This is a genomic window from Pedobacter sp. GW460-11-11-14-TSB4 (assembly GCF_059423705.1).
The window spans coordinates 159,898-217,568 of sequence record NZ_JBWKYI010000001.1 but is presented as its reverse complement, the minus strand read 5'-3'; the positions used below and the strand labels follow the sequence as shown (position 1 = coordinate 217,568).

48 protein-coding genes and 2 riboswitches (1 of these 50 running past the window's edge) are annotated in these 57,671 nt (G+C 38.1%); of the genes, 30 read left to right on the top strand and 18 right to left on the bottom strand.

What is annotated here, in order from left to right:
- From AC07YT_RS01035 to AC07YT_RS01025, 3 genes are all read left to right on the top strand, one after another.
- Positions 1 to 537, top strand: partial view of a phosphoribosylaminoimidazolesuccinocarboxamide synthase gene (locus AC07YT_RS01035; protein ID WP_086546300.1) — the 3' portion only. The gene continues 408 nt to the left of window position 1, outside the view; 537 of the gene's 945 nt are visible here — the last part of the coding sequence; its start codon lies beyond the left edge, outside the window; the stop codon is at positions 535 to 537.
- Positions 538 to 580: 43 nt separating this feature from the next.
- The gene (locus AC07YT_RS01030; protein WP_086546302.1) at positions 581 to 958 is read left to right on the top strand and encodes an STAS domain-containing protein; all 378 of its coding nucleotides are present in this window, start codon (positions 581 to 583) and stop codon (positions 956 to 958) included.
- Positions 959 to 1,028: 70 nt separating this feature from the next.
- Positions 1,029 to 1,934: a ribonuclease Z gene (locus AC07YT_RS01025; RefSeq protein WP_086546304.1), complete on the top strand. Its 906-nt coding sequence runs from the start codon at positions 1,029 to 1,031 to the stop codon at positions 1,932 to 1,934.
- A gap of 345 nt (positions 1,935 to 2,279) precedes the next feature.
- On the opposite strand, the gene AC07YT_RS01020 is transcribed toward AC07YT_RS01025, so the two are convergent.
- The 3 genes from AC07YT_RS01020 to AC07YT_RS01010 all read right to left on the bottom strand — a co-directional run bounded on the left by AC07YT_RS01020 (position 2,280) and on the right by AC07YT_RS01010 (position 5,100).
- Positions 2,280 to 3,233 carry an MlaD family protein gene (locus AC07YT_RS01020; RefSeq protein ID WP_086546307.1) on the bottom strand — a complete coding sequence of 318 codons (954 nt, stop codon included), beginning with the start codon at positions 3,231 to 3,233 and terminating at the stop codon, positions 2,280 to 2,282.
- A 169-nt stretch (positions 3,234 to 3,402) separates the two neighbouring features.
- Entirely contained in the window at positions 3,403 to 4,179 is a 777-nt protein-coding gene (locus AC07YT_RS01015) for an N-acetylmuramoyl-L-alanine amidase family protein (RefSeq protein WP_086546309.1), read from the bottom strand.
- Positions 4,180 to 4,191: 12 nt separating this feature from the next.
- The gene (locus AC07YT_RS01010; protein WP_494945124.1) at positions 4,192 to 5,100 is read right to left on the bottom strand and encodes an N-acetylmuramoyl-L-alanine amidase family protein; all 909 of its coding nucleotides are present in this window, start codon (positions 5,098 to 5,100) and stop codon (positions 4,192 to 4,194) included.
- A 29-nt stretch (positions 5,101 to 5,129) separates the two neighbouring features.
- Between AC07YT_RS01010 and AC07YT_RS01005 the strand changes: the two genes are divergently transcribed.
- From AC07YT_RS01005 to trxA, 5 genes are all read left to right on the top strand, one after another.
- Positions 5,130 to 7,790 (top strand): putative LPS assembly protein LptD, encoded by a 2,661-nt coding sequence (locus tag AC07YT_RS01005; protein ID WP_086546311.1) that lies wholly within the window; start codon positions 5,130 to 5,132, stop codon positions 7,788 to 7,790.
- 4 nt (positions 7,791 to 7,794) lie between these two features.
- Positions 7,795 to 9,039 carry a competence/damage-inducible protein A gene (locus AC07YT_RS01000; RefSeq protein ID WP_086546313.1) on the top strand — a complete coding sequence of 415 codons (1,245 nt, stop codon included), beginning with the start codon at positions 7,795 to 7,797 and terminating at the stop codon, positions 9,037 to 9,039.
- Positions 9,040 to 9,095: 56 nt separating this feature from the next.
- Positions 9,096 to 10,448: a dihydrolipoamide acetyltransferase family protein gene (locus AC07YT_RS00995; protein ID WP_086546314.1), complete on the top strand. Its 1,353-nt coding sequence runs from the start codon at positions 9,096 to 9,098 to the stop codon at positions 10,446 to 10,448.
- A 64-nt stretch (positions 10,449 to 10,512) separates the two neighbouring features.
- Positions 10,513 to 11,127 carry a hypothetical protein gene (locus tag AC07YT_RS00990; RefSeq protein WP_086546316.1) on the top strand — a complete coding sequence of 205 codons (615 nt, stop codon included), beginning with the start codon at positions 10,513 to 10,515 and terminating at the stop codon, positions 11,125 to 11,127.
- Positions 11,128 to 11,311: 184 nt separating this feature from the next.
- A complete protein-coding gene (gene trxA / locus AC07YT_RS00985; RefSeq protein ID WP_086546318.1) occupies positions 11,312 to 11,608 on the top strand; it encodes a thioredoxin in 297 nt (98 codons plus the stop codon).
- Here trxA and pdeM read toward each other — a convergent pair.
- The 4 genes from pdeM to AC07YT_RS00965 all read right to left on the bottom strand — a co-directional run bounded on the left by pdeM (position 11,605) and on the right by AC07YT_RS00965 (position 17,664).
- Positions 11,605 to 12,243, bottom strand: a complete 639-nt coding sequence (pdeM, locus tag AC07YT_RS00980; RefSeq protein WP_086546320.1) for a ligase-associated DNA damage response endonuclease PdeM — start codon at positions 12,241 to 12,243, stop codon at positions 11,605 to 11,607. The two genes, trxA and pdeM, sit on opposite strands and share 4 nt — an antisense overlap.
- A gap of 34 nt (positions 12,244 to 12,277) precedes the next feature.
- Positions 12,278 to 14,755 carry a ligase-associated DNA damage response DEXH box helicase gene (locus tag AC07YT_RS00975; RefSeq protein WP_086546322.1) on the bottom strand — a complete coding sequence of 826 codons (2,478 nt, stop codon included), beginning with the start codon at positions 14,753 to 14,755 and terminating at the stop codon, positions 12,278 to 12,280.
- Positions 14,756 to 15,043: 288 nt separating this feature from the next.
- Positions 15,044 to 16,633: an ATP-dependent DNA ligase gene (locus AC07YT_RS00970; RefSeq protein ID WP_086546324.1), complete on the bottom strand. Its 1,590-nt coding sequence runs from the start codon at positions 16,631 to 16,633 to the stop codon at positions 15,044 to 15,046.
- A gap of 2 nt (positions 16,634 to 16,635) precedes the next feature.
- Positions 16,636 to 17,664, bottom strand: a complete 1,029-nt coding sequence (locus AC07YT_RS00965; protein ID WP_086546326.1) for a ligase-associated DNA damage response exonuclease — start codon at positions 17,662 to 17,664, stop codon at positions 16,636 to 16,638.
- A 155-nt stretch (positions 17,665 to 17,819) separates the two neighbouring features.
- On the opposite strand from AC07YT_RS00965, the gene AC07YT_RS00960 reads away from it, so the two are divergent.
- Both AC07YT_RS00960 and AC07YT_RS00955 read left to right on the top strand, forming a co-directional pair.
- Positions 17,820 to 18,431: a SatD family protein gene (locus AC07YT_RS00960; RefSeq protein ID WP_086546328.1), complete on the top strand. Its 612-nt coding sequence runs from the start codon at positions 17,820 to 17,822 to the stop codon at positions 18,429 to 18,431.
- The gene (locus AC07YT_RS00955) at positions 18,431 to 19,141 is read left to right on the top strand and encodes a DUF3307 domain-containing protein (RefSeq protein WP_086546330.1); all 711 of its coding nucleotides are present in this window, start codon (positions 18,431 to 18,433) and stop codon (positions 19,139 to 19,141) included. Before AC07YT_RS00960 ends, AC07YT_RS00955 begins: the two co-directional genes overlap by 1 nt.
- Before the next feature lie 33 nt (positions 19,142 to 19,174).
- Here the strand turns inward: AC07YT_RS00955 and AC07YT_RS00950 are convergent, their stop codons facing one another.
- The 6 genes from AC07YT_RS00950 to AC07YT_RS00925 form a co-directional block, all read right to left on the bottom strand.
- The gene (locus tag AC07YT_RS00950) at positions 19,175 to 21,313 is read right to left on the bottom strand and encodes a S9 family peptidase (protein WP_494945123.1); all 2,139 of its coding nucleotides are present in this window, start codon (positions 21,311 to 21,313) and stop codon (positions 19,175 to 19,177) included.
- Between the two features lie 128 nt (positions 21,314 to 21,441).
- A complete protein-coding gene (locus AC07YT_RS00945; RefSeq protein ID WP_086546334.1) occupies positions 21,442 to 22,089 on the bottom strand; it encodes a DUF4412 domain-containing protein in 648 nt (215 codons plus the stop codon).
- Positions 22,090 to 22,112: 23 nt separating this feature from the next.
- Positions 22,113 to 22,889 (bottom strand): enoyl-CoA hydratase/isomerase family protein, encoded by a 777-nt coding sequence (locus AC07YT_RS00940; protein ID WP_086546336.1) that lies wholly within the window; start codon positions 22,887 to 22,889, stop codon positions 22,113 to 22,115.
- 1 nt (position 22,890) lies between these two features.
- The gene (locus AC07YT_RS00935; protein WP_086546338.1) at positions 22,891 to 24,978 is read right to left on the bottom strand and encodes a ComEC/Rec2 family competence protein; all 2,088 of its coding nucleotides are present in this window, start codon (positions 24,976 to 24,978) and stop codon (positions 22,891 to 22,893) included.
- A gap of 3 nt (positions 24,979 to 24,981) precedes the next feature.
- Positions 24,982 to 27,006 carry a helix-hairpin-helix domain-containing protein gene (locus tag AC07YT_RS00930; RefSeq protein ID WP_086546340.1) on the bottom strand — a complete coding sequence of 675 codons (2,025 nt, stop codon included), beginning with the start codon at positions 27,004 to 27,006 and terminating at the stop codon, positions 24,982 to 24,984.
- A 153-nt stretch (positions 27,007 to 27,159) separates the two neighbouring features.
- Positions 27,160 to 27,495 (bottom strand): MerR family transcriptional regulator, encoded by a 336-nt coding sequence (locus tag AC07YT_RS00925; RefSeq protein WP_029274329.1) that lies wholly within the window; start codon positions 27,493 to 27,495, stop codon positions 27,160 to 27,162.
- A gap of 116 nt (positions 27,496 to 27,611) precedes the next feature.
- Between AC07YT_RS00925 and alaS the strand changes: the two genes are divergently transcribed.
- On the top strand, positions 27,612 to 30,230 hold the full coding sequence (gene alaS, locus AC07YT_RS00920) for an alanine--tRNA ligase (protein WP_086546342.1): 2,619 nt from the start codon (positions 27,612 to 27,614) through the stop codon (positions 30,228 to 30,230).
- Between the two features lie 85 nt (positions 30,231 to 30,315).
- Here the strand turns inward: alaS and AC07YT_RS00915 are convergent, their stop codons facing one another.
- From AC07YT_RS00915 to AC07YT_RS00905, 3 genes are all read right to left on the bottom strand, one after another.
- Positions 30,316 to 30,819: a hypothetical protein gene (locus AC07YT_RS00915; RefSeq protein WP_478356585.1), complete on the bottom strand. Its 504-nt coding sequence runs from the start codon at positions 30,817 to 30,819 to the stop codon at positions 30,316 to 30,318.
- Between the two features lie 125 nt (positions 30,820 to 30,944).
- Positions 30,945 to 31,451 carry a hypothetical protein gene (locus AC07YT_RS00910; protein ID WP_086546344.1) on the bottom strand — a complete coding sequence of 169 codons (507 nt, stop codon included), beginning with the start codon at positions 31,449 to 31,451 and terminating at the stop codon, positions 30,945 to 30,947.
- A 102-nt stretch (positions 31,452 to 31,553) separates the two neighbouring features.
- Positions 31,554 to 32,153, bottom strand: coding sequence for a hypothetical protein (locus AC07YT_RS00905; protein ID WP_086546346.1), 600 nt, complete (start codon positions 32,151 to 32,153; stop codon positions 31,554 to 31,556).
- Positions 32,154 to 32,473: 320 nt separating this feature from the next.
- On the opposite strand from AC07YT_RS00905, the gene AC07YT_RS00900 reads away from it, so the two are divergent.
- From AC07YT_RS00900 to AC07YT_RS00875, 6 genes are all read left to right on the top strand, one after another.
- Positions 32,474 to 33,661, top strand: coding sequence for an ATP-binding protein (locus AC07YT_RS00900; RefSeq protein WP_086546348.1), 1,188 nt, complete (start codon positions 32,474 to 32,476; stop codon positions 33,659 to 33,661).
- A 113-nt stretch (positions 33,662 to 33,774) separates the two neighbouring features.
- Entirely contained in the window at positions 33,775 to 35,238 is a 1,464-nt protein-coding gene (gatB, locus tag AC07YT_RS00895) for an Asp-tRNA(Asn)/Glu-tRNA(Gln) amidotransferase subunit GatB (RefSeq protein WP_086546350.1), read from the top strand.
- Complete coding sequence (locus AC07YT_RS00890) at positions 35,238 to 36,350, top strand: TlpA disulfide reductase family protein (protein ID WP_086546352.1); 1,113 nt, start codon at positions 35,238 to 35,240, stop codon at positions 36,348 to 36,350. Before gatB ends, AC07YT_RS00890 begins: the two co-directional genes overlap by 1 nt.
- 103 nt (positions 36,351 to 36,453) lie before the next feature.
- Positions 36,454 to 37,143 carry a response regulator transcription factor gene (locus AC07YT_RS00885; protein WP_029274338.1) on the top strand — a complete coding sequence of 230 codons (690 nt, stop codon included), beginning with the start codon at positions 36,454 to 36,456 and terminating at the stop codon, positions 37,141 to 37,143.
- 250 nt (positions 37,144 to 37,393) lie between these two features.
- A complete protein-coding gene (locus AC07YT_RS00880) occupies positions 37,394 to 38,116 on the top strand; it encodes an RluA family pseudouridine synthase (RefSeq protein WP_029274339.1) in 723 nt (240 codons plus the stop codon).
- A gap of 76 nt (positions 38,117 to 38,192) precedes the next feature.
- Positions 38,193 to 39,983, top strand: a complete 1,791-nt coding sequence (locus tag AC07YT_RS00875) for a chloride channel protein (protein WP_086546353.1) — start codon at positions 38,193 to 38,195, stop codon at positions 39,981 to 39,983.
- A gap of 69 nt (positions 39,984 to 40,052) precedes the next feature.
- Here AC07YT_RS00875 and AC07YT_RS00870 read toward each other — a convergent pair whose 3' ends face one another.
- Together AC07YT_RS00870 and AC07YT_RS00865 are read right to left on the bottom strand one after the other, a co-directional pair.
- A complete protein-coding gene (locus AC07YT_RS00870) occupies positions 40,053 to 41,456 on the bottom strand; it encodes a sigma-54-dependent transcriptional regulator (protein WP_086546355.1) in 1,404 nt (467 codons plus the stop codon).
- Positions 41,457 to 41,563: 107 nt separating this feature from the next.
- On the bottom strand, positions 41,564 to 42,811 hold the full coding sequence (locus AC07YT_RS00865; RefSeq protein WP_086549323.1) for a serine hydrolase: 1,248 nt from the start codon (positions 42,809 to 42,811) through the stop codon (positions 41,564 to 41,566).
- An 83-nt stretch (positions 42,812 to 42,894) separates the two neighbouring features.
- A riboswitch (cobalamin riboswitch) is annotated at positions 42,895 to 43,090 on the top strand.
- A 95-nt stretch (positions 43,091 to 43,185) separates the two neighbouring features.
- Between AC07YT_RS00865 and AC07YT_RS00860 the strand changes: the two genes are divergently transcribed.
- The 13 genes from AC07YT_RS00860 (at position 43,186) to AC07YT_RS00800 (ending at position 57,361) form a co-directional block, all read left to right on the top strand.
- The gene (locus AC07YT_RS00860; protein WP_086546357.1) at positions 43,186 to 45,222 is read left to right on the top strand and encodes a TonB-dependent receptor plug domain-containing protein; all 2,037 of its coding nucleotides are present in this window, start codon (positions 43,186 to 43,188) and stop codon (positions 45,220 to 45,222) included.
- On the top strand, positions 45,219 to 46,352 hold the full coding sequence (locus tag AC07YT_RS00855) for a YncE family protein (protein ID WP_086546359.1): 1,134 nt from the start codon (positions 45,219 to 45,221) through the stop codon (positions 46,350 to 46,352). The genes AC07YT_RS00860 and AC07YT_RS00855 overlap by 4 nt, the downstream gene beginning before the upstream one ends.
- A 9-nt stretch (positions 46,353 to 46,361) precedes the next feature.
- On the top strand, positions 46,362 to 47,477 hold the full coding sequence (locus AC07YT_RS00850; protein ID WP_086546361.1) for a YncE family protein: 1,116 nt from the start codon (positions 46,362 to 46,364) through the stop codon (positions 47,475 to 47,477).
- A gap of 60 nt (positions 47,478 to 47,537) precedes the next feature.
- Entirely contained in the window at positions 47,538 to 48,671 is a 1,134-nt protein-coding gene (locus tag AC07YT_RS00845) for a PKD domain-containing protein (RefSeq protein WP_086546363.1), read from the top strand.
- Positions 48,672 to 48,680: 9 nt separating this feature from the next.
- A complete protein-coding gene (locus AC07YT_RS00840) occupies positions 48,681 to 49,616 on the top strand; it encodes a PKD domain-containing protein (RefSeq protein ID WP_145954238.1) in 936 nt (311 codons plus the stop codon).
- A gap of 14 nt (positions 49,617 to 49,630) precedes the next feature.
- A complete protein-coding gene (locus AC07YT_RS00835; protein ID WP_086546367.1) occupies positions 49,631 to 50,734 on the top strand; it encodes a DUF5074 domain-containing protein in 1,104 nt (367 codons plus the stop codon).
- Positions 50,735 to 51,037: 303 nt separating this feature from the next.
- A riboswitch (cobalamin riboswitch) is annotated at positions 51,038 to 51,229 on the top strand.
- Between the two features lie 98 nt (positions 51,230 to 51,327).
- Positions 51,328 to 53,193, top strand: coding sequence for a TonB-dependent receptor plug domain-containing protein (locus AC07YT_RS00830; RefSeq protein WP_086546368.1), 1,866 nt, complete (start codon positions 51,328 to 51,330; stop codon positions 53,191 to 53,193).
- A gap of 39 nt (positions 53,194 to 53,232) precedes the next feature.
- Positions 53,233 to 53,820, top strand: coding sequence for a DUF6580 family putative transport protein (locus AC07YT_RS00825; protein ID WP_086546370.1), 588 nt, complete (start codon positions 53,233 to 53,235; stop codon positions 53,818 to 53,820).
- 131 nt (positions 53,821 to 53,951) lie between these two features.
- Positions 53,952 to 54,893: an ABC transporter substrate-binding protein gene (locus AC07YT_RS00820; protein ID WP_086546372.1), complete on the top strand. Its 942-nt coding sequence runs from the start codon at positions 53,952 to 53,954 to the stop codon at positions 54,891 to 54,893.
- An 8-nt stretch (positions 54,894 to 54,901) separates the two neighbouring features.
- A complete protein-coding gene (locus tag AC07YT_RS00815) occupies positions 54,902 to 55,588 on the top strand; it encodes an SIR2 family NAD-dependent protein deacylase (protein WP_086546374.1) in 687 nt (228 codons plus the stop codon).
- The gene (locus tag AC07YT_RS00810; protein ID WP_086546376.1) at positions 55,578 to 56,303 is read left to right on the top strand and encodes a Dph6-related ATP pyrophosphatase; all 726 of its coding nucleotides are present in this window, start codon (positions 55,578 to 55,580) and stop codon (positions 56,301 to 56,303) included. The genes AC07YT_RS00815 and AC07YT_RS00810 overlap by 11 nt, the downstream gene beginning before the upstream one ends.
- Positions 56,304 to 56,432: 129 nt before the next feature.
- Positions 56,433 to 56,927 carry a YMGG-like glycine zipper-containing protein gene (locus tag AC07YT_RS00805; protein ID WP_086546378.1) on the top strand — a complete coding sequence of 165 codons (495 nt, stop codon included), beginning with the start codon at positions 56,433 to 56,435 and terminating at the stop codon, positions 56,925 to 56,927.
- A gap of 188 nt (positions 56,928 to 57,115) precedes the next feature.
- Positions 57,116 to 57,361: a Dabb family protein gene (locus AC07YT_RS00800; RefSeq protein WP_086549324.1), complete on the top strand. Its 246-nt coding sequence runs from the start codon at positions 57,116 to 57,118 to the stop codon at positions 57,359 to 57,361.
- The last annotated feature ends 310 nt before the right edge of the window (positions 57,362 to 57,671 follow it).

Below are 57,671 nucleotides of genomic sequence, written 5' to 3'. Positions count from 1 at the left end.
CAGCCAATTATTACCCCAACGACAAAAGCTTCGGTAGGGCATGATGAAGATATTTCGAAAGAAGATATTTTAGCCAAAGGAATTGTTTCTATAACCGATTACGAAAAGTTAGAAGCGTATACTTATGCCTTATACCAAAGAGGAACTGAAATTGCAGCAAAAAGCGGATTAATTTTAGTAGACACTAAATACGAGTTCGGCTCAGCCGATGGTGTAATCTATTTAATCGACGAAATTCATACACCAGATTCTTCACGTTATTTTTATGCTGAGGGATATCAGGATCGCCAAAATGCAGATGAGCCACAAAAACAGCTTTCAAAAGAATTTGTCAGAAAATGGTTAATTGAAAATGGTTTTCAGGGAAAAGATGGACAAGTGATTCCGGAAATGACCCCAGAAATTGTAAATTCAATTTCAGAACGTTACATCGAACTTTACGAACAAATTGTAGGAGAGACCTTTATAAAAGCTGATGCTGATGCCATTTCCAGCCGTATTGAAGCCAATGTTTTAAAGGCTTTGGAAACACTTTAAATTCGAAAGAAATTTATACATTAGTAAAATAAAGATTAGAGAGATGAAATTTTCAGTAGATAAACACGATAAATATGTAACCTTAAAGTTAGAAGAACTTAAGTTTACAAACGATAATGCTCCAGGTTTGAAATCAGAATTCTATTTGCTAAACGCAGAAGGATTTAAAAATATAATTGTTGATTTAAGTCATGTTACAGAGTGCAGTGATGCACAGGATTTAAGCTGCTTATTGGTTGGCGATAGGCTTTGCAAATCGGCAGGTGGATTATTTATTGTAACCGGAATTAATGACGAGCTGGCATCAATTATCGAATTATCAAACATATTTCAATCTGTAACGTTTGTTAATACTATAGACGAAGCAACTGATTTTATCTTTATGGATGAATTGGAAAAAGAGTTTAGAGGCGCTAAATAACAAAGTATTTAAATAACATTCTGGCCTCGTAGTTTTTAAAAATCTACGAGGCTTTTTATATCTGATCATGATGAAATTTGAAGTTACAATTTTAGGAAGCAGTTCTGCAACTCCTGTATTTAACAGGAATCCCTCGGCACAGCTTTTAAATTGTAATGAAAAATATTACCTGATCGATTGCGGTGAAGGTACACAGCAACAACTGGCCAAGTACAATCTTAAAGCTGCCCGCATCGATTATATTTTTATCAGCCACTTACATGGCGATCACTACTTCGGTTTAATCGGTTTGCTATCCAGTTTGCATTTAAACGGCAGGATAAAACCCATGCAGATATTTGGCCCCAAACCTTTATTAGAAATTTTAGAGATCCAGTTCAAATATTCGGATACGGTGCTGAGGTATTCCATCGAGTTTTTCCCAATCGAAGCCGATCAGTCTACACAGATATTTGAAAACAGTGATTTAACCGTTAAAACAATTGTTTTAAATCACCGTATTCCTACTACAGGCTTTATCTTTCAGCAAAAGAAACGCCAGCGCAAACTGATAAAAGAGAAGACTGATGAAGTGCCTATGGCTTATTATACGGCCTTAAAAAAAGGAATAGACGTTACACTTCCAAATGGCGAGATTTTACGCAGTGAAGATTATACAACCGAGGCAGATGCGCCACGTTCTTATGCCTATTGCTCTGACACCTTGTTCGATGAAAGTTACTTTGCGACCATAAAAGATTGTGATACGCTGTACCACGAAGCGACCTTTATGCACGACTTGCTGGATCGTGCTAAAGAAACACATCACACCACCGCTTTACAGGCAGCAGAAGTAGCAAAAATTAATGGGGCAAAGAAATTACTCATCGGCCATTTTTCTTCGCGTTACAAAACTTTACAAATGCTTTTGGAAGAAGCACAATCTGTTTTTGAAAATACAGAGCTTGCGGTAGAGGGCAGAACTTTTCAGCTTTAGGAATTTTATCCTTTTTTTATCACAGAGCGAACGGAGGAATACGCAAAGAAGCACAGCGTTGGGCGCAAAATAATTGTTAATACAATCTGCGCCTATCTTCTTAAATCTGCGGGAACCTATAGCAGAAATTTTTCCCGCGGATAACGCAGATTATCGCAGAATTAATTCCATCCATTTTATTTTGTTTAAAGATCCTTCATTGTATTCAGGATGACAAAAAAATAAGCCATTCAATTTTCCGTGCCATCTGTGCTTCCGTCGTAAAAAATAGGCACATAAAACTACAACCATAAAAAAAGCCTTACAATTTAAAAACTGTAAGGCTTTCGAATTTATAAAAATCAATTACTTGTCTTTTTTGTTGCCACCACCAAATACTGAGAAGTGTACATAACGCTTCGGATTGGCTTTTAAATCGATCATTAATTCATCCAGGTTTTTTGAAGCATTATTTAAATTCTGATACATTTTATCATCGTTTAATAATAATCCTAAACTGCCTTTCCCATCTTTAATTCCAGAAATTACACTTTGTAAATCAGCAATGGCATTGTTTGCATTATCTAAGGTTTGTTTAAAGTTAGCGGCTGCAAACTTATCGGTAACCGTATTAATATTGGTTAAAATATCACTGATTTTTTGATTATTGTTATTTAAGTTAGCGGTAATGCCTTCAACGTTTTTGAAAATGGCTTCAATACGTGCACTTTCCGAACCAACTAAACCATCAACTTTTTTAGAAGTTGTTTCTAAAGAAGCCAATGTACCGGCAATACTGTTAAAGCTTTTATCAACGTTTTTCTGAAAGTTAGGATTCAGGATAGAATTTACACTACTTAAAATAGAGTCCATTTTACCAATAATTAATTCTGCTTTCTTCTGAACTGGTTGTACTTGCTCCATTAAGCCTTTTTCTACATTCGCATTTAAAGTATAACCATCTTCTGCCATTTTTTTTGAGTTACCTAACGACATAACAATGGCCTTGCTACCTAAAAGGTCGGTGCCTTCAAGGCGGGCAATACTATTTTCAGGAATTTCATATTTGCTGTTTACACTTAAGGTGGCGAGAATACTACCGTCTGGTTGTAGTTCCAATTTGGCCACACGGCCAATCTGATAACCATTAATCAGGATAGGTTTCGACACTGATAAACCATCAACCCTGGTATATTTTGCGTATAATGTAGTTTCACTTGAGAAAATTGAATTTCCTTTTAAAAAATTATATCCAATTATTAATAAAGCAATGGCAAATGCAGCTAAAATACCTACTTTGGTTTCGTTCTTAATCTTCATGAGTGTTTTATTTAATGGCTACAAGTACAGAGATATCCTTTCTTCACTTGTTTGAGCGTAATTAATTTTCTTGTGCTAAACCTTATAAATACACAAAGGCTGCACTATTTGTTTGGTATCCGTTTTATATTTTTTCCAAAGTTAAAATAACTATCATTTATAATGCCACTTATTTAACCTCAATATTTTTTTTGTATGTTTTTATTGCTTCCAAAATAGAATTGGCGATCTCGTTTTGTCCATTCTGCGAATTAATATACTTTTCTTCCTCTGTATTCGAGATAAAACCTACTTCAGTTAAAACAGCTGGCATCCCACAGCGCTGCAGCACCAAAACCCCTTGTTCTTTAACACCGCGGCTAAGTCGTTCATCTCTGCTGATATAGCTGTTCTGTATTAATTTGGCAAATTTAATGCTTTTATCTCTGAAGGTATTTTTTAAAAGCGATAAAAGAATAAAACTACTTGGGTTGCTGGGATCATAGCCGTCGTACTTGCTTTTGTAGTTCTTTTCCAGTTTAATATCGGCATTCTCACGAATGGCAGCGTCTTGTTCTTTTAAGCGGTGCGACCCTGCAACCAATGTTTCTACCCCTTTAATATGTTTGTTACCAGGTGGCATCGAATTACAGTGTACGGATATAAAAAGATCTGCATTGGCTTCGTTCGCTATTTCTGCACGCCTGTACAAATCAACATCAATATCGGTTTTACGGGTGAAGATGATTTTAATATCGGGCATTTCCTCTTTTAATAATGCGCCTAATTTTAATGCAACCTTTAACGAAATATCTTTTTCTTTCGAAAAACTGCCAGATGCACCAGGTTTTCTGCCGCCATGACCAGGATCAATAACAATTGTTTTGATTTTATAGCCTTGAGCAGGGGCTTTTTCAGCAACTAGCAACGAAAAGAAAAGTATTGTAATCAGAAGTTTAATCTTCATGCACGAGGAATATTAAAATGATGTTTCAGCTATACGTTTATAATTTTTAATTGCTTTAATAATTCCGTTCACAATTTCACTTTGTCCCTCAGGAGAGTTCATGTAATCTTCTTCATCAGGATTACTCACAAAACCAATTTCGGTTAATACTGCCGGCATAGCTGCACGAGCCAGTACCGCAAGGCTTTTCTCCTGTACACCTCTGTTGATCCGGCCAGCGTTAACATATTCCTGTTGAAGCATTGAAGCAAACTTTAAACTCCTTTCTCTATTGGTTTGTTTCATTAAAGATAACATAATGTCGCTTTCAGGTGTGTTCGCAATAAATCCTTCATAGTTTTTCTGATAGTTCTCTTCCAGAAACATGGAGGCATTCTCCCTTTTAATCACCTCATCCTGCTCACCTAAACGGCCTGTTCCGGATACAAAGGTTTCTGTTCCCCTTGTTGAAGTACTTTTCGAAGTAACGGTTCTATAAACAGGGACTTTTCTGCCCCGGACTTTCTTATAATAATCAACCACTCTCGATACCCTAACCGGCATATCATTTAAGTGAATGGAAATAAATAAATCGGCTTTTGCATTATTTGCGATATTGATCCGCTCATATAAAGGAATAAACACATCCGACTCCCGGGTATAAATCACTTTGATATCTTTCAAACTATCCTGAAGTGCCCGGCCAAGGTTCAATGCCGTTTTAAGGGCCACATCTTTTTCCTTTGAATACACGCCATGGGTGGCACCATCTTTACCACCATGACCAGCATCGATCACAATTGTTTTAATTTTATATTCTTGCGCAAACACCTGATTATCAATTGAATTTGATAACACCAGATAAATAATAATGGTTAAAATGGATTTAAGATACATCAATGGTATATTTTTCACTAATTTTGAACGTTTTTGATTAAACATTTGTGCAAAAATAACATTCAAATACGAATTTGAAACTTCTTAAGAGCTCTATTTTACTAATATCTGTCATTTTATTAACACTTGTTGTTGGTAAAGCTAACGCATTTTCTCATTTTTCATTGCAACAAATCATCCGGCAAGACACAACCAAAAAGGATACGACTAAAAAGACAGGTAAAAATAATAGCAGTATCGACCAGAAAGTAGAATACAAAGCGGAGGATTCGGTAAAAATGAGTGCCGATAAAAGCATTGTCTATTTATATGGAAACGCCAGGGTGGTATATGGTGATTTTGAACTAGATGCGGGTTATATCAAATACGATAAAAAGCAAAATTCTATTTTTGCCCGTGGTGTTAAAGATCCAAAAACGGGTAGGTATACCGGAAAACCAATCTTTAAGTCGGGCGCTGATGGAACAGCCATAGCCGATTCTATTTTTTACAATTCAGAAACAACCCGGGCCAAAGTATATGGCGTTTTCTCTGAACAAGAAGGAGGTTTTTTCTCTGGCGGACAGAGTAAAAAGCAAATAGATGATGAGCTGCACATTAAAAATGTAATGTACAGTACCTGTAATCTGCCACACCCGCACTTTGGATTAATGATTTCTAAAGGGGTGGTAACAGAAAAACAAATCATTACCGGGCCGGTTTATATGATTATCGAAGATATCCCGACATTCCTGGGCCTTCCGTTTGCATTTTTTCCAAAACCCAATAAACGAACATCAGGTGTAATCCTTCCCACACCAGGTGAAGATGCAACCAGAGGTTTTTTCCTGCAAAACGGTGGTTATTACCTGGGATTAAACGATTACTGGGATGCTAAACTTTTAGGATCTATTTATACCAATGGTTCTTATGAAACAAGTTTGCTGAGTAATTACACCAAAAGATATAAATACAACGGTAACATTAATTTAGCGTATTCGAGTTTTAAAGATGGTTTAGAAGGCACCGAGGCATTTAGAAACCCCACCAAAAACTTTAGCATTAACTGGAGCCACAGTCAAAATGCCAACGCCAATCCGGGTACCACATTTAGCGCCAGTGTAAGATTGGTATCGACAGGAAAAAGGGGATACTATAAAAATACGGCGGCAGGTACTACTTACGACATTAATACTATCGCAACCAACTCCACAAGTAGTAGTATCAGTTATGCGAAAGCCTATTCGAATGGGATGAACTTCTCTTTGGCTGCATCAAGTGATCAGACTTTAAGTACCAGGGCTATATCGCTAAGGTTGCCCGAAATGACATTCAACGTACCTACATTTAACCCTTTTCGTCCTAAAGATGCGGTTGGCGAACAAAAATGGTATGAAAAACTTACCATAGGTTATAGCTTACAAGGAACTAACCGAATTGATACTTTTGATAGTTTGTTGTTTCAAAATGATGGTTTAAAACGGTTAAGAAGTGGTTTTTCACATAGTATTCCGGTAAACATGTCGTTTACGGCTTTTAAATCTTATTTAAATTTTAGTATTGGCGGTACTTATAATGAGGTTTGGAATTTCCAGAGTGTAAACAGAAGATATACCCAATTTGCCGATAACACTTATACTTTTAGAGAAGATACCATCAGTGGTTTTAAAAGAGCAGGTAGTTACAGCTTATCAACCAGCATGTCAACCAAAATTTATGGACGAAGAGATTTTAATCCGGCTGGCAAAATCCAGGCATTAAGGCATGTAATCACGCCAAACGTTTCCTTTTCTTACTCTCCCGATTTTACCAAAGCAGGAGCTGGGCCATATAGGGAAGCTTTATACAAAGGCAATCCAATTTTAGTGAATGGAGTACCTTTAAAATATTCTATTTTTGATGGTATGGCACAGCCAGGCTCTTTTGGCGGACCCAATGCATCCATTGGTTTTGGGGTAGATAATACGGTAGAACTAAAAGTGAGGAATAAAAATGATACAACCGGAACGGGTTCAAAAAAGATCCCGATTATTCAGGGTTTGAGTTTTAGCGGCTCTTATAACTTCTTAGCCCCATCTTATAAATTATCTACAATAGGCTTTAGTGGCCGATCGCAGTTTACCGATAAATTAGGGATCAACTACAATGGAACGTTAGATCCATATGCCCTTGCTGCAGATACCATCCCGGGATCTTTGCTGAGGATCAGGCAAGACCGCTATTTCTGGCAGGCAGGTAAATTCCTACCACGTTTAACCAACTTTGGTTTCTCATTCGATTACAGTTTAAACCCAGAGGCATTAAAACGTAAAAACGAAGCCAACGACAAATTAGGCGAAGCTGCGAATAAAAAAGGAATGACTGATATACAGTCAGAGCAATTAGCAGCGATCAGTCGTGATCCGAATGCCTTTGTTGATTTTAACATTCCATGGAATTTCTCGTTCTCTTATAGTTTTCAATATTCTAATGATGGAAACAACAGTACAATTTCGAATACACTAAACTTTAATGGTGATGTTAATTTAACACCAAAGTGGAAAGTTACCTTTAACTCGGGTTACGATTTTAAGAACAATGGTTTAACCCCAATGAATTTAGCGATTTACCGCGATTTACATTGCTGGGATATGAGTGTAAACTGGGTTCCGTATGGTGCTTACAAAAGTTATTCTGTTACCATAAAAGTTAAAGCATCGATATTGCAGGATTTGAAATTGAGCAAAAGACAAGGTTTTTACAGCACATACCAATAAATTTATGCTAGCCGAAATTATTACCATTGGTGATGAGATTCTCATTGGCCAAATCGTTGATACCAATTCTGCCTGGATGGCTAAACAGTTAAATTTAATTGGTGTTTCCGTTAAGCAGATTACTTCAGTTTCTGATGATGAGCAACATATTATTGAAGCGCTCGAACTTGCCGAAAAACGTGCAGATATTATTTTAATTACCGGCGGCTTAGGCCCAACCAAAGATGATATCACCAAAAAAACGTTAGCTAAGTATTTTAATATGGGCTTTCGTAATGATGCCGGTGCACTGGAAATGGTTCGTCAGATTTTTGAAAAATACAATCGCCCTTTATTGGATATCAATATTCAGCAAGCTGATGTTCCCGATGGTTGTGAGGTTATTGTAAACAAAAATGGTACTGCTCCGTGCATGTGGTTTGAACAAAACGACATCATTTTTGTATCGATGCCGGGCGTGCCTTACGAGATGATGTACCTGATGGATGACGAAATTCTACCCAGAATTAAAAGTAGGTTTAAGCTACCGTTTATTGTTCATAAAACTATTCTTACTGCCAATATAGGCGAATCATTTCTGGCCAAAGAGATTGAAGAAATCGAAGACAGTTTACCGGCGCATATCAAATTGGCTTATCTGCCAAAATTAGGACAAGTACGTTTGCGCTTGTCGGCCAAAGGCGATAACGAAACCGCATTAAACCAGGAGGTTGAGCTTTACGCCAAACAGATCATTTCCAAAGTAAATAAGTTTGTGGTAACGGATGAAGATATTCCATTGGAAAAAGCGATTCTAAACCTGATGAAAAGTAAAGGTTTGACCTTATCCACAGCAGAAAGCTGTACCGGTGGTTATATTGCACACTTAATTACACAGCATCCGGGTTCTTCTTCAGTTTATTGGGGCGGGGCAGTAGCTTATGCTTACGAACTTAAAGAATCTATCCTCGGTGTTAAAGAAAGTACATTAACTACTTTTGGTGCTGTAAGCGAACAAACCGTAACAGAAATGGCCGAAGGCGCAATTACACATTTTAAAACTGATTATGCTATTGCGGTTAGTGGCATTGCGGGTCCGGATGGTGGAACAGAAGACAAACCAGTTGGTACCGTATGGATTGCGATTTCTTCAAAACACAAAACTGTAGCTAAGGTGTTTAATTTCAGCAACAAACGCATTCAAAACATAGAACGTTCTGCGGCATCGGCTTTAGCCATGCTATTAAATCTCCTTAAAGAAACAGTTTAGAAAGAATAAAAACTGTATTTTTGTGGCGTTACCAATATAAAATACTGTAATTTAATATGGCTCAATACGAACTATTGTTACCAAAAATGGGTGAAAGTGTTGCGGAAGCAACGGTGATTAAATGGGTAAAACAACCAGGCGATTCTATTGATTTAGATGATACCATTCTGGAAATCGCTACTGATAAGGTAGATTCTGAAGTTCCTTCTCCGGTGGCCGGTAAATTGGTAAAACAGTTATTTGCGGCAGATGAAGTTGCCCAGGTGGGCGATGTAATTGCCATTATTGAAACTGAAGGTGGAGACAGCCCAACAGCCGAAACTCCCGTTGCAGAAAAACCAATAACTGAGGAAAAAACCGAAACTATTCCTGGAATTGCACAACTACCATCAGAAAATACTACCGTAGCAACTGATTTTAGCTCCTCCGAGCGCTTTTATTCTCCTCTGGTTAAAAGTATTGCTGCCCAGGAAAACATTTCCCTGGCTGAACTGGATGCAATTAAAGGCTCTGGTGCGGATGGACGTTTAAATAAAGATGATTTATTAGATTATATTGCCAGGAAAAATGGTGGCGATCCAATATTAACTCAAACCGTTACGATCACAGCACCTGTTCCGCCAGTAAGCCAAATCACTGAAAATAAAGCGACATCATCAGCGCCAGTTGTAAATAAAACATCAACAACCAGTGTTAGTGGCGGCGACGAAATTATTGAGATGGACAGAATGCGTAAACTGATTGCCGATCATATGGTAATGAGTAAAACCACTTCGCCACATGTAACTTCGTTTGTTGAAGCTGATGTAACCAACATGGTTTTATGGCGCAACAAAGTAAAAAACAGTTTTGAGAAACGTGAAAATGAAAAAATAACGTTTACCCCAATATTTGTAGAGGCAGTTGCCAAAGCGATAAAAGATTTCCCGATGATCAATGTATCAGTTAATGGTACGCAGATTATCAAAAAACGCGATATCAATATTGGTATGGCTGCCGCTTTACCAAGTGGAAACCTCATCGTTCCTGTAATTAGAAACGCCGATCAGTTAAATTTAGTTGGCTTAACAAAAGCAGTTAATGATTTAGCGACAAGGGCGAGAAACTCTAAATTAAAGCCTGACGAAACACAAGGCGGAACCTTTACGCTAACCAATGTAGGCAGTTTCGGCAATGTAATGGGTACGCCAATTATTAACCAACCTCAGGTTGCTATTTTGGCTGTTGGTGCCATTAAAAAGAAACCTGCCGTGCTGGAAACCGAACATGGTGATGTGATTGCGATCAGACACATGATGTTTTTGTCTTTATCTTACGACCACAGGGTTGTAGATGGTTCCTTAGGGGGAATGTTTGTGCGTAGAGTTGCAGATTATTTAGAGGGCTGGGACCTGAACAGGGAGATTTAACCAGTTTACAGTTAAAAGTTTACAGTTGGCTAATACCAACAATTTACCAGTTTAACAATCAAGAATGTTAGCTTCAAATTTAAAATCAATAGTTTCTGATAACGTACTGCATGCCAAATGGTTAAATACGTTATCTTATATGGAGAATGCAGGTGCGAAGAAGATTTCAGCTTCTGAGCATAAAGAACATGTAAACCTGATTATCCTTAAACACGCTGCAGAAGAACATCGTCATGCTTATTATTTGAAAAAGCAGATCTCGAAGATTGACGAGGCACTTTGCAAAACCTATACAAATGCCGAACTATTATCTCCAAACCATACCAAATACTATTTGCATGCCCTGGATATTGCGGTTTGCCGTTATTTAAAGGCTGTATTTAATCTTTCCGGTTATGATTTAAAATTCGCGGCTTATTTATTTGTGACTTACGCCATTGAAGTGCGTGCCGATGAGCTGTATCCAATTTATCAAGCCGTTTTAGATGAGGCTAAAAGCAAGGTAAACGTAAAATCGATTATTTTGGAAGAAGAGGGGCATTTGGAAGAAATGATGAATCAATTGGTTAGTTTTTCTGATGATTGGGAAAATCATGCAGCAGAAGTAATCAAAATCGAAAAAGCTTTGTTTGAAGGATGGGTTGCGGCCTTAGCAACAGAACTGCCGATAAGTGCTTAATTGACTAATTAGTCAATCAAATTCGTCATCTCGACTGAAGCATAGCGGAATGGAGAGATCTATAATAGATTTAGCCTCGCTGAGCACTTTGCGGTTCTCAACTACGTTGCACTTCGTTCGAAATGACGATTTTTCATTAAAAACCAATCCAGTTTACTTTTGTTTCTAAATAAAAACAAATATCATGGCTAAATTTTCAGAATTAATTAATGGCGATAAGCCTGTGCTGGTTGATTTTTTTGCCGAGTGGTGTGGTCCTTGTAAAATGATGAAACCCATTTTAGAACAATTAAAATCTCAGGTAGGAGATTCCCTTTCGATTATCAAAGTCGATATTGATAAAAATCAACAAGCTGCTTCTTCATTTAATATCCAGGGTGTACCGACCTTAATTCTCTTCAAAAATGGAAAACAGGTTTGGAGACAAAGTGGTGTTTTACAGGCATCGCAACTGAAGCAGGTAATTGATGCCCACGCTTAAACTTCTACCACACTTTTAGGTGTTACTGCAAAAATACGCTCATTCATTTTCGGATAAATGGTATAAAGCCCTGTAAATAAACTAAAAGCGGGCAGCACAGCGTAATCTTTACCGAAATAGAAACAAGGAAATTTTAATCGTTGTTTGGCTTTGCCCACAATGGTTACACCTGGATGAACATGGCCACTAATTGGGTATAACTCTTCTTCCGTACAATTGGGCGCGTCGTGGATAAAACAAAAAGGTCCTAAACAAAAACTCGGTTCATGTATTTCGATATCCATTGCAGCATAATTGGTAGCTGAAAGCCTGTCGTGATTTCCTTTTACCAATAGAAAATTAAGCTCCTGATATTGTTTTCTCCAGGCCGAAAATTCATCAATATCGGTATTTAAACCATGATGAAACATATCTCCGTTAATGAGCAATGTTTTGGGATGGTATTGTTTAATTAATAAACTTAAGCGTTGAAGATCTGTTTGGGCAAGGGTAGCTGGTACTTGCAAACCTGCCTGACGGAAGTGTGCTGTTTTACCTAAATGTAAATCGCTTATGGCCAACAGCTGATGTTTGGGTAAAAATAAAGCCCGTTCTTTGTCTAAAATCAGTTCTTCGCCTTGGCTGGTAATGGTCATTTATATTATGCTATGTCATCCTGTGACAGGTAATTTATTTAATTTTTTCCGATTCGGCCTTCATCCGGGCAATGCGTTGTTCCAATTCTTCTGAGCTCATATTTTCACGCAGACTATCTACTTTAATTGGGAAGGATAGTGGTGTAAAACTTTTAGGATTAGTAATTATAATCGCTCCATGCTGGATTCGATCCAATGCTGCTGCCAGTCTGGGTTCTTCCAGTTGTTGGTAAAAAACCTCATCGTATGCCTGTCGCAAAAGTAAATTATGTTTATCATAATCGCTAAAAACATTAAAAAACAAACCGGCAGATGACTGGAGATGTTTATTAGCCACATATTTACCAGGGTATCCCTGAAAAACGAGTCCGGAAATACAGGCAATATCTCTAAATTTCCGTCTGGCCATTTCAGTTGAATTGATACTCAGCGTAATGTCTTCAGTTAAATTTACAGGTGAAAAAACCTCATAGGCTATCGATTCATCCATAGGGATTTCCGTTTCACTCAAAAGTTCAAAACCATAATCGTTCATGGCAATAGAAAAGCTGATGGGCAGCAATTTACTTAAACGATAGGCGACCAGCGCGGCCAGAACTTCATGTACCAATCGCCCTTCAAATGGATAGGCAAAGAGGTGAAAACCTTCTTTATTATTAATGAGTTCGATTAGCAATTCATCATTTTCAGGTACATGGGAGCGTTTTTCTTGAAGTAAAAACAAAGGATACACGGCATCTAGTTCTTCATCCTGATGGGTTTTATCCAATGCTTCATTGTATTTTTTCCGCAAAACTGAGCCTAAATTAGACGACAGGGGTAGGCGGCCACCATTCCAGCTGGGAGAGATTGCATTTTTCTGTTTGCTCACCCTCACCACAACGGTCATATCTTTTACCTGGATAAATTCTAAAACCCTTCCTGCCAAACGAAAATTATCACCAGCTTTTAAACGGGTAACAAAATATTCTTCCACCATTCCAATATAACCACCAGAAATAAACTTCACCTTCAGCATGGCATCGCTTACAATGGTACCAATGTGTAAACGGTGCCGCATAGCAAGCTGACGGCTTTTTACTTTCCAAAGTCCGTCTTCATCCTTAACCACCTTTTTAAATTCGGTATAAGCACTTAAACTATCACCTCCAGAGGTGATAAACTGCATCACCCAGGTCCATTCTTCAGGGAGAATCATTTTAAAAGCATGCGTATGCTTAATTTCTTCATAAATGATTTTATCATCAAATCCGTCGCCTATGGCCAGTGTAACCAAGTACTGAACCAGGGTATCAAATACCATAATAAAAGGCTCACGGCTTTCTATATTATTTGTTTTGGCCGCTTCTTTAATCGCAGCTGCTTCTACCAGTTCTAAGGCATGGGTAGGTAAAAAATATATTTTAGAAATTTCGTGAGGGGAGTGGCCTGAGCGTCCCGCCCTTTGCAAAAACCGGGCTACGCCTTTTGGCGATCCTACCTGAACAACAGTATCAACAGGTTTAAAATCTACGCCCAAATCTAACGATGAAGTGGCAATAACTGCTTTAAGCTGTCCGGTATGCAAGGCATCTTCAATCCAGTTACGAAGTTCGAAATCTATTGATCCATGGTGTATGGCAATCCGCCCGGCCAGTTCTGGTTCGATATTCAACAAATGCTGATACCACATTTCCGATTGCCCGCGGGTATTGATAAAAATTAAAGTGGTTTTACTTTTCTCAATAATCGGCAAAAGTTTATAGGCTAGCTTTAAACCCAAATGCCCTGCCCAGGGCAATGTTTCGATATCATCAGGTAAAATTGATTTGATTAGGATTTTCTTTTCTAAATCGGCTTTAACAATAATCCGTTTGGCCTCCAGATTGGGTTCGAGCACATCCAGCGCCTCTTCAATATTCCCAATGGTGGCTGAAATGCCCCAAATCCTTAAAAACTGATTTTTCTCCAGTTTTTGCAAACCTTTAATCCGAGATACAGCCAGCTCAACCAATACGCCACGTTTGCTCCCTAAAAGCTCGTGCCATTCATCAGCAACAATACACTTCAGATTTCTGAATAAAGTTGATGATCCTTTTTGTGCCAGTAACAAGTGCAGGCTTTCCGGGGTAATCAACAAAATTTCGGGCATCGATTTTTTCTGCTGCAATTTCTCCGCCTGTGAAGTATCGCCATTACGCACACCAACATGCCAATCCAGTTCCAATTCCAGTAAGGTTTCGCGCATGGCCCTTGCAATATCCTTGGCTAAAGAACGCAGCGGGGTAATCCAGATTAACTGTAATCGGTCTTTCGCTTTTTTATTGTTGGCTTCCGACGCATTTAAAGCCTCAATAACCACCGCTAAAAATAAAGAAAAGGTCTTTCCGAAACCTGTGGGTGCGTTTACCAATCCACTGTAACCATCCAAATAATACTGCCAGGCATCTTCCTGAAACTGAAAAGGCTTGCGTTTATTGGCCTTTAGCCAGGCTTTGATCTTTTTATAACCCTTGGTTTTGGTTTGGTCCATCCCTAAATATTGTTCTATATTGCTTTTGGTGGTTTAATTTCTTTATTATTTTTTTGAAAATCAATAACTTAATCCTTCGGCTAAAGCAGTCCCGCCATATGCTTTACCTTTTTTGTAATCATGGTCAAATTATAATTTCGCCTAACAAAAAAGGGTATCGCTGCTGTCGGGTTTAAAATCGATAGGCAAACCTATTAAGCTAAAACATTCCTCGACCTGTGTGCCACAGACCGAAATTTTTAAATTTTAATCTGGATGGTCTGTGAGGACACAGACCATGGAATCTCATTACAATGTAGATTGCAGTAACTGCCTCAAATCTTCCAGCGTATTAATTTCATCAGCTTTTTTGTCTTTTCGCCAGCGCAATATACGTGGAAAACGCAAAGCTAAACCTGCTTTATGCCGTTTGCTTTCGGCAATTCCCTCAAATGCAATTTCGAAAACCAATTCGGGTTTTACGGTACGCACCGGGCCAAATTTCTCTATCGCATTTCGGGTTACAAAAGAATTTACCTCTTTAATTTCTTTATCTGTTAAACCCGAATAGGCTTTTGCAATCGTGACTAAATTTTCTCCGTCACGGACGGCAAAAGTATAATCGGTAAAGAAATTAGCCCTTCTGCCGCTTCCTTTTTGTGCATAAATCATTACCGCATCAACCGTATATGGATTGATTTTCCACTTCCACCAGTCACCTCGTTTTCTGCCGCTGTGGTAATGAGAAGTCAATTTTTTAAGCATAATTCCTTCGCTGTTAATCGAGCGCGAAGTTTGTCTTAAAGCCGCCAGTTCTTCCCAGGAGCTGCAATTGATCACAGGAGATATCACCACCGCACTTTCAGCTAAACCGCCAAGCAAGCCCTCCAGTATCTTCCGTCTTACACTTAAAGGTTCTTCCCTGAAATCTTTGGCTTCGTATTCTAAAATATCATAAACAAAAAAACCTATGGGTGCTTCTTCCAGCTGTTTTTTATTAATGGTTTTACGGTTTAAGCGTTGTTGCAGGGTACTAAATGATAATACCTGTTTGTCTTGTACAGCCAATATTTCGCCGTCTAAAACCACACCATCAGGTAAAACATCGAGCATAAAATGCAGTTCAGGAAATTGTTCTGTAACCAGTTCTTCGCCGCGACTCCAGATAAATAACTCTCCGTTTCGCTTTACAATCTGCCCGCGGATACCATCCCATTTCCATTCGGCCTGCCAATCCGATATCTCTCCAAGTTTTTCGGGCTCCTGCTCTAAAGCATAGGCCAGGCAAAAGGGGTAAGGCCAGGAGTTATCGGTATTTACATGAATACCATTAATCAGTTCGTGGAAGGTAATTTCATAAGGATTCCATTTACCCATAATGCTATGCATAATCTGGGCACTATCTAAACTGCTTTGTTTCGCCAGTGCATTCACCAGCATTTTATTGGAAACACCAATCCTGAAATTTCCAGAAATCAGTTTGTTAAAAATAAAACGTTCCTGTGTTTCAAGTTTGTTCCATGCGCTTAAAATAAATTCTTTTTTGGTATCGTCATCTTTACCCTCCAGATCATGCAAATCTTCAACCCATTTATGTAATTGAAAATCAGAAGTGTTTTCGGCTGGGGGCAATAACAATGCAATGGTTTCACTTAAATCGCCAACGTTTGCATAACTCTCGGCAAATAGCCATTCGGGGGTTTCGGTAATGTCTATTGCCCAGTATTTAAGTAAGGCTGATTTAATTGGTCTTTTAGGCTTTTTACCTGTAAATAAAGCAATTACCCATACCTTATCTTTGTCATCGGCATAGTTAAAATAACTAACCAATGCCGCAATTTTATCGTTGGTTTTATTGCTCAGTTCGAGCTGCTGGATCAATTGGGCAAAACGTTTCATCCTTATTTATTTTCGTTTTGATTAGCCAGGTCCACTTTGTTTTCCTCATCATCTTCTTGCCCGAACTTAGTCAAAACTTCAGATGCCTCTATTCCTTCATCATTTAAAAACCGGCTAAAAGCTGCCGTAAAACCATGGGTAACATATACTTTTTCTGCACCTGTTGCAGTAATGGCCTCCATTAAACCGGGCCAATCGGCATGGTCACTTAACGCAAAACCAGCATCGGCACTTTGCCAGCGGCGATGCGCCCGCACCTGCATCCAGCCAGAACAAATACCTGTTACGGGGTGGGCCAAATTTTTAATCCAGCGGCTATCCCTCATGGCTGGTGGCACAATTACAATACCTTTCTGCAATTCATCTTTAGTGGTTTCAGGAGTAATTCTGATGGTTTTAGGAAGCTTTACACCCGCATCAATAATTACTTCATTCAGGTTAGCAATACTGTTATGTACATAGATAGGAATATCGCCAGCCAAGTTTTTAATTAAACGTTGTGCTTTGCCCAAACTATAGGCAATTAATACACTTGTTTTTTGCTGCGTAATATTATCGCTTACCCAACTTTTGATCCCATTAAAAACAACTTCCTGCTTTTGCCATTTGTAAACGGGCAGGCCAAAAGTACTTTCCGAAACAAAAGAATGGCATTTTACAGGTTCAAATGGCGTGGTAATGCCATCGTCTTCAATTTTATAATCACCAGAGATGACACAAATTTCACCTTTATAAGCTAAACGTACCTGGGCAGATCCGATAATATGTCCGGCAGGAAAAAATGAAATATTTACGCCATTACGGACGATGCTTTCTCCATATTCCAATGTTTCTACGTTCAAATCTTCGCTGATCCTTCGCTTTATAATGGGTTTGGTTAGGGTATGGCAGAGATAATATTTATTTCCAAAACGCACATGATCGCTATGTCCATGCGTGGTAACGGCATAATCTACAGGCCACCAGGGGTCTATATAAAAATCGCCCTGCTTACAGTAAATGCCTCTTTTGGTAAATTCGATTAATGCCATAGCTACTAAACAATAAATTTATCGATTAGTTTTAGATCAATATCGGGTAAATACCCGATAATTTAAAATATCGGCTAATTACCCGATAAATAGTAATATCGGCTAATTAGCCGATATTAGTTTTGAAATATGAATAATTAGTTCGATATTGTAGTATGATTTGCATTATAACAGGTGATATTGTAGGCTCAAGGAAGATTAAAGATAGCTGGTTATTAAGCTTAAAAAGCGCTTTAAAAATCGTTTCCGATCAGAATAGTAAATGGGAGATTTACCGGGGGGATAGTTTCCAGGTAGAAGTTGAGCCAGAAAACGCCATTAGGGCTGCTGCTTATTTAAAAGCCTGCATCAGGGTAAATAAACCTGCAGATGTAAGAATGGGCATTGGGATTGGAGATATCAAAAACAAACGGAAAAAACTTTCAGAATCCAGTGGTGATGCTTTTGTAAACTCAGGAGCGGCTTTTGACAGTTTAAAACAGGCCAAGGTTAATTTAGCCATTAAAACTGATTCTGCTGATTTTGATGAGGAAATTAATGTTTTAATAAAGCTTTCGCTAATATCAATGGATAGCTGGGGAGTTGTAGCCGCCGAAATGGTAAAACTGGCCTTAGAGAACAATAACCTGTTACAAAGCGAACTGGCGGCTATTTCTGGTAGAACGCAATCCTCTGTAAGCGAAGCATTGAAACGTGCGCATTATACCGAAATTATGGAAATGGACAGGCTTTACCGTAAAAAATTGAACCAAATGATTTTAAAATAATGGATATCTATTTAATCAAACTTATTCTTGTCCATTTAATTGGAGATTTCTTTTTACAACCCAATGCCTGGGTAAAAGATAAAGAAAGCAAAAAATTAAGATCAATAAAGCTCTATCTGCATGTGGTTATCCATATAGCTTTGATATTTCTTATTTTCCTGAACTTTGGCGTTTGGAAGGTAGCGCTCTCCATAGGATTGCTTCATTTTGTGATTGACGCCTTAAAATTGGTTCTTCAGACCAAAAAAAATGCACGGATACTGTTTTTTGTTGATCAGGTTTTACATTTCACTTCGATAGTAGTGGTATGGCACTTTTTTTACAAAGGAAGTTTAAATATCAGTTTTTTTAATGAAACCAGAACCTGGATTTTAATAGCTGGGGCTTTATTTTTAACAATGCCTACATCGATTGTCATGCGGGTGATTATTGCCAAATGGCTTCCTGATAACCAGCCAGACAGTCCGCAATCGCTACAAAATGCAGGTAAGTATATCGGGATACTGGAAAGGGTACTAATTTTCTTGTTTATCTTAACCAATCATTTCGAAGCTGTTGGCTTTTTACTCGCAGCCAAATCCATATTTCGGTTCGGCGATTTAAAGGAAGCACATGACCTTAAATTAACTGAATATGTACTGATCGGAACTTTGTTAAGCTTTGGAATAGCCATTGTAACAGCCATGCTGATTCAAATGTTTATGGCATAAAAAAAGCAGCCCAAAAGCTGCTTTTAAATTTTTCTATCTTGCTCCTGGAGGGCAGTTTTCTTTTAAAAACTTAGTATAAGTTAATGATAAATGTTTGCCGGTTCCTTCGCCCTCAGAGATACTGTGGGTGCGGTTTGGATAACTCATCAATTGAAAAACCTTTCCATTTTTAATCAACTCATTAATCAGCATTTCGGCATTTTGGTAATGCACGTTATCGTCGCCAGTGCCATGGATATACAATAAATTACCTTTTAAATTTTTAGCATAAGTAATAGGAGAGCCTTTAACATAAGCCTCTTTACTTGGGAAAGGGGTACCCATGTAGCGTTCCTGGTAAACATTATCATAAGTTAGCTGGTTGCCAACCGCGGCAATTGCAATACCCGTTTTATAAATTTCAGGATATTGGAACATGAGGTTTAACGTAGATGAGCCACCACCGCTCCAGCCCCAAACGGCCACGCGGTCTTTATCCATAAAGGCATTGGTAGCCAATAGTTTTTTAGCAGCCATAGCCTGATCGCGGATATTGATCACCCCAATATTCTTATAAATGCTTTTACGCCATGCACTACCTTTTGGAACGGGCGCTCCTCTGTTATCCATTGAAACATAGATATAACCATCTTTAGCCATATCGCCATCATACAAATGATTTACACCCGCACCGGCAACATCTGTAGCCGTTGCACCTGCAGGCTCGCCATAAACGTAAAATACAACAGGATATTTTTTATTTGGATTAAAGTTATCAGGCTTTTTCATCCAGCCATCCATTTCAATTCCGTCTTCAGTAGTTACTTTAAAAAACTCTACTTTATTTTTAGTTATGGTTTGCTTAGCCAATTGCGTTGTAATACTTCCATCCATTGTAAATGGATTTCCTGTAGTAAAGTTCATCCACTCTGTAATCGGCTTAACAAGCGAACTATTATACGAATGGCGTGCAAAAGCAGCATTTGGAGAAATATCGTAATTATGTGTTCCTGGTAAAACAGAAGGTGTAACCTGTTCTAATTTCCCTTTTCCATCTAATTTGGTTTTAAAAAGATATTTCTGAGTAGCATTGCTTGGTGATGCCAGAAAATAAACCATGTTATTTTTTACATCAATCAATTTTACATCAATCACATCATAGCTGCCTTTGGTAACCAATGTTTCTTTTTTTCCATCCAAACTGATTCGATACAGGTGATTCCAGCCATCCTTATCAGATACAATGGTAAACTCTTTATTATCATTTAACCATTTCCACTCATCCTGTGCATCAATCCAGGCCTTAGCTTTTTCAGTATAAATAGCTTTTGCTGATCCTGTTCCTGCATTACAGATAAATACTTTACTTTCGTTTTGCTCGCGGTTAAGCTGCTGTAAAATAATGTCATTACTGTTAGGTACCCACTGCATGCGTGGAATATAGTGCTGAATATTATCTCCTGGAACATCTAGCCAGTTTGTTTTGGCTGTTGCAATATCAACCACACCAACTTTACATGCCGATGGATTTTCACCTACCTTTGGATATTCTACAGGAATGGTATACGGATAAATAGAATCTGTATTATTGATCATTAAGAAATTTTTGATCTTCGTTGCATCCAGCTGCCAGTAAGCAATAGATTTGCCATCCGGACTCCATCTAAAACCATCACGGCAATCGAATTCTTCCTCATAAACCCAATCGAAAGTACCGTTAATCATTCGTTCTGTACCATCAGTGGTTAAGGCCTTAGCCCCGGTTCCATCAATATTTTCTACATATAAATTGTGCTGGCTTACATAAGCAACCTTGCTGCCATCGGGCGATAATTTAGCAAACATTAAAGATGAAGCCGGTCTGTCTTTTCCTATTTGAGTGATCTTATTGGAAGTTAAATCTGCTAACCAATAATCTCCACGCGTTTCGTAACGCCAAACTTTTTTACTGTTTGTATAAATCAATGCTTTGGTGCCATCATCAGATAACTGAAAACTTTTAACTGCAATTGCATTGTTTTTACCTGCAGGTGTTAATAATCCACTCGATATAACGGTTTTACGATCGTTTTTAGGCAATGTAATTGAAACGATTTCTCCACCAACAATCTGATAATAGGAGTTACCGTCTTTTGCCCAGTTGATACTTTGGGCTTTTGCATCAATCAGCGAGCATAATGTTATGCAAGCCATTGATAATCTTAATAATAATCTTTTAATCATATATAGTTTTTGGACATAAAAAAAGCTTTTCAACTTTCGGGCTAATTTAAATAAAAAGCCTGCAGTTAAAAAGCTGTAAATTATCTGGAATTGGTTAATTATTCACCACCACCTTGCATGGCTTTCAATTCTTCCATCGTTACTATGTCGTAACCAGTAGGAATTTCAAGGCTAATGGCACCTACTTTAGCTTCAGAAAGAGATTTTAGAAGCAGATCTGAATTTACGCCATTAATTACTGCCGAATATTTTACAGGAAATGCCCCCAAGCCTTTAAAGAAACCGCCATTGGTAATTGCAGCAATATCAAGATCTTTTGTTGCCCATAATTCATGCGCTCCACCTTTGTCGTCTTTGTAGGTATATTTTTCAGCATTAAATCCAGCTATGGTCTGTTTTTCACCAGTTGCTTTATAATCAGAGTATTTTGGCAATAAAGCTTCTTGTGCTTCTGTTTCTGCTTTGCTCACCTTTACCGCAAATTGTTTTTGGGCAACAGGAACATCAATTAATAATAATCCGGTTTTATCTGCCGTGTTTGAAATAATGTTGATCATGGCAGGACCATTTTCAATTTCTATTTTGGTTAAGTTACCATTAAATTTAGTTTTAACATCGGTTGTTGTACCATTAGCAGTTACTGCAAATACCAAAGTACCTTCAGCAATTTTCTTTTGTGCATGGGCAATTATAGCAGTACTTACCAAGATTAAAGCTACAACACCGGTTTTGATTGATTTGAACATGTTTTTATTTCAGTTTTAGTTATTTACCAATTAATTTTTTCTTTGTTTAAAAATGAAGAGATTCCTTTTTTAAAATCTTCACTTTCCCTTACACGGGCATTGATCTGTACCGCAGTTTCCAGGCATTTTTCCAACAGGGGATTGGTTGTTTGCGTAATTAGTTGTTTAGTGATCATTAACGAATTACCAGAGCTCCCGCTACACAAACTTAATGCAAATTCTCTTACTATTTGATGAATATCGGATGAATTTGTTACAAAATTTATCAAATTATATTTCAATGCTTCCTCAGCAGAAAATATTTTTCCAGTCAGTAAAATTTCCTTGGCGATCGATTCGCTCACCTTTTCCTTTAAAAAACAAGAAACAATAGCAGGAACAAAACCAATTTTTACTTCGGTATAACCAAAATTACTTTCAGGTGTAGCAAAAACAATATCACATATGGTTGCCAAACCACAGCCACCGGCAATGGCATGACCTTCTACCTGAGCGATAACCACTTTTGGCAAATAATAAATGGTTGTAAAGAGTTTTTTTAAATGATTAGAATCAGCCACATTTTCTTCAAATGTATTGTATTGCAATTGCTGCAGATATGCTAAATCGGCACCAGCACTAAAAGCGTCACCATTTGCATTCAATATAACCACTTTTACGAGGTCATCTTCTGATGCTTTTATAAATGCAGCAGTTAATTCAGCGATAAGTTGAGGGTTTAACGCATTTTTTTTTTCGGGCCTATTGATAGTTATTGTTGCTATTCTTTCAGCAACCTGATATAAAACCAGATTTTCCATGTTATTGGGTTAGTTGCACCAAATATGCTTTATTTTTCTTTAAAATATGTACATCGATATCATTATTCTCCATCTCCTTCTTAAGCATCTGAATTTTATAATCTTTGTTGGAGGCATCAATGAGTGCCGTTTTATACTTTATAGCAATGTCCATTTTGGCTAAATTAAATTTAGTATTCCCACTAAACCAGATACTTGAAAAAGTAGCGTTTCCAGTTATTCTTTTATAATCCAGACGTTCATTAATCAAAAGTATTTTATAATCAAAAAAGGCAATTTGATTATTTTTTAATGCGAACTGCCCCAAAAGGGTATCCTTCTTCAAATCTATAAAGCATATTTTACTTACCTGTAATTGCGATAATGCCGGCTCAACAGAAAATGTATAGTTTTTATCTTCACGATTTAAATCTGAAACCAGAACAGCTTCTTTTCCATTGATAAAAGCAGCTGCATAGCTTTTTCTGAGGGAAAAGAAAATGATTTTTCTTTGTTGTAAGACGCTTAGATCATCGTACATCACTAAAAGTTGGTAGCAGACAAATAGAAATAAAGAAGAGAACAACAGTCGTTTATTAAATTTTGCCAATGCATAAATAAACCACCCGAGCGACAAGCTCAATAACACCAATTCAGGCAAATTAATCCATATTGAGGAAAAGCTGGCATATGGCAAATTCGCAATCCATTTTAGTACAGCATTTGTAAAATTTATTAGCCATTCGAAAAGAGGTGCCAGAAACCCGAATGATGGGATTAACACCAAAATCCCTAAATACATCATGAGTACCAATGGGATAGTGATGAAAAGGTTCGCAAAAGGAAAGTAAATCGGGAATTGATGAAAATAATAAATACTCAATGGGAAAGTGACTACTTGCGCTGCTAAAGACATGGCTGTGAAAGCCCATAACTTATCTAACCAAACATATTCAGTATAAAGCAGGTTGTAAATTTTGGGCTGAAGATAAATTAATCCAAATACGGCCAGATAGGAAAGTTGAAACCCCACATCCCAGATTAAAAATGGGTTGTAAACGAGTTGGCAAAATGCTGAAAAGGCCAAAACATTATAACTATTCGTGGTCTTTGATAAAACTTTAGCCGTTATTAAAATACTGATCATTATGGCCGAGCGAACAACTGAAGGAGATAATCCGGTTAACAAAGCATATCCCCAAATCAACGTGCAGATTAGCAGAAGTTTTACAATCCTTAATGTCCGGTTCCTGTTCAAAAAGAAGAACAAAAAATCTAAAACAACATAAATAATGGCTACATGTGCGCCTGATACCGATAAGGCATGAATAGTTCCGGTTTTGGAATACGCCGATAGAGTTTCTTTATTTAAATCAGCGCGGTAACCTAAAATAAGGGTGGAGGCCACAGCAAACGCTTCATCATTTTTAATCAGGTTTCGGTATTTTGCTACTTGCTTTTCTCTTAGGTCTAAAGCCATCTTTATAATGGGATTACCAAGATTATTTTTGTTACTAACGATATGATCCTGATCAATAAATGCCTGATGATAAATATTCTGACTGCCCAGCCAGGCTTTGAAATCAAATTCTGCAGGATTGTATGGAGGCTCTACTTCAGTATACTTAACCGAGATCATCATTTCATCGCCATACTTGAGCTTGATGGGTTTTAAACTATCCAATTTTACAGCAAGAAGCAGCTGACCCGATAATTTGATCTGCTTACCTTTCCGATAGCCGGATATTATCTTTGCTTTTAAACGCAAAATGCCACTGCTGTGCTGAGGTTCATTATTCACCCAAACCTTTAAATAATTGCACCCGGTTTTTGCAAAGTAATTTTGGTTTAAACTTTCGTTATTGAGCAGGCAAAGCAAACCACCAAAACTGAAAAAAAGTATATAAATTAAAATACCAATAGTGCCTTTGTAACGATATATATTGAATCTTTTATAAGTGATGTTTAGAAATAAAATGCTCAGTAAAATAACAAGTAGGGTTAAGGTTAACCATTCGATATATGCTAATGCAGGAAAGAAATAAAAAACACAGATACCAAAGAGAAAAGGAAACAGGATCCTGACAAAAACATATTCGGCCTTAAACATGGTTTAAAATTGATAACGTACCTGAATTTTAACTTCCGATTTTTTATTGCCATCAATTTCGTCCAGGTAAGTGCCTACTGTTTCTACATTCTTGTAAACAAACAACCCATACCGAACCCAAACATTAAGTTTTTTAACTACATTATATTTCAGGTTGAAATAAGTCCTAAAACCTGTTCCACTATACATTCCAAAGGCAAAACTGTATAAAACATCATCTTCATAGGCGTAAATCCTACTGTTATAACTTGGTGTATTGAAATAGGCAAATCTTACATTCCCAGTTAACTTAGCGAACATTGGTGAATAATCTACATCCTGATAAATGAGATAACCAAATTCACGGCTTGCACTACCTTTTTTATATTGAGAAACTTCTAACCGGTTTTGAAAGCGCCAATTCTTATTCAACTGCCAGCTTGCCTCTGCCCGGTAACCCTCTCTTTTTACATACTCTAAAAAGTTTACCGGTACGTCCAAATCGGTGTTTTGTTGTTTGCGTTCTGTTTTAAATCGAACTAAAACTTTAAAGATTTTACTTGGCGTATAAACGGCCTGCCCCAACACCTCATAACCTTTTGAAGGTTCATCAATACGGTACTTTAACCACGGAAACCTAAAATAATCGCCATAGAAAGAAAAGGCCCAATGTTTATTTGGGTTAACATTTAAACCAGCATACAATCCTTTTTCATTGACTGCTTCACTCGCTTCGGATACAGCCTGATTAAAAAAACTGTGATAATCTTTGGCATAATCGCGATAGGTCAAAGCTGCAGAAACTGTTGGCGACAAACTAATCAGTACGCCATTAATATAGGCCAAGCCAGCACCTAAACCTTTAGCGGCCTCGCCATAGAGGTACATATTTTTATAGGTATAATTGTAAAATAAGCCGAGATTGGTTAGTGCTGTTCCGGTGAAACTATATTGATCGTAGGCTGCAGCTTGCGTAATAAAGCGAGTTTTATAATTAGTATGATAAGCAATTGCACCAAGGGCAAATTCATTTTTGGTATATTGGATGGTAGTGCCAAAAATGCGCTGTGCTAAAACCCCTTTATTCTTAATCTCAGTAGGGGTTCTATGCAATCCGGTTTGATTAATCGTGGCCTGGACTAAATTTCCTTCTGAATCTAACTTTTGGCTGGCATCAAGATTACGGAACGAAACAAAAGGAGTGAGGTCTATATTTTTAAACAGGTTAATGGTTGCAGCGCTTCCTCTAAAAAAAGAATACTCGTTAGTCGAATTATAAGGCCTTAAACCTAAATCTTTTTTAGCTACGCTGGTTACATCGGGACCTTTGCCAAAAGAAAAACCAGACCATAATGTTAAGCCCTGGCCAAACTGCAGTGTATAATCGCCAATTACCAACTTTTTTAACTTACCCAATTTGAATAATGCGATATTGCCCGAATAAAAATCGAAAGGTTTACCGATAAATTTTTCGCCGGCATCTTTATCTAAAGTTATGGCTGCTGATAGAATTGAACTATATTGATATCGGTAACGCATCTGAAATCTTTCCGGCGAACCTAGATACCGGTTTCCGGGTAAATCGGTATATCCCCTTTGCTTTTGTAAAGTTTGCGCAAAGCGCATCATCAAATCATTTCCACCATCATGCATAAGGTTTTTAAAACTGAGCTGCTGATATTCAGCAATATTAGTTAAGGTTACAAATGGAAGCAAGGTTTGGATCGTTTTAATATCAAAACCCTTAATGCTTTGTAATTCCAGCACATCCGCTAGCTGACCATTTTCCTTTATGTGTGAAAAGAAATTACTTATCTGCAGGGGAGACAGGAAAACCAAAGTTTTTAATTCTTCAACTGAAGTGCGATTCAGATTAATCGGGTGCTTACGATATTTTTCCAAAACATCAACCAGCTCGGTCATATCGTAATCATCGGGAAGGTTTTCGGCTACACTCTCTAAAATATCGCGGATATCTGCCTCTTGTATATTTTGGGCAAGTAAAGAATAGGGGAAAAGGACAAGCAACAATGCATACCATATTTTCATAAGCAGGGAGTTAACCGGTTAATAAAAAATAGGGTGATTGTTGTTTTGGTGATACTAATATAAAATAAATAATTAAAAACCTACAAAAAATGTACTTTTTTAATTACACACTAGTAATGCTGTAAAAGCGATAGGAGTAAGGAAATAAAATGCTTAGAGTTCTTCTGCCAGATTTACCAAAAAACCTTTCAGTTTTTCTAACGAATCTATAATCTTCTGATTCTCTCTAACACCTGTTTTATTATTCTTTAAATAGTCTTTGGCACCTTTTAAGGTAAATCCTTTTTCATCGACAAGGTTGAAGATAATCTTTAAGTTTTCGATGTCTTCCGGCGTGAAAAGACGGTTGCCTTTTTTATTTTTCTTGGGCTGCAGGATATCGAATTCTTTCTCGTAAAAACGGATCTGTGAGGCGTTAACATTAAACATTTCAGTCACTTCGCCCATGGTATAATACATTTTATTAATGTCTCTTTCTTTATACGGCATATTTTGTGCTTGATTATGAGTGTCTTATATCGATTAATTAAAGTATTCAAATGTAGCTCGATTTTTCCTTATTAACGCAATAAAATTTTAATTTTGTTCCCTCCAATAATATTGAAATGACAGCAAAAGAGATTAGACAGGCATTCCTTAGTTTTTTTGAATCGAAACAACATCATGTTGTTCCTTCCGCACCGATTGTGGTTAAAAACGACCCTACTTTAATGTTTACCAATGCGGGTATGAACCAATTTAAAGATCTGTTTTTAGGGGAGGCGGCCATTAAATATACTCGTGTTGCTGATACCCAGCGTTGTTTACGTGTTTCGGGCAAACATAACGACCTGGAAGAAGTAGGTATTGATACTTACCACCATACCATGTTCGAAATGTTGGGCAACTGGAGTTTTGGTGATTATTTCAAAAAAGAAGCCATCGCCTGGAGCTGGGAATTATTAACTGAAGTTTACAAAATCCCGAAAGAAAAATTATATGTTACCTATTTCGAAGGCGATGAAAAAGAAGGCTTAGAAAAAGATCAGGAAGCTTACGACCTTTGGAAACAATATGTGGATGAAAGCCATATTTTACCTGGAAATAAAAAAGATAATTTCTGGGAAATGGGCGATACCGGACCATGCGGACCATGCTCTGAAATCCATGTAGATTGTCGTACCGACGAAGAAAAAGCAGCTGTAGATGGCGCTACCCTGGTAAATGCCGATCATCCTCAGGTAATCGAAATCTGGAATAATGTATTTATGCAGTTTAACCGTTTAAAAAATGGTTCATTGCAAAGTTTACCTGCTAAACACGTTGATACCGGAATGGGTTTCGAACGTTTGGTGCGTGTTTTACAGGAAAGAACCTCTAATTACGACACCGATGTTTTCCAACCGATGATTCAGTTTATTGCAGAAAAATCTGGTATTAAATATGGTGCTGACGAGAAAACGGATATCGCTATGCGTGTCATGGCCGATCATATCCGTGCCATTTCATTTGTGATTGCCGATGGACAATTGCCATCTAATAATAAAGCAGGTTATGTGATCCGCAGGATTTTACGTCGTGCCGTACGTTATGCTTATACCTTTCTAAACTTTAAAGAGCCATTTTTAAATCAATTGGTTCCTTTACTGGCTGAGCAATTTAAAGGTGTATTTGATGAACTGATTTCGCAACAGGATTTTGTACAAAAAGTAGTGCTGGAGGAAGAAGTTTCCTTTCTGAGAACTTTATCTACAGGCATCCAACGTTTCGAAAAATACCAGGCTACTAATAATGTGGTAGAAGGTGCTTTTGCTTTCGAATTATCAGATACATTTGGTTTTCCGATCGATTTAACGGAATTAATGGCCAGAGAAAAAGGCTGGAACGTTGATCTGGCTGGCTACGAGCAGGCCTTGAAAAAACAAAAAGACGATAGCCGTGCCGCCACAGCAATTGATACAAGCGATTGGATTGTCGTAAACACAGAAGAACAGAGTGAATTTGTGGGTTACGATGATTTAGAAATCGAAACCGAGATTTTAAAATACCGTAAAGTAAAAGCAAAAGGCAAAGAACAATACCAAATTGTGCTGCGCCAAACACCTTTTTATGCCGAAAGTGGTGGTCAGGTGGGAGATACCGGCCGTTTAGAAGACCATAGCCGCCAGTTTTGGGTAGACATTACCGATACTAAAAAGGAAAATGGCTTAACCGTTCATTTTACCGATATTTTACCGGATAATTTAGAAGGTAAATTTTGGGCTGTTGTAGATGAAGATAAACGGGTTTTAACAGAAGATAACCACTCTGCGACTCACTTATTGCATGCAGCCCTTAAACAGGTTTTAGGCAAACATGTTAACCAGAAAGGTTCGTTGGTTAATGCAGATTATCTGCGTTTCGATTTTTCTCACTTTGCTAAAGTAACTGATGAAGAGCTGGCACAGATTGAGGTAATCGTGAACCAGAAAATCCGCCAGAATATTAAGTTAAAGGAACAACGTAACGTTCCTTATCAGGATGCCATTGAAAGTGGCGTAACGGCCCTATTTGGCGAAAAATACGGCGATTTTGTCCGTATGATTACGTTTGATGATCATTTCTCTAAAGAACTTTGCGGTGGTACACACGTAAAAGCAACCGGACAAATCGGTTCATTCAAAATTGTTTCCGAAAGTGCAGTTGCCGCTGGTGTTCGCCGTATTGAAGCCATCACTGCAGATAAAGCGGAGCAATATTTCTTAGACCAAAGAAAAGAACTTGGTGTGTTAAAAGCATTACTAAACGGAAGCAAAGATTTATCGGCATCTGTTCAGGCTTTATTGGATGAAAATGCGAAACTGAAAAAGGAAATTGAGAAATCGACAATAGAGCGTGTAAACACCTTAAAACATGAAATCGTTCACCATGTAAGAGGAATAAACGGCATTAACCTGATTGCTAAACACATCGATCTGCAAAGTGCCGATGCGGTTAAAAACCTGGCTTTCTCCTTAAAAGATATGGTTGATAACCTGTTTCTGGTTTTTACGACAGAAATTGATGGTAAACCCGGAATAACCGTTATGCTATCTGATCACCTGGTGAAAAAAGGATTAAATGCTTCGAATATTGTTCGCGAATTGGGTAAAGAGATTCAAGGCGGTGGCGGTGGACAACCTTTTTATGCTACAGCAGGGGGTAAAAACGCATCAGGATTAAAAGTTGTGCTGGAAAAAGCAGAAAGTTTTATTCCTCATCATTAATATAAATAATGTAATAGTCCCTGAAATAAATTCAGGGTGACGCTATGTAAAATAAAAAAGAGGCCCTAAAGCCTCTTTTTATATTTTAATGTCTTCCATGTTTTTCTCGGTGTCCTCTGGAGAATAAACTTGAATTTACACTTCTATCGTGGTGCCTGTTATCTACCCGGTATGATCTGTAATTATTTCTTGGCGAGCTGTATCTCACTCTGTTTCCGCCACCATATGAGGAGCGGTAGTAATTATTATGATGTGAATAACTTACCCTGTGACTATTATAATTTCGATATGGACTATTTCCATAAACCACTACTTTTCTGCCGTGATGCAGATCGTAACCTCTATATCTGGCTGGTAAATATCTCGATCTTGTCCATCGGTTTCCGCTTAAATAAACAAACTGTCTTTGAGGGACATAATAATAAGATTGAACTTCCGGGAGATAGTAATAATTAACGTTTTCATAACCTGCAGGAACCCAGGCAGGCTGAGCACCAATATTCACATTAATACTTACCTGAGCGCTAGATTGATTAGATGTTAAAGCCACGATACCTAAAATCGCGGAGATGATAAATAACTTTTTCATAATAATCCATTTATTTGTGTGTACTTCAGTAATTCAAACGCTGTGCCAAAAGTTCTATTGTAACAGATATATAAAAAAAGGAGTCTCTTTCGAAACTCCTTTAAATAAACCAGTAAGGTTATGGATTAATGTTTTCCTTTACCATTTCCATGGCCCTTTCCGTTATTTCCATTATTTCCTTTTCCATAAATCTTTTTAGCCTGTCCCGGAGGCATACCATGAGGATGTCCTTTTACAACATAATATTTACTATCACGGCTATCTCTTATTACCAACTGGCCTTTATTGCCTTTGTATTTGGCATACTTTACCTTATCATTTTTGAAATTCAAATAAGGCTTAGGTGAATTAATTACCACTTTATAACCATTATATAAATTGTAATTGCCGTATCTGGCAGGTAAAGTATTGGCAAAAACCCAATCGTTTCCATTTAAGTACACAAACTGTTTTTGCGGAACATAATAGTAACTTTCTACGTCAGGGAGATAGTAATAATCTACATGATCGTAACCTGTGGGTCCCCAGAGCGGTTGAGATCCGATATTAACATTTACATTTAACTGGGCTTTTGCCAGGATGCTGAGAAATGAAATCATCATAACTGCAGCCATTAAAAATAATCTTTTCATAATCAATTCATTTAGTGTTTATTATTTATAGCCAAACCACGTGCCAGAAGTAAGTAAATTAAGAAAGGAGCCCCTTTCGAAGCTCCTTTATACAACTAAATATTAATGACGCCCGTTACCGTGGACTTGATTATTATCTCTTTCAGGACGGTTATCTCTACCATTATTATCCTGAGGGCGACCATTATTTTGATCGGGTCTGGTCACATTTCTTTGTACTACACGGATAGGGCGGTTATTATTACGAACTACAGTTACATTTTTGGTAGGTCTTTGATTGTATTTTGGATGGCCTTTTACTACGTAGTATTTAGTGTCACGGCTATCTCTAATAATGGTTTGATGACCTCCATAGTTTTTATATTTACTATATCTGCTTACATAAATGTTATTTCGCAGATATGGTTTTGGTTCATTGATGACCACTTTATAAGCCCGGTACAGATCAAAGTTTCTGTATTGAGCAGGCAAACTGTTCGCCCAAACCCAACGTCCACCGTTTGAATAAATGTATTGACCAGAGGGAACATAATAATAAGCATCAATGTCAGGGAAATAATAATAATCTACATGATCATATCCCGTTGGCCCCCAAACTGGCTGCGATCCAATATTGATATTTAAGCTAACCTGTGCTTTTGCATTGTTTATGCTGAATAATGAAACCATCAGAACTGCAGCAAATAAAACTAACTTTTTCATAATGTTTTTTAATTAAAGGTTTCTTGTGTGTGTTTGCTGAGATAGACGATAGCAGCCCATACAAGTTTAATTAAAGCCATTCCATTTAACATTCTTTAACGATTGGATATAACATTGAGATATTTTACTCAACTTACTGAGTAAATTGCTAAAAACGACATAAACAACTGAATAACAATAACTTATTGGATAATTTTTTATATAAATAATATTCAAAAACAGCTGTTTGGGTTATATAATCAATGATGATTTTAATAATGGCTTTGAATTACTTAATACAATGAGTAATTTTACTCAATACATTGAGTAAATTGTTTAATATGTTCCAAAGATCTTATTTACAGCAACTTGTAAAAGTGATGAATGAACCAAAAAGGTTTATTCAGGTGCTTGTGGGCCCGAGGCAAATTGGTAAAACAACTTTGATCAGCCAATTGGTCAAGGAAATTGATACGCCTTGCATATTCGAATCTGCAGATGCTGTTGCCGCTTCTGACAGAACCTGGATAGAGCTGATATGGAACCATACCAGAGAACTCTTAAAAGAGCCTGGAGTTGATGAATATCTGCTGATCATTGATGAAATCCAGAAAATTGACAACTGGAGTGAAATTGTGAAGCGTTTATGGGATGAAGATATGCGAAATGGCATAAATTTAAAGGTAATTTTATTGGGCTCATCGAGATTATTAATTCAGCAGGGCTTAACAGAATCATTAGCAGGAAGATTCGAATTAACCTATTTAGGGCATTGGAGTTTTGCCGAAATGGAAAGTGCTTTTGGTTTTACTGCCGAACAATATGTTTGGTTTGGCGGCTATCCAGGCGCTGCAGGTCTGATCAACGACGAAGACCGGTGGAAAAACTATGTGTCAAATGCTTTGATAGAAACCAGTATTTCGAAAGATATTTTAATGCTCACCCGTGTAGATAAACCTGCCTTAATGAAACGTCTGTTTGAATTGGGCTGTTTATATTCCAGTCAGATCTTATCTTTCACCAAAATATTAGACCAGCTTTCTGATGCCGGCAATACCACAACATTATCACATTATTTAAATCTGTTAGATACAGCGGGTTTACTTGGTGGGATTGAGAAATTTGCAGCTGATGTAATCCGTAAACGTTCATCCAGTCCAAAGTTTCAGGTCCATAACAATGCACTGGTAAGTGCTCAAAGAAACGAGTTTTTTGAAGAGATAAAAAAACAACCGGCAGAATGGGGAAGAATGGTCGAATCTTCAATAGGAGCACACCTCTTAAATTCTTCTTTTGTAGAAGGTTACAAAGTTTTTTATTGGAGACATAGAAATGATGAAGTAGATTTTATTTTAGAAAAACGTGGTAAAATAATCGGCTTAGAAGTTAAAAGTACAGGGTTGGTTACAGGCACTTCCGGAATGGATGCTTTTAGCAAAATGCATAAACCCGATAAAATACTTTTAGTGGGCGCCGGAGGATTACCCTGGCAGGAGTTTTTAAAAATTTCTCCGTCAAGCCTTTTTTAACGAAAGCATAAATAATAACTATATTTGACCTAATAATATTTAACCACAGATTAAATCAGTATTTAGAGGTAAAATCTGTGGTTAATAAAACCTATAACAATACGAAGCTTTAAATGCCTTTACAAGAAACAAGCCCCCAAACTCCTTTCGAACTCGTTTCAGGACTGGAAATCCACGTTCAGTTAAATACAAACACTAAAATATTTTCCGCTGATAGTGCATCATTCGGGGCTTTACCCAATCAAAATATATCTACGGTTTCGTTGGCTTTGCCCGGAGCTTTACCGAAGTTAAATAAAGAAGTAGTTGCAAAAGCAATCCGTATTGGCCTGGCTTTAAACTGCACCATTAACCAGACCAACCATTTCGATCGTAAAAATTACTTCTATGCCGATCTGCCGAAAGGATATCAGATTACGCAGGATAACCAACCGATTTGTGTGAATGGTTTTCTGGAGCTTCAACTGGCTGATGGTTCTACAAAGAAAATCGGGATCAATCGCATCCACCTGGAAGAAGACGCCGGAAAAAGCATTCATGATCAGGACGACAACTATTCCTTAGTTGATTTAAACCGTGCAGGTGTACCTTTAATCGAGATTGTAACAGAACCCGATATCCGCAGTTCGGAAGAAGCTTCGGTATTGCTGAGCGAAATCAGAAAACTCGTAAGACATTTAAATGTAAGCGATGGCAATATGGAAGAGGGCAGTTTGCGTTGCGATGCGAATATTTCTATCCGCCCGCAGGGTTCTACTGAATTTGGAACACGCTGCGAAGTAAAAAACCTAAACTCCATGCGTAACGTACGTAGGGCAATGGATTTTGAATTTGGCCGCCAGGTAGAAGTGATTAGTGAAGGAGGAAAGATCATCCAGAGTACCTTAAATTTTGATGCCGATAAAGGTACTACGTCACCGATGCGTACCAAAGAAGAGGCTAATGATTACCGGTATTTTTCAGATCCTGATTTACAACCCATTCACATTTCTGATGCCTGGTTAGCAGAGATCAAATCGTTGATGCCTGCGCTTCCTAATGAAATATCGAAGCAAATGGTTTCGGAATTTGGGATCAGCAAGGCGGATGCAACGCTTTTTGCAGAAGATTTAGACCTGTTAAACTATTTTAATCAGGCTCAATCTGCTGTTCACAACAAAAAAAGCCTGATTAACTGGTTAATTGGTCCGATTAGAGCGGTTTTAAATGAAAAAGGGATGGCGATCACCGATTTTAAAGTTAACCCGGCGCAACTGGCAGAAGCCATTAACCTGGTTGATGATAAAAAAATCACACAACAGATTGCTATTCAACAATTATTACCCGCTGTTGAACTGGAAGCAAATGCAAAAGTTACTGATTTGGCACAATCGTTAAACTTACTGATCTCTGAAAACGGAGACGAATTAAGTAGTTTTATTGATGAAGTGTTAAATAAATATCCACAACAGGTAGAAGCGTACAAGAAAGGCAAAAAAGGCGTTTTAGGTTTATTTGTTGGCGATGTAATGAAACTTGCCAAAGGTAAAGCCGATGCTAAAAAATTAAATGAATTAATACTTGAAAAACTGAAATAATGAGACTAAAACAATTGAGCCTGATCATGCTGATCGCGATTGCTTTCACTGCATGTAAACCCAAAGATAGCTTTACGATTGACGGAACTTTCCAAAATCCCGGAACGGAGAAGAAAGTATTTTTATACGGTATGCAGAATAGTAATATGGTTGCAATCGATTCTACCAATCTATCGGAAAAAGGTGAATTTAAATTCATCCGTAAAACGCCATCGGTTGATTTCTTTAGGGTATCGGTAGGTAACCATGAGTTTATGTTAATTGCCAAAAATGGCGATGACATTAAATTAGAAGCTGATTTGGCCGACAAAACAATGGCTTATAAAATTTCAGGTGCAAATGAAGTAGAAAAATTATCAGAACTAAATGCCATTAGAAATAATTTTGCCAAGCAGGTAGAAAAATTACAGGCTGATTTCGAAGCGAAAGTAGCAACACAGCCTCAAAACAGGGCAGCTGTGTTAGAATCGATGAAACCTCAGTACGAATCGTACATCAATCAATTGAATACGCAGATTATAAAATTTGCTAAAGACAATAAAGGTACGCTAGCCAGTTTTTATGCCATGAATACTTTAAGTCCGCAGGAATTTGAAGCAGAACTGGTACAATTTGCTGATGAAGTGAAAGAAGAAATTAAAGGCAATGCTACGGTTGATACCTTTGTAAAGCAGATGGCACTTTTAAAAGCCGTTCAGGTAGGACAGGTTGCGCCGGCATTTACCATCAATACAGCTGATGATAAACCGGTAAGTTTATCAGACTATAAAGGGAAATACGTACTGATCGATTTCTGGGCATCGTGGTGCCAGCCTTGCCGTCAGGAGAATCCGAACGTAGTTAAGGTTTACAATAAATACAAAGCTAAGAACTTCGATATCATCGGTATTTCGTTAGATACCGACAAGGCAGCATGGTTAGGTGCAGTGAAAGCTGATGGATTAACCTGGACACACGTTTCGGAATTGAAAGATTTTAATGGTGTAACGGTAAAAAAATACCAGGTACAGGCTATCCCAACATCTTACCTGGTTGATCCTTCCGGAAAAATAATAGCCAAAAACCTGCGTGGTGAAGAACTGGAGGCCTTTTTAGCCAAAACGTTACTTTAAAACAAATTCCATGTTAAACTAATTTAAGTAATTAACAATTTCTTAACTTAGGCTTAACTAAATATTGCATCATAGACACTACTTTCGTAACAAATATTTAACTATGAACAACGCAGGTCAGAAAATATTAATTGTTGATGATGAACCGGATATTCTGGAGCTAATTGAGTATAACCTTAAAAAAGAGGGTTATCAGGTTTTCACCGCTACCAATGGCCAGGAAGGAATTACTGTTGCGAAAAAGGTGCATCCGGATTTAATTATCCTGGATATTATGATGCCTAAGATGGATGGAATTGAGGCTTGCCGTTTAATGCGTGCCATACCTGAATTCAAGAATACATTTATGGTTTTCTTAACTGCCAGAAGTGAGGAGTATTCTGAGATTGCCGGATTTAATGTAGGTGCTGATGATTATATCGCAAAACCGATTAAACCACGCGCTTTAGTAAGCCGCATTAATGCGATTTTAAGAAGAAATACCGGAACAGAAGAAGTATCGGAGAACAAACTGGAAATTGGCGATTTAGTGATCGACCGTGAAGCTTATTTAGTATTTCAAGGTGGCAACAAGGTAGTATTGGCTAAAAAGGAATTTGAGCTTTTATACTTACTGGCTTCAAAACCAGGAAAAGTTTACACCCGCGAATCGATCCTTAAAAATATCTGGGAAGACTCGGTAGTCGTAACCAACAGAACCATTGATGTTCACATCCGTAAACTGAGAGAAAAATTAGGCGAAACTTATGTATCAACCGTAAAAGGGGTAGGTTATAAGTTTGAGCTTTCTTAAGTAAGAATTATAAAAGCTAAAGTTATTAAGCCGCTCTGATCTACATCGGAGCGGCTTTTTTTGGACTTAAAATTTTCAAGTAGATCCTGAAACAAGTTCAGGAGGACGATACTCGTAAAGAATTCGTCATGCTGTCCCGAATATTTGGGATCAACATCTTTCCAGAATGTGGTCCTGAAATAAATTCAGGGTGACGACTGCCTTAAAAAAATAAAATCGTATTTTTGCAACTCATTAATTACAGCACAGTTTGAAGTTTCCTAATTTTAAAGACCTTATTCTTTTCGAAGACAACGATTTTATTGTTATCAATAAACCTCCATTTTTAGCGTCGCTCGATGAACGCGGCGGATCTGGAGAAACCAATGTATTACGCCTGGCCAAACAGTATAGCGATGATGCACAGGTTTGTCACCGTTTGGATAAAGAGACTTCTGGTGCTTTAATTATCGCCAAAAACCCTGAAGGTTATCGCCATGCTTCCATGCAGTTCGAAAGAAGAAAGGTGAATAAAACTTACCACGCGGTAGTAGACGGGCACGTCATTTTCGACCAGTTAACGGTTGATCTTCCGATCTTGAACGATGGCAATAAAAATGTAACCATCGACAGGGCAGAAGGTAAAAGAGCGGAAACCATTTTCGATTCTTTAAAATACTACAAACACTACACTTTGGTAGAGTGCAAGCCAATTACTGGTCGTATGCACCAGATTCGTATTCACCTGGCTACGCAAAGAGCAGCCATTGTTGGTGATGACATGTATAAAGGGAAACCCGTTTTTCTTTCGTCAATCAAGCGAGGTTATAAATTAACCAAAGGTGAGGAGGAGCAACCCATTATGAAACGTTTCGCATTACATGCCAGGCATTTGGTTTTTAAAGGTTTAGACGACAAAGATATTGTGATTGATGCACCTTATCCAAAAGATTTTGCAACCTTAATTAAGTTACTGGATAAATTTGATGCATAAAACAGCCCTTTAAATTGGCTCGTTTCGTTGTTTTTGTTACTTTTGGGCTATTCGCCCTCTATTAAAAAACAATAGAATGTACATCAGATTTGTAAATTACCTTGATCAGATTAACCAATACCGAAAATCTAAAATATCAAACCGTAATTTCTTAATTATCCTGGCCGTAATTGTCGGGATTTTAGCAGGACTTGCAGCTGCTGCCTTAAAAAGTTTAACCCACCATATCGAAGAATTTCTTCAATCAGACTGGCACTGGAAATATAAATACTACCTGTACTTCATATTTCCGATGATTGGTATTTTTTTAACGGTTTTGTACATTAAATACTTTATCCGTAAAACAAAATTCGAAACAGGTTTAACGCCTTTGCTTTATGCCATCTCAAAAAAATCGAGTAAGGTAGAAGCACACAATATTTATTCGCAGATTATTACCGCAGCTGTAACGGTTGGTTTTGGCGGGTCAACAGGACTGGAAGCTCCAATTGTGACCAGTGGATCGGCAATAGGCTCAAACCTTGGCCGCTTGCTGGGTTTATCTTATCGTGAAATTACCATGCTGGTGGCCTGTGGTGCAGCAGCCGGTATTGCAGGAGCGTTTAACAGCCCAGTGGCTGGGATTGTTTTCGCGATTGAAATTCTATTACCTGAGTTTACCATTCCGGCATTTATTCCGCTATTATTATCGGCAGCAACAGCAGCAGTAGTAGCAAGGTTATTTTATACCCAACAGCTTTTCTTTTTGGTTACAGAAGGATGGAAGGTAAACGCTTTATTTTACTATGTCATACTAGCCTGTTTTATTGGTTTATTCTCAATCTATTTTACTAAAGCCAATTATGCTGTAAAAGGATTATTCTATAAAATCAAACATCCTTATACCAAAGTAATTGTAGGCGGTTTAATGCTTGGTGTTTTAGTATTCCTGTTTCCAACACTATATGGTGAAGGTTATATTACGATAAAAGGTTTGTTAAAAGGCGATTATCAAGCAGTGATCAACAACAGTATTTTTGCCGATTACAATACCATTCCGGCTTTAGTAGTGCTGTTTACAGTGGTAACCATTTTTATGAAATCGATAGCCACCTTAGTTACCTTAGGTGCTGGTGGTAACGGTGGCACGTTTGCGCCGAGTTTGATTATGGGTGGTTTAATCGGATTTATCTTTGCTTATGTGGTCAATCTATCTGGCCTGGCGCAGTTAAATGTATCTAACTTTATTGTTGCGGGCATGGCCGCTGCTTTAGGTTCGATTATGCACGCGCCTTTGACCGGTATTTTCCTGATTGCCGAAATTACGGGTGGATATATCTTAATGGTACCGCTAATGATTACTACTGCCATTTCTTATGCGATTAACCGCAGCTCGCAAAAACATTCTATCTATACCAAAGCACTGGCGGATAAAGGTGAGTTATTATCACATGATGATAAAGATACGACTGTTCTAAACCAGATGAAACTGAAGTATTTGATCGAAAAAACCTATCCGCAGTTAAATATGAACGATCTGATTTCGGTTAAAATGAATGAGATTATGCAATCGCGTAAAAACATTTGTGCGGTTACGGATGAGCTGGGCGATTTTAAGGGCATCATTTATATAGAAGAACTATTTAATGAAATGATTAATCACCCGGATAAAGAAAACCTGCAAGCTTCTTATCTGGTACAACCAGCCCCAAATGTGATTACTGAAAATGATGATCTGAAAATGGTATTAGAGAAAATGGAGCAGGATAATGTATGGATTTTACCCGTATTAACTGCGCAAAACCAGTATCTGGGTTTCGTTTCTAAAACAGCAATTTTTAATAAATACAGAGCATTACTGATGAGACAGAATGATTATATGGGATAGGAAGGGGTTTTAATGTTGCAGCATAAAAAAGAAGTCAAGTTTTAAAAACTTGACTTCTTTACTATAATGCTATTCTGCTCTTTTTAAACCGAATTTCTCAATTTTACTATACAAATGGCTTCTTTGAATATCAATTTCATCAGCTGTTTTTGATACATTCCAGTTATTTTTCTCCAGTTTGAATTTGATAAACTCCCGCTCTGCGTGATCTTTATAATCCTGAAAATTATTAAACGAATCGAAAGAAGAAGCTAAGGATGAGCCTCCAGCACCTGCAATTTGCGCACTGGTGGCTGCCCCAATGTTTGTACCACCGCCTGGATTGGCAAAAGCACGTACATCATTTTCAGTAATTACCTTATCGCTCAGAATAATCAAGCGCTCAATCATATTGTGCAGCTCACGTACATTCCCTGTCCAAGGTAAAGCTTTTAAGGCAGACATACCACCATCATTTATTTTCTTAACCGGCATTCCATAATCGCTGCAGATATTTTCTAAAAAGTTCTGAGCGATAACAGGAATATCATCGGTACGCTCTGTTAAATGCGGAACATGGATATTAATTACATTTAAGCGGTGGTACAAATCCATACGGAAGTTACCATCTTCAATTTCTTTTAATAAATCTTTATTGGTTGCTGCTAAAACGCGAACATTTACTTCTATTTCCTTTTCTCCCCCCACACGCGAAATTTTATGCTCCTGCAAAGCACGTAAAACTTTTGCCTGGGCAGAAAGGCTCATATCGCCAATCTCATCCAAAAATAAAGTTCCGCCATTGGCCAGCTCAAATTTACCGATGCGTTGTTTAACTGCTGAGGTAAATGAACCTTTCTCGTGTCCAAATAATTCACTTTCAATTAGTTCGGATGGAATAGCAGCACAGTTTACCTCAATTAAAGGGCTATCAGCACGGTTCGATTTTTCGTGTAACCATCGGGCTACCAATTCTTTACCGCTACCATTTGCACCAGTAATTAATACACGCGCTTCAGTAGGGGCAACACGCTCTATCGTTTCTTTAATTTTAGAAATGCTCTCCGATTCGCCTAAAATCTCACGGGTTTTACTCGCTTTGCGCTTTAAAACCTTGGTTTCAGTAACTAAATTTCCACGGTCTAAACCATTACGAACGGTAATTAATAAACGGTTTAAATCAGGTGGTTTCGAAATGAAATCGAAAGCTCCTTTTTTACTGGCTTCAATGGCCGTTTCAACTGTACCGTGACCAGATATCATAATGAACGGTAGATCGGGTTTAATGATCTGTGCCTGTTCGAGCACTTCCATACCATCCATCTTATTCATCTTGATGTCGCAAAGTACCAGGTCGAAATTTCCTTTTTTGATCATTTCGAGGCCATCGATACCGTTATCGATATCTTCAACATCGTAATTTTCGTACTCCAGAATTTCGCGTAAGGTACTCCTTATCGCTCGCTCATCGTCAATTATTAATAATTTAGCCATTAGAGATGTATTCTTTAATTTTGAAATGCGAATATATTATTTTTTAATTAATGTATAGTTTTTTATACAATTTATACGCAATAAACCTTAAAAGATCAGGAAAGGTTTTAATGGGCATAATCCATTTTGAACTTACCTAAATCGGGCTTATACTTTTTAGGTCTTTTTAATTCGAAATCATAAATGGTACGCCCCAGATTTTTCATAAAAGGAAAACAAACTGTTTCGTATTCGTACTTATTATCGTTAAATATGCCATCCTCATTACTCTGTACTACCGCTGTAAGGAAATATTCGATTCCGTTCTTAAAATCAATGAAATAGGAGTTATCGATGATGAAACCGTAACTGTCTCCGTACTTATTAAAGATTCTAATATCAGGATCAGGACTTACCTGTTCTCTTCCATAATACAGCATTTTCGCGTAGGTTGGCCAAAATTCTTTTGGATCGTATTTAGGAAAATCACTTTCTGTAGGATATTTACTCATGTACGTATAAATCAGCTTGTAATCTTCTGGCGTGAGGTTAAATCTTTCTTTTGCCGGATAAGCTTCAGGAAAAATTAATTTCTGCATCAGTTTCTGTTGATCATTAATGGCGAAGGCATTTTTGCCCGCTAAACTGAAAGGCTTGTTTACTAACTTATCGGTACTATCCATATAACCTTTACCCATTACCAGATGGCTTAATTTCAATTCATAATCTTTTGGATCATACTGGGCAGCCTGATTATACACCAGATGATCTCCGTTATAAAATTTAATGGGATTGGTATGTTTGGCAGATTCACCCGCATCGCCAATGGCCAGGCGGTTTAAAATACGGCTATCATTTAAGCCATTTGCCTTTAGTTTTTCGTTAATTTCTGCCCGGCCGATAAATTCGAACAAACGGTTAAAGGCATCGTTATCACTGGTAAGCAAAATCTTTTTAACATAGTGCGCTATGGATGGAAGCCCGTTTTTAGCACTCGAGTCTTTTAATACTTTCGTTTGTCCTTTAAATGCACTATCGGTAATCATGGCGCTGTTAGCCGTTAAGCCTGTATTTCTTAAACGATTTACTTTTTCTAGAGCAAAAATGACTGCAGCCAGTTTAACCGTACTGGCCGGATAAAAATAGTGGTGCGGATCTAAGTTGTAACTAAATGTTTTAAACGTGGGTTTATTTTTCGCATCGCGGTTAACCTGCGTATAAAGAACCTGGATCTGGTTTTGACCAGGATGATTGAGTACGGTAGAAAAAAGTTCTGGCCTGGTTTCCATCAGTTTCTTCAGAAAAACAGTATCGGTTTTTTGCGCCATAACAGATAGGCTGATTAATGAAAAAGCAACAATTAATATTTTTTTCATAGGTAAAAAATTGATTCCTAATTTAGTCTTTTCTGTTAAAACCACCATTTTCCATCATCCATTTTACAAGTTGTTTAATTTTATTACTTTTGCAGCGCTTTTGGTTTCCGGCTTTACACCCGGAATTAAAAGGGAATACAGTGTAAATCTGTAACTGTCCCGCAGCTGTAAGCTCCTTAACGGATTTCCAATCAATCTGCCACTGTTCCGACTCGTCGGGATGGGAAGGCCGGAAACCCGGGAGTAAGTCAGAAGACCTGCCTTAGCATTATATTTCATAGCTTTCGGGGATTGAAGCTAAGGGGTGATGTACTTACGTATTCGTATTTCATTTCTTTTCCATCTGTTGGCTGTGGGTTAAACTCACAATCAAAATGACACATAAACATTCTGCCTATGCGGGCACAATGCAGTTTTTTCTATTTTCTTCCATTTTATGGACAGGATTTCTATTGCCTTTAAATACAAGGGCACAAAGCGATAGTACCCTAAAAAGCACACAACTGAAAGAAGTTCAGATTAGGGAATACCGGTTAACCGAACAAAGTAAATCGCCAACACCGGTACAAATCCTATCGGCTGATGAGCTTAAAAGGATAAACAGCCTGTCTGTTGCCGATGCCATCCGCTACCTTTCAGGTGTGCAGTTGAAAGATTATGGTGGAATAGGCGGGATGAAAACGGTTAATGTACGTAGTTTGGGCACTAATCATACTGCAGTTTTTTTAGATGGCATCCAGATTGGCAATGCGCAGAACGGCCAGGTAGATTTAGGTAAATTCTCATTGAACAATCTCGAAGAAATTGCTTTGTATAGTGGTCAAAAGCCAGAATTATTGATTCCAGCGAAAGGTTATGCCTCAGCAAGCAGCATTTACCTCAAAACCAAAGATCCTGATTTCGAAAAAAGCCAAAAGCAAAAGATCGAGCTCGGATTAAAAAACGGATCATTCGGACTCATTAATCCATCATTAGTTTATTTGTACAAGATTAACGAAAAGCTAAAGGCCAGTATCAATACCGAATATATCCATGCAGACGGGAAATATAAATTCAGGTACACCAACGGGGTTTTCGATACCACAGCGGTAAGAAACAATGGAAACGTGGAGCGTTTCCGTTTACAGGCTGCATTATTTGGTAAATTTAATGGCGGTAAATGGCATGCACAGGCCTATTCATTTTTATCAGACAGGGGATTACCCGGAGCAATTGTAGCCAATAGATTCGATTTTACACAAAGAATATGGGACCGCGATTTCTTTATCCAGGGAAATGCAGAAAAAAACTTATCGAATAAATTTACCATTCTGGTGAATGGTAAATATGCCTATGTATATCAACGCTACCTCGATCCTGATTATGTAACCACCACAGGTTTTTTAGATAACCGGTTTAAAGAACAGGAAGCATACCTGTCGGTTGCTGCAAAATATAAGATCAGTTCAGTTTGGGAGGCTGCTTACGCATCTGATTACACCTTCCAGACTTTAGATGCCAACATATACAGGTTTCCTTATCCCACTCGCAATACCTTCTTAAATGTTTTAAGTTCATCCTTCATCTTTAAGCAGCTTAATATCCAGGCAAACCTGTTAAGCACAACCGTAGTCGATCGGGTAAAACTGTATTCTTCAACCGGAAATAAACAGGTTTTTAGTCCAACCGTAATGCTTTCCTGGAAACTATTAAAAGATCAGGATATCAGAGTCCGTGCATTCTATAAAGACATATTCAGAATGCCAACCTTTAACGATTTGTATTATACGTTTATCGGTAATACCCTGTTAAATCCCGAATACACCAAACAGTACGATGTTGGTGTAACCTATTTCAAGAACTTCAAAAACCAGGAGATCAAATTTATCGATATCCAATCGGATGTATATTATAACCGGATAAAAGATAAAATTGTGGCACAACCCGGTGCAAACCTGTACCGTTGGATAATGTACAATATCGGCCTGGTTGATATCCGTGGTTTAGAACTTAATGCAAAAACAGCATTCGAGCCACTTAGCAATTTCATCATCAACATTGGCATTAATTATACTTATCAGAAAGCGGTTGATGTTACATCAAAACTTGAAGAAACTTATCAAGATCAGATTCCTTATATCCCTGAAAATAGTGGATCATTTCTTACCTGGTTAGATTATCATCAATGGCACGCCAACTACGGATTCATTTATACAGGATTCCGTTACAACCAGAAAGCTAACAATATTTACAACTACATGGAGCCATGGTACACTCATGATGCAGCTATTGGTTATGAATTTAAGTTGAAAAATGGGAGCATAGGTATAAACGGAGAAGTAAATAACCTGCTTAACCAGTATTACGATATCATCCCAAATTTTCCTATGCCTGGTAGAAATTACAGGTTAACCTTAAACTATAAATTATGAGGTATTTAAAATTTTTAATATTCGTTTTGGCTTTTCCAGTAGTGATTATCAGTGCCTGTAGAAAAGATCCGCAGCCGCTACCATCCGAAATAACCAAAGTAGAACCTGAGCCAACATCAGTCATTAAAGGTTTTTATCTGGTGAATGAAGGCAATATGAACATGAATAAAGCTTCGCTCGATTATATGGACCTGGTAAACGGTATTTACACCCGTAACCTGTACAATCAGGTAAACCCCGAAGTAACCAAAGGTTTGGGCGATGTGGGGAATGATATTGGTAGGTATGGCAGTAAACTTTATGTGGTGGTTAACATATCAAACAAGGTTGAGGTACTGAACATTAAAACCGGTAAAAAAATCGGACAGATCAATATCAACAACTGCCGTTACATCACATTCAGTAATGGAAAAGCGTATGTAAGTGCTTATTTAGGCAAAGTTGGCGATCCGAAGGCCCCTAATGGGATAGTGGCTGAAATTGATACCACGGCACTAAGGGTAAATCGAACTATTGAAGTGGGCAGGCAACCGGAGGAAATGGCCATTATTGGCACCAAACTTTATGTAGCCAATTCCGGAGGATACAGTCCGCCCGACTACGAACATACGCTTTCCGTAATCGATCTTTCCAGTTTTACTGAAATTAAAAGAATCGAAGTGGCCATTAATCTCAGCCGCGTAAAAGCCGACAGTTATGGCGACCTGTACGTCAGCTCGAGAGGAGATTATTATACCATTCCAGCTAAACTTTTTGTAATCGATACCCAAACCGACCAGGTTAAAAAGGTATTCAATATCGCGGCCAGCAACCTCGTGATAGATGATGATTACGCCTATATCTACAGCACCGAATGGAACTACATCGAAGGCAAGAACAAGATTACCTACAACATGATCAATACGAAAGATGAAACCCTGATGGATCGCAAATTCATTAGTGATGGCACTGAAAAAGACATTAAAATCCCTTACGGAATCGCCGTTAACCCAGCCAGCAAAGATGTTTACGTAACCGATGCCAAAGATTATGTTAGCCCTGGCAAATTACATTGTTATAGTCCCGAAGGGCGATTAAAATGGTCGGTTACCACAGGCGATATTCCAGCACACATCACATTCACAAATTAAATATATACCATGAGCAAACTTTACCAAAAACACATTTTAATTATACTGGCCGCAACGGCCATATGTATTTCTGCCTGTAAAAAGGATAGAACTGAAATAGCGGAGAAAAAACAAATCATTACAGGCACTAAAGGCATTTACATGCTTTGTGAAGGATTGATGGGAGGTGGTAACAGTGCCATTTCTTACTATGATATAGCTACAAAATTAACAGTTAAAGATTATTACAAACAGGTAAATGGTACATCGCTCGGCGAAACCGCAAACGATTTAGAGCAATACGGCAGTAAAATGTATTGTGTTGTGGCTGGTATTCAGGGTACGAAACAGTCATTTCTGGACATTATCGATATCAATACCTGCAAATCGCTAAAGAGGATTTCATTCAATTCAGCAACAGATGGTTACCTGCCAAGGTTTGTTGCCTTTTATAAAGACAAAGCTTATGTATCGCGTTATGATGGTAAAGTGAGCCGCATCGATACGGCTACAATGGCTATTGATGGTGAAATAATGCTTTCAGAAGGCCTTGAGCAGCTGGCGGTAGCAAACGGAAAGTTATATGCATGCAATTCATCGCACCCTTTTTATCAGAACGGAGCTAAAAATAAGGTATCAGTTATTGATCTCGCCACCTTTACCAAAACAAAAGACATTACCGTAAACAATAATCCGGTAAGAATACAAACAGCAGATAACGGCGATTTATTCGTGGTATGCTGGAACGATTATATCATCAATAACGACCCATCGCTCGATCGAATCAGTAGTGCCAGCGATACCAAAACAGGCTCTTACAGTTACGATCTGGGCATAATTGCGATCAATGGCTCAACAGCTTATGTAGCCAAAGATATTTATTCCAACCCTGAAATTAAATCGCTTAATACAGCAACTGGTGCCATTGGTACAGGTTTAATCACAAGCGGACAGGCCATAAATATACCTTACGGATTAACGATCAATCCCTTCAATAAAGAAGTGATTGTTGCTGATGCCAATAGCTATGGCAGCACCTCAGGATCTGCTTATGGTGTTGGAACAGATGGTAAAGTAAAATTCAGTTTTGAAACTGGCGCATTGCCTCAGCACGCTGTATTCAATTACAGCTACAGATACGAATAAGGGAGCATCATTATTCCTATCAAATTACACACAGAATAAATAATTTAATAAAACACATACATGAAAAAAAGTTATCTCATATTAATGCTTGGTATTGCTACGATGGTATACAGTTGCAAAAAAGACAATGAAGCCGTTCCTGATGTTAACCTCTTTATTAAAGGAGAAACCATGACTGGAAAAGTGAATACCAAAACTGTTTTTGCCGCCGGAACAAATAATGGAAAAGGCTTTAATCACCAATGGAAACTCGATGGTAAAGTAGTAAGCAGTGCTTATAACTACGATTTTACACCCCTAAAAGCCGGTACTTATGTAATTGAATATACCGCGAGCAACAACGCCGGATCTTTTTCGCACAAATACACCGTAACGGTGCCGATTCCGGTAGTGGAGATTACCGCAAACAGCACCAAATTTATCACGACCGTTTTTGAATATCTACCAGCGCCAGGCCAGTTTATCAATGAAGGTTTGGGAAGCCTTGCAGGTGCACAGAAAATTATTGGCGATGTTAGCAAAACCAGCATGGTTACCTTAGGCGGTTTTGGTGGTTATATCATTTTTGGTTTCGACCACTCGGTAGTAAACAATACCGGTGCCGACCTCGCCATTTATGGTAATCCGATTGGTGGTACAACTCCTTTTGCTGAGCCAGGGATCGTAATGGTGAGTCAGGATATAAATGGAAATGGCAAACCTGATGATGAATGGTATGAACTCGCCGGCAGCGAATACAACAATCCGCTGACCATTAAAAACTACGAAATCACCTACACCAATCCGAAAGGTTTTGCCAATGTAAGCTGGACAGACAATCAAGGTGGCAGCGGAACTTACGATGTAAACAATTTCCACAAACACAATTTCTATCCAGAATTTGCACCCGATCAGGAAAAACTAACCTTAAAAGGCACATTACTGCCTTCAACATGGGGTAAAAATGGCAGTATTTTCATTAACAATGCATTTCCATGGGGTTATACCGATAGTTGGTCGATAGAGGATGATTACGCCACTAAAAGATATAACAGTTTTGATCTTGATTGGGCCGTTGATCAAACCGGAAAGAAAATCGCTTTGAAAACCATCGATTTCCTAAAAGTTTATACCGGGCAAAGAGAAAAAGGAAATACACTTCTTGGAGAAGTCTCAACCGAAGTTAAAGGCGCAGTAGATCTGGGAATTAAATAAAACATGCTGATGAAAATAAAATCAATTGTAAGCTTAGCACTTTTATCTGCCATACTTCTTTCCTGCAAAAAGGAAAATCCGGCAGAAAAAGAGGAGGAAGGAGATAAACCAACAACAAACCAATCGCCATACCTCCATAAAATATATGATTTTAAGCAAGCCCCCGGACAGTTTACCAACGACCTTGTAAAGACCGATATCCTGATCGGCAGTGCGGGCAATGGACTGGTTTCACTGGGCGGTTTTGGGGGTTACATTATATTCGGCTTCGACCACAGTGTAACCAATAGCTCAGGAGCAGACCTTGGCATTTATGGCAATCCCCTTATTGGTATAGGTATGGAATTCTCTGAGCCTGGTATTGTTTGTGTAATGCAAGACCAGAATAAAAACGGTTTGCCTGATGATATGTGGTACGAACTAGCTGGAAGTGAATATAACGATCAGGCTACCATCAAGAATTATAAAATCACCTATTATAAACCCTCGAAATTGACGGATGATATCCGCTGGACGGATAACCAGGGCAAAGAAGGGCTGGTATTGAGAAATCAATTCCACACGCAGGATTATTTTCCTTCCTGGGCCACTACTAATGAAATTTCTTTCACCGGAACCTTGATTAAAAACACACTTGCTCCCGGAGAAATCATTACAAATAAACCATTCAATTTTGGTTATGCCGATAATGGATCGAGCGAATATGTAAGCTTGCAGGAACAATTTGGCAGGGGATACAATACCTTCGATATCGATTGGGCTGTTGATGCTACAGGTAAAAAAGTAACGCTTGCCTCTATCGATTTTGTAAAGGTTTATACCGGGCAAAACAGCAACGGAAATCCTTTCAGTCCGGATAATGATAACGACCGTTCGCGCTATATCGGAGAGATTTCGACAGAATTTGGCGGAGCGGTTGATCTTAAACTTTTAAAAAATAAATAACACCATATATCAGAATGAAACAATTCAACTTTAAACAAATATTTGTAGCTGCAGCAATTTTAACAACAGGTCTTTATGCCTGTAAAAAAGACAGTGTAAATGATATACAGATTGATCCACCCGCAGGAAAATATGATAACGGCTTTTTTGTAATCGGCGAGGGATCTTACGGACAGAGTGCCGGTGCAGTAAGCTTTTACCATTATGGCGATGATACCCTTTCCATTAGGGCATATGAGAAGGAAAACCCGGGAAAAATCTTATCAAATGCTGCTAAAACGAGTACTTTGCAATTTGCTTCGATAATTAATGGCAGTATTTACCTCATGAGCAAAATAAATGGTCCGATTGTTAAAATAAATGAACAGACTTTAAAAGAAGAGGCCAGATACGTACAGGAAGCCAGCAACTGGAGAAGTATTATACAGGTTGATGGGAGCAGGGGTTTGGTCAGTGCAAATGATGGTGTGTACCAGATCGACCTGAATACGCTTACCGTTCAAAATAAACTAACAACCGTAGGCGCGGTAAATACGGGCGATATGTGGAAGAAAGGCGATTACGTTTACCTGCTACAGAGTAATGGTGCGAAGATTGTATCTTCCAGTAACTATTCGCTGGTCAAGAGTTTTTCAAACATCAACCGTGGATTCGCACAAACACCAAATGGAAAAATCTGGGCTTCAACAGGTAGCCGTTTAATTGCAATCGACAATAATTTAGACACTGCAGGTGTTGGCCTAGCCGTTGCTGTAGGATCATTCGGTCTTGATGCACCAACCCGTATTACGGCCTCAACTAAAGAAAATGCCGTTTTCTATCATTCAGGAAAAGCAATTTATAAATATATCGATGGCGATAAAACATCCTTAGCACAGCCATTTATCAATATCACCGAAGATCCTTTTATGGTATACGGTGCTATTCGTTACGACAGGAATAAAGATTATATCGTTGTTAACGGAATCCAGGGTTACGGTGCAGCTTCTACAGTAAATTACCTGCTCATTTACAATGCATCAACGGGTGCTTTGGTGAAAAAAATTAAATACGGTGGTGATGGGGTAACCACAGATTTTACTAAAATCTATTTCCCTGATTTAGCCATATTCCATTAAAATAACATTCAATAATAACCTCTCAACCTAAAGGTCTGCATTTTTTTGCAGGCCTTTTTCTATTTCTATGGTCTCTGTCTCCACAGACCGTCAAGAATTAATTCACGGATTCTAATCTGAGGCCCTGATTTATAAACCCGGTAGGAGCGGCAGCCTCCGATTTTTCATCGGAGCTACAGCGGATAACGGGACTGCTGTTCCCGAAATCTAACTGACATTCCTTTCCAATTAAAGACCCTTATTATCATTTATTAATTTTCAGCGCTATTCTAGCACACACTTTCGGCTATCCGCTCTTTTTACTACATTTGCGCTGCTTTTGGTTCCCGGTGTAAAATCGGGATTAAAAGGGAATACAGTGTAAATCTGTAACTGTCCCGCAGCTGTAAGCTCTGTAACGTTTTTCAATCTACAAGTCACTGTTCCGCTTAACCGGTACGGGAAGACAGAAAAACGGGAGTAAGTCAGAAGACCTGCCTTTAGCATTTAATTTCATAGCTTTCGGGGATTGAAGCTAGGATTGAAATACTTAACGTTTTTCGTATTTTCATTTCCTTTCCTAATCTGTTGGCTGTGGGCAAAACCACAATCAAATGAACAAAAAAAGAATGCTAACTGTAGCCAGTCTGGGGCTAGCACAGTTAATGATTAGCCAGGTGGCTAATGCTCAAAATCAAGACAGTTTACAACTTAAAGATGTTGTGATTTCTGCAACAAAAAACGATCAGAAACAATCGCAAACAGGTAAAGTAGTCAGCATTATTAGTCGCGAAGTGCTCGAACGCAGTAACGGCAAATCATTACCCGATTTACTTTCAGAACAGGCAGGTATTATTATTAGTGGTGGCAACAGCAGTCAGGGGAAAGATAAAAGTATCTTTTTCAGAGGATCAGGCAGTGGTTATACCTTAGTACTTATTGATGGAATTGTACAAAACGATCCAGCGAGTATCAGCGGTACATTCGATTTACGTCTGTTTTCAATTGATCAGATTGATCATATTGAGATTTTAAGGGGCGGTCAGTCTACCATTTACGGATCTGATGCGGTTGCAGGTGTAATCAACATTGTAACTAAAAAGGGCGGACCAAAAGGAAATACCATTTACGGTGTAGCCAGTGCAGGAAGTTTCGAAACCTATAAAGGTACGATCGGTTTAAATGGCGGTGTAGAAGGTTTTTCATACAACATTAACTACACACATTTAAAAACTGATGGGATTTCTGAAGCTGTAGCTCCAGCTGGAAGTGCGGCTATATTTGATAAGGATGGCTTTAAAACTGATGGTTTAAATGCTAACTTCGGTATCAAACTCGACAAAAACTTCTCTGTTAATCCATTTTTACGCTATTTCTATGGCGATTACAAAATAGATGAGGGTGCTTTTGCCGATGGTTTACCTACCAATAATTCTATTTTGAAACAGTTTAGTGCAGGTTTCAACTCAGAATATAAATTCAACACAGGTAAAATAACGCTTAACTACAGCCACGAGAGTAACTCAAACAATGTAAATTCGAGTTATGCAGGTTTCGAAAGTAAATTTTTAAACTTCGGTAAACTGAATGTAGTTGATTTATTCTACAACCAGAAATTGGGCAATAAATTAGATTTATTGGTAGGTATCGACAACAGAAAGATGAAGTTAATTACCGATAGCAAAAACCCGACAACCAACATCTTTGCCGCTTATGGTTCATTGTTTTTACACGATTTAAGCATTTTTAACCTTGAAGTAGGTGGACGTTACAACAAACATGATCAATATGGAGAAAACTATACTTATTCTGTTACCCCAAGCATCAACATTATTAAAGAAGTAAAACTTTTTGGAACAGTATCTACTGCATTCAAAATCCCTACGCTGAATATGTTGTTTGGTCAATATGGTGCCAATCTGGATCTGAAACCTGAAAAATCTCAGAATTATGAAGCCGGTGTAAATTTAAACATGGCTGATGAAGCCTTTACTTTAAGGGTTACCAGTTTCAAACGCGATTTAACTGATGCGATTGTTTACACCACAGGTTATATTAATCAGGGTAACCAAAAATATAAAGGTTTTGAAGTAGAGCCAGCGGCAAAATTTAGTGTTTTCAATATCAATGCTTACTATGCTTTTGTAGAAGGAAATACAGGAACAACCAATTATTTAATCCGCAGGCCAAAGCATACCTTCGGCATTAATGCAGGTGCACAGGCCACAAGCCACTTATATGCAAGTGTTAACTTACGTTATTTTGGTAAACGTTTCGATACCAATTTCATCTCTTATTTAGACGAAGAGATGCCATCATACAACCTGTTAAATGCATATGTAGAATATGCCCTGGCTAAAAAACGTGTGAAAATATTTTTTGATGCCAAAAACATCCTGAACAAAAAATACACTGAAATTATTGGCTACAATACACCTGGCTTCAACTTTAATACAGGTGTAAGTTTTAATATCCGCTAATAAAGATTTAACTTTGCTTAAATATTAACCAGAAATAGCATGTCTCATTTAAAATTTAATCCACGCACTTTAATTTTGTTGTCAATAATATTGGCAATAACGGCTTTCCGTTTGCTGGTAACATTCAACTCAGATGAATTAAAGTTTGCCAATTTCTCATCAATCGGAGCGGTAGCTTTATTTGGAGGTGCATATTTTAAAGATCACCTTAAAGCATTTGCTTTTCCGCTATTGAGTTTATTTTTAAGCGATTTGGTACTTTATACAACCATCTATAGAAAGTATGTAGATATGCTCTTGGTTCAAGAACTTTGGACATACCTTGCAATTGCACTAATGGTTTTAGCCGGTCGTTTCTTATTAAAAAAGGTAAATATTGCCAACTTATTCCTGTCTACAATTGTAATTGTATTTATCCACTGGATTGTAAGTGATATCGGTTCATGGTACGGAAACCCACTTTATACGCAAAACTTTAGTGGTTTTATAGATTGCTTAATTAAAGCCATTCCATTCGAGATCAGATTTTTAGAAGGAACAGTGATTTACGGCGCTTTACTTTTCGGAGCATTCGAAATTTTAAAAGCAAAATACCCGGTATTAAAACTGCAAACACAAGAGTTGTAGAAATTTTAATTGGTTGGTGTTGCACCAAACAAATGAAATGCAGTATAGAAATCCTCTTTTGATTCGATTCAAAAGAGGATTTTTTTTAACTTAGAACATCATTACATTTTACCTATTACATCTTACATCCAATGAAAGTTGTTTCCTTTTTACCTGCCGCTACAAAAATGATTTACGATATGGGCCTGCAGGAATACCTGCATGGTGTAACATTCGAATGTCCTAAAGAGGCGGCAGATCAACCCAAAGTGGTACGTTGCATATTAGAAGGCAAAAACTATTCGAGCATCGAAATCGACCGGATCTTTTCAGCATCAAAAGCACAGGGCAAAAGTTTGTATTGGGTAGATGATGCACTGCTGGAAAGCATCGCACCTGATGTGGTTTTCACGCAGGATATATGCGAAGTTTGCAATATCGATACCGTTTGTACCGAAACAGCGGTAATGAAGCTTAGCAAACAGCCAACACTGGTTCCCTTATCGCCAAATAACTTACAGGATGTTTTCGAATGTGCCATTACCATTGCCAGGGCTTTAGGGAAGGAAGAAGTGGCTTTAAATTACCTCGCAGGCCTGCAAAAGAAAACAGATCACATTTTAGATCAGCTTAGGGCAAACCGTGCACCACTAAAAAGGATCATGCTGATGGAGTGGATCGAACCGATCTACAACTGCGGGCATTGGATTCCTTTTCAGATTGCGGCAGCTGGTGGTGTAGATATGTTGTCTAATCCCGGAGGCGACTCTATCGTAACCCAATGGGATAAAATCCTGAAATATAATCCAGAGGTACTGGTTATTGCACCATGTGGTTTTGATATGAACAGGAGTATGGAAGAAATGGAGCTGTTAACCTCAAAACCAGGTTGGAAAGATCTGGAGGCCGTAAAAAACAACCAGGTTTACATTGCCGATTTTGATATGTTTACCCAACCGAGTGTAGGTACCCTGGTTGAAGGTATCCAGGCCTTAGCCTGTATGTTCCACCCGGAGATATTTAAGGCAGACGAAAATATAGCCAAAAAATTCATCAACCACAGCCAGTCTGTGAAATCATTTAAATCTGTGTAACCATATCTATGAAATTAGTCGTTTTAACAGGAGCAGGGATCAGTGCCGAAAGTGGGTTAAAAACATTTAGGGATTCTGATGGATTATGGGAGGGCTATAATGTTTACGATGTGGCTACCCCCGAAGCCTGGGAGAGAAATCCCGAATTGGTACAGGAATTTTATAACGAAAGGAGAAGACAGGTTTTAGCTGCAAAACCCAATCTGGCCCACCAGTTACTGGCCGAATTGGAAAAAGACTTCGACGTTGAGATTATTACCCAAAACATTGATGATTTGCACGAAAGGGCAGGCTCAACCAAAGTGACACACCTTCATGGTGTAATTACCAAATCTCAATCTGATAGAAAACCGGAATTAACCTATCCCATTGCAGGGTCGGAGATTAAAATGGGCGAGCTTTGCGCGCTGGGTTCCCAACTTCGTCCGCATGTAGTGTGGTTTGGCGAGGCAGTACCCATGATTGAAGTAGCCGCTAAACTCTGCAAACAGGCCGATTTGTTCGTACTCATCGGAACTTCATTAGCCGTTTACCCGGCAGCAGGTTTAATTGATTTTGTTCCTTCCTTTGTTGACAAATACATTATCGATCCAAAAACACCTGATGTAAAACGTTATAAAAACGTGATCAACATTGAGAAAAACGCGGTAGAAGGTGTTGCCACTTTAAAAGATATCTTAGCCAATGCCAGATAAAAAGATTTGCATTTTTAACTGGAGTGGTGGTAAAGACAGTACATTGGCTTTACATTATGTTTTACAAGACCCTACAATCGAAATCCGTTACCTGATTACGACAGTCACTGAAAAATACAATCGTGTTTCGATGCATGGTGTTAGGGAAGCTTTACTCATTAAACAAGCCGAAAGTATTGGGATTCCGCTGTATCAGATCCGTTTGGGCGAAATGCCGGATATGGAAACCTACGACCGTACCATGAAGCATCATCTTTCTAAGTTTAAAGAGGAGGGCATTACGCATTCTATTTTCGGTGATATTTTTTTAGAAGACTTACGTAGCTATCGGGAGAACAAATTGGCCGAAATTGGGCTTAAGGCTCTTTTTCCGCTCTGGAAAAAAAACACGAAAGATTTGATTGGTGAATTTTTAAACCTGAACTATAAAACCATCATTGTTTGCACGCAGCAAAATCTCGAAAATTTCTGTGGAAAAGTAATCAGTCATGATTTAATTGATCAGTTACCTGCAGATATTGATCCTTGCGGAGAAAACGGAGAGTTTCATACTTTCGCATTTGAAGGCCCAATTTTCAAGGATAAAATCACCTTCACCACCGGAGAGAAGGTATTCAGAACTTATAATGCCCCAGGCAAAACCAGCACAGATGATGATTCACCATGTTCAACCACAGCACTTTCGGGCTTCTGGTATATGGATTTGTTAGAATAATTTTTCTATTTAAAACATTTTGGCATCATTTTTTCTTTAGTAGTTATAATTAACTAAATCACACATCCATTTGAAACCTGTTTAGCGAGGTTAGGTAACTAAACAAGTATCATATTAAAATTAAGAGTTATGAAAAAGATATTGGTAGTAATCGCATTAAGTTCTTCAGTTTTATTTGCTTGTAACAATAAGGCAAAAGAAGAAGCTGCATTAAAACAACAACAGGCTGAAAAACAACTGGCCATTAAAGCCGTTAAAGATAGTTTAAGGTTAGATAGCTTTAAAAAAGCCGAAGTAGCCAAAGCAGAGCAGGAAAAAGAAGCTAAACACCAGGCAGAATTAGCCGCAGCTAGGAGATCAGGTTCATCCAGATCTTATGCAAGTTCTGGCGGTGGTTCTAGCAGTGCTTACGGTGGCACACAACCAACAGCTAAGAAAAAAGGTTGGAGCGATGCAGCTAAAGGCGCAGTTATTGGTGGTGCAGCAGGAGCCGTTGGTGGTGCTTTAATTGATAAGAAAAAAGGTAGAGGTGCGATCATTGGTGGCCTAGTTGGCGCTGGTGGCGGTTATTTAATTGGTAGAGGCGAAGATAGAAAATCTGGCCGTGTGCAACCTAAAAACTAAAAATCCTTATAAAATAATAGGAAGTCCCGATTTACATCGGGACTTTTTTTGTGCCCTATAAAATGATTTATATATTTAACAAAAAAAAGAAGCGATGACAGAAATTAATACGGCTGCAGATAAAGGACAGATCCAACACTTCGTTATGTTCTGGTTAAAACCTCAACTAACCAAAACCGAAATCGCAGATTTCGCCAATTTCTTTCGAAAGTTTAAAACCCATAAAATATATCAAAACATTAAGTTACGGCTTAGCGGCTAATACACCTGTCCGCCCTGTAACCGATAATTCTTTTACTTATTCGCTTACCATTACTTTTGCCAACATCGCAGACCATAATGCTTATCAGGAAGATCAAGTGCATTTAGATGCCGTAGAAAAATTCTCTAAGAACTGGTACAGGGTAGTAGTACACGATACAGTGATTGCTTAATCAATTTTGAAGCTGTTTCGCCAACTCAGGGCAGCAGTAGCAGGCAAACGAAACACTTCTCGACTCCGTCATCCTGAACTTGTTTCAGGATCTTTCAAACAAGCTGATAAGCATGCAATAATTTTAAGCTACCGAACCCGTGATTGCTTAATCAATTTTGCAGCCCAGTCTTGCCAATTCAAGGCAGCAGTAGCAGACAAGCGAAACACTCTTCGATTAGCGTCATCCTGACCTTGTTTCAGGATCTTTCAAACAAGCTGATAAGCATGCAATAATTTTAAGCTACCGAACCCGTGATTGCTTAATCAAT

What these genes read in the sequence shown, in the direction of transcription:
- trxA (WP_086546318.1), top strand. Translation starts at nt 11,312, where the DNA reads ATGGCTAAATTTTCAGAATTAATTAATGGCGATAAGCCTGTGCTGGTT.
- AC07YT_RS01015 (WP_086546309.1), bottom strand. Translation starts at nt 4,179, where the DNA reads ATGAAGATTAAACTTCTGATTACAATACTTTTCTTTTCGTTGCTAGTT.
- AC07YT_RS00965 (WP_086546326.1), bottom strand. Translation starts at nt 17,664, where the DNA reads ATGGCATTAATCGAATTTACCAAAAGAGGCATTTACTGTAAGCAGGGC.
- AC07YT_RS00815 (WP_086546374.1), top strand. Translation starts at nt 54,902, where the DNA reads ATGAAATTAGTCGTTTTAACAGGAGCAGGGATCAGTGCCGAAAGTGGG.
- AC07YT_RS00875 (WP_086546353.1), top strand. Translation starts at nt 38,193, where the DNA reads ATGTACATCAGATTTGTAAATTACCTTGATCAGATTAACCAATACCGA.
- AC07YT_RS01030 (WP_086546302.1), top strand. Translation starts at nt 581, where the DNA reads ATGAAATTTTCAGTAGATAAACACGATAAATATGTAACCTTAAAGTTA.
- AC07YT_RS00830 (WP_086546368.1), top strand. Translation starts at nt 51,328, where the DNA reads ATGAACAAAAAAAGAATGCTAACTGTAGCCAGTCTGGGGCTAGCACAG.
- pdeM (WP_086546320.1), bottom strand. Translation starts at nt 12,243, where the DNA reads ATGACCATTACCAGCCAAGGCGAAGAACTGATTTTAGACAAAGAACGG.
- AC07YT_RS00890 (WP_086546352.1), top strand. Translation starts at nt 35,238, where the DNA reads ATGAGACTAAAACAATTGAGCCTGATCATGCTGATCGCGATTGCTTTC.
- AC07YT_RS00910 (WP_086546344.1), bottom strand. Translation starts at nt 31,451, where the DNA reads ATGAAAAGATTATTTTTAATGGCTGCAGTTATGATGATTTCATTTCTC.
- AC07YT_RS00825 (WP_086546370.1), top strand. Translation starts at nt 53,233, where the DNA reads ATGTCTCATTTAAAATTTAATCCACGCACTTTAATTTTGTTGTCAATA.
- AC07YT_RS00820 (WP_086546372.1), top strand. Translation starts at nt 53,952, where the DNA reads ATGAAAGTTGTTTCCTTTTTACCTGCCGCTACAAAAATGATTTACGAT.
- AC07YT_RS00905 (WP_086546346.1), bottom strand. Translation starts at nt 32,153, where the DNA reads ATGAAAAAGTTAGTTTTATTTGCTGCAGTTCTGATGGTTTCATTATTC.
- AC07YT_RS01000 (WP_086546313.1), top strand. Translation starts at nt 7,795, where the DNA reads ATGCTAGCCGAAATTATTACCATTGGTGATGAGATTCTCATTGGCCAA.
- AC07YT_RS00850 (WP_086546361.1), top strand. Translation starts at nt 46,362, where the DNA reads ATGAGCAAACTTTACCAAAAACACATTTTAATTATACTGGCCGCAACG.
- AC07YT_RS00940 (WP_086546336.1), bottom strand. Translation starts at nt 22,889, where the DNA reads ATGGAAAATCTGGTTTTATATCAGGTTGCTGAAAGAATAGCAACAATA.
- AC07YT_RS00960 (WP_086546328.1), top strand. Translation starts at nt 17,820, where the DNA reads ATGATTTGCATTATAACAGGTGATATTGTAGGCTCAAGGAAGATTAAA.
- AC07YT_RS00865 (WP_086549323.1), bottom strand. Translation starts at nt 42,811, where the DNA reads ATGAAAAAAATATTAATTGTTGCTTTTTCATTAATCAGCCTATCTGTT.
- AC07YT_RS01020 (WP_086546307.1), bottom strand. Translation starts at nt 3,233, where the DNA reads ATGAAGATTAAGAACGAAACCAAAGTAGGTATTTTAGCTGCATTTGCC.
- AC07YT_RS00845 (WP_086546363.1), top strand. Translation starts at nt 47,538, where the DNA reads ATGAAAAAAAGTTATCTCATATTAATGCTTGGTATTGCTACGATGGTA.
- AC07YT_RS00930 (WP_086546340.1), bottom strand. Translation starts at nt 27,006, where the DNA reads ATGAAAATATGGTATGCATTGTTGCTTGTCCTTTTCCCCTATTCTTTA.
- AC07YT_RS00970 (WP_086546324.1), bottom strand. Translation starts at nt 16,633, where the DNA reads ATGAAACGTTTTGCCCAATTGATCCAGCAGCTCGAACTGAGCAATAAA.
- AC07YT_RS00855 (WP_086546359.1), top strand. Translation starts at nt 45,219, where the DNA reads ATGAGGTATTTAAAATTTTTAATATTCGTTTTGGCTTTTCCAGTAGTG.
- AC07YT_RS00810 (WP_086546376.1), top strand. Translation starts at nt 55,578, where the DNA reads ATGCCAGATAAAAAGATTTGCATTTTTAACTGGAGTGGTGGTAAAGAC.
- AC07YT_RS00975 (WP_086546322.1), bottom strand. Translation starts at nt 14,755, where the DNA reads ATGGACCAAACCAAAACCAAGGGTTATAAAAAGATCAAAGCCTGGCTA.
- AC07YT_RS00955 (WP_086546330.1), top strand. Translation starts at nt 18,431, where the DNA reads ATGGATATCTATTTAATCAAACTTATTCTTGTCCATTTAATTGGAGAT.
- AC07YT_RS00860 (WP_086546357.1), top strand. Translation starts at nt 43,186, where the DNA reads ATGACACATAAACATTCTGCCTATGCGGGCACAATGCAGTTTTTTCTA.
- AC07YT_RS00870 (WP_086546355.1), bottom strand. Translation starts at nt 41,456, where the DNA reads ATGGCTAAATTATTAATAATTGACGATGAGCGAGCGATAAGGAGTACC.
- AC07YT_RS00805 (WP_086546378.1), top strand. Translation starts at nt 56,433, where the DNA reads ATGAAAAAGATATTGGTAGTAATCGCATTAAGTTCTTCAGTTTTATTT.
- AC07YT_RS00945 (WP_086546334.1), bottom strand. Translation starts at nt 22,089, where the DNA reads ATGTTCAAATCAATCAAAACCGGTGTTGTAGCTTTAATCTTGGTAAGT.
- AC07YT_RS00935 (WP_086546338.1), bottom strand. Translation starts at nt 24,978, where the DNA reads ATGTTTAAGGCCGAATATGTTTTTGTCAGGATCCTGTTTCCTTTTCTC.
- AC07YT_RS00885 (WP_029274338.1), top strand. Translation starts at nt 36,454, where the DNA reads ATGAACAACGCAGGTCAGAAAATATTAATTGTTGATGATGAACCGGAT.
- AC07YT_RS00925 (WP_029274329.1), bottom strand. Translation starts at nt 27,495, where the DNA reads ATGCCGTATAAAGAAAGAGACATTAATAAAATGTATTATACCATGGGC.
- gatB (WP_086546350.1), top strand. Translation starts at nt 33,775, where the DNA reads ATGCCTTTACAAGAAACAAGCCCCCAAACTCCTTTCGAACTCGTTTCA.
- alaS (WP_086546342.1), top strand. Translation starts at nt 27,612, where the DNA reads ATGACAGCAAAAGAGATTAGACAGGCATTCCTTAGTTTTTTTGAATCG.
- AC07YT_RS00915 (WP_478356585.1), bottom strand. Translation starts at nt 30,819, where the DNA reads ATGAAAAAGTTATTTATCATCTCCGCGATTTTAGGTATCGTGGCTTTA.
- AC07YT_RS01010 (WP_494945124.1), bottom strand. Translation starts at nt 5,100, where the DNA reads ATGTTTAATCAAAAACGTTCAAAATTAGTGAAAAATATACCATTGATG.
- AC07YT_RS00900 (WP_086546348.1), top strand. Translation starts at nt 32,474, where the DNA reads ATGTTCCAAAGATCTTATTTACAGCAACTTGTAAAAGTGATGAATGAA.
- AC07YT_RS00835 (WP_086546367.1), top strand. Translation starts at nt 49,631, where the DNA reads ATGAAACAATTCAACTTTAAACAAATATTTGTAGCTGCAGCAATTTTA.
- AC07YT_RS00950 (WP_494945123.1), bottom strand. Translation starts at nt 21,313, where the DNA reads ATGGCTTGCATAACATTATGCTCGCTGATTGATGCAAAAGCCCAAAGT.
- AC07YT_RS00990 (WP_086546316.1), top strand. Translation starts at nt 10,513, where the DNA reads ATGTTAGCTTCAAATTTAAAATCAATAGTTTCTGATAACGTACTGCAT.
- AC07YT_RS00995 (WP_086546314.1), top strand. Translation starts at nt 9,096, where the DNA reads ATGGCTCAATACGAACTATTGTTACCAAAAATGGGTGAAAGTGTTGCG.
- AC07YT_RS01025 (WP_086546304.1), top strand. Translation starts at nt 1,029, where the DNA reads ATGAAATTTGAAGTTACAATTTTAGGAAGCAGTTCTGCAACTCCTGTA.
- AC07YT_RS00840 (WP_145954238.1), top strand. Translation starts at nt 48,681, where the DNA reads ATGAAAATAAAATCAATTGTAAGCTTAGCACTTTTATCTGCCATACTT.